Origin of the sequence: Oricola cellulosilytica (assembly GCF_019966575.1) — a bacterium.
Taxonomy (GTDB): Bacteria; Pseudomonadota; Alphaproteobacteria; order Rhizobiales; family Rhizobiaceae; genus Oricola; species Oricola cellulosilytica.
Genome location: NZ_JAINFK010000003.1, coordinates 115,344 through 171,480 on the forward strand (window position 1 = coordinate 115,344; position 56,137 = coordinate 171,480).

59 protein-coding genes (2 of these 59 only partly in view) are annotated in these 56,137 nt (G+C 61.9%); 40 read left to right on the forward strand and 19 right to left on the reverse strand.

All coding sequences use genetic code 11. The features are described from left to right. Both LC298_RS08100 and LC298_RS08105 read left to right on the forward strand, forming a co-directional pair. Positions 1-640, forward strand: the end of a protein-coding gene (locus LC298_RS08100; protein WP_131566244.1) for a cytochrome c family protein. 770 nt of this gene lie to the left of the window's left edge; 640 of the gene's 1,410 nt are visible here — the last part of the coding sequence; the start codon falls outside the window, past its left edge; its stop codon occupies positions 638-640. Then, positions 637-2,274, forward strand: a complete 1,638-nt coding sequence (locus LC298_RS08105; protein WP_131566248.1) for an FG-GAP repeat domain-containing protein — start codon at positions 637-639, stop codon at positions 2,272-2,274. The genes LC298_RS08100 and LC298_RS08105 overlap by 4 nt, the downstream gene beginning before the upstream one ends. 41 nt (positions 2,275-2,315) lie before the next feature. Here the strand turns inward: LC298_RS08105 and LC298_RS08110 are convergent, their stop codons facing one another. The 3 genes from LC298_RS08110 to hmgA all read right to left on the reverse strand — a co-directional run bounded on the left by LC298_RS08110 (position 2,316) and on the right by hmgA (position 6,247). Continuing rightward, positions 2,316-3,503 (reverse strand): D-alanyl-D-alanine carboxypeptidase/D-alanyl-D-alanine-endopeptidase, encoded by a 1,188-nt coding sequence (locus LC298_RS08110; RefSeq protein ID WP_223385596.1) that lies wholly within the window; start codon positions 3,501-3,503, stop codon positions 2,316-2,318. A 122-nt stretch (positions 3,504-3,625) separates the two neighbouring features. Further along, on the reverse strand, positions 3,626-4,786 hold the full coding sequence (locus LC298_RS08115) for a WD40/YVTN/BNR-like repeat-containing protein (RefSeq protein WP_131566253.1): 1,161 nt from the start codon (positions 4,784-4,786) through the stop codon (positions 3,626-3,628). 99 nt (positions 4,787-4,885) lie between these two features. Then, on the reverse strand, positions 4,886-6,247 hold the full coding sequence (hmgA, locus tag LC298_RS08120; protein ID WP_131566256.1) for a homogentisate 1,2-dioxygenase: 1,362 nt from the start codon (positions 6,245-6,247) through the stop codon (positions 4,886-4,888). Between the two features lie 146 nt (positions 6,248-6,393). On the opposite strand from hmgA, the gene LC298_RS08125 reads away from it, so the two are divergent. From LC298_RS08125 to LC298_RS08155, 7 genes are all read left to right on the forward strand, one after another. Then, positions 6,394-6,609, forward strand: coding sequence for a dodecin (locus LC298_RS08125; RefSeq protein WP_131566258.1), 216 nt, complete (start codon positions 6,394-6,396; stop codon positions 6,607-6,609). 148 nt (positions 6,610-6,757) lie between these two features. Then, entirely contained in the window at positions 6,758-7,894 is a 1,137-nt protein-coding gene (locus LC298_RS08130) for an MBL fold metallo-hydrolase (RefSeq protein ID WP_158284697.1), read from the forward strand. A gap of 78 nt (positions 7,895-7,972) precedes the next feature. Beyond that, positions 7,973-8,764 (forward strand): 2-(1,2-epoxy-1,2-dihydrophenyl)acetyl-CoA isomerase PaaG, encoded by a 792-nt coding sequence (gene paaG, locus LC298_RS08135; protein ID WP_131566263.1) that lies wholly within the window; start codon positions 7,973-7,975, stop codon positions 8,762-8,764. 8 nt (positions 8,765-8,772) lie between these two features. Beyond that, complete coding sequence (paaI, locus tag LC298_RS08140; protein WP_131566266.1) at positions 8,773-9,234, forward strand: hydroxyphenylacetyl-CoA thioesterase PaaI; 462 nt, start codon at positions 8,773-8,775, stop codon at positions 9,232-9,234. Continuing rightward, a complete protein-coding gene (gene paaK, locus LC298_RS08145; protein WP_131566289.1) occupies positions 9,231-10,541 on the forward strand; it encodes a phenylacetate--CoA ligase PaaK in 1,311 nt (436 codons plus the stop codon). The genes paaI and paaK overlap by 4 nt, the downstream gene beginning before the upstream one ends. Positions 10,542-10,549: 8 nt before the next feature. Continuing rightward, on the forward strand, positions 10,550-11,197 hold the full coding sequence (locus LC298_RS08150; protein WP_131566292.1) for a TetR/AcrR family transcriptional regulator: 648 nt from the start codon (positions 10,550-10,552) through the stop codon (positions 11,195-11,197). Next, entirely contained in the window at positions 11,194-13,158 is a 1,965-nt protein-coding gene (locus LC298_RS08155) for a 3-hydroxyacyl-CoA dehydrogenase NAD-binding domain-containing protein (RefSeq protein ID WP_131566295.1), read from the forward strand. The genes LC298_RS08150 and LC298_RS08155 overlap by 4 nt, the downstream gene beginning before the upstream one ends. On the opposite strand, the gene LC298_RS08160 is transcribed toward LC298_RS08155, so the two are convergent. Continuing rightward, the gene (locus LC298_RS08160; protein WP_223385597.1) at positions 13,139-13,870 is read right to left on the reverse strand and encodes a hydroxypyruvate isomerase family protein; all 732 of its coding nucleotides are present in this window, start codon (positions 13,868-13,870) and stop codon (positions 13,139-13,141) included. The two genes, LC298_RS08155 and LC298_RS08160, sit on opposite strands and share 20 nt — an antisense overlap. Before the next feature lie 209 nt (positions 13,871-14,079). Here LC298_RS08160 and LC298_RS08165 point away from each other — a divergent pair, with 209 nt between their 5' ends. From LC298_RS08165 to LC298_RS08190, 6 genes are all read left to right on the forward strand, one after another. Continuing rightward, complete coding sequence (locus tag LC298_RS08165) at positions 14,080-15,078, forward strand: metal ABC transporter solute-binding protein, Zn/Mn family (protein ID WP_223385598.1); 999 nt, start codon at positions 14,080-14,082, stop codon at positions 15,076-15,078. Next, positions 15,079-15,924 (forward strand): metal ABC transporter ATP-binding protein, encoded by an 846-nt coding sequence (locus LC298_RS08170; protein WP_280176618.1) that lies wholly within the window; start codon positions 15,079-15,081, stop codon positions 15,922-15,924. It begins immediately after the preceding gene. After that, the gene (locus tag LC298_RS08175) at positions 15,924-17,054 is read left to right on the forward strand and encodes a metal ABC transporter permease (protein ID WP_131566301.1); all 1,131 of its coding nucleotides are present in this window, start codon (positions 15,924-15,926) and stop codon (positions 17,052-17,054) included. Before LC298_RS08170 ends, LC298_RS08175 begins: the two co-directional genes overlap by 1 nt. A 9-nt stretch (positions 17,055-17,063) precedes the next feature. Beyond that, positions 17,064-18,197, forward strand: coding sequence for a metal ABC transporter permease (locus tag LC298_RS08180; protein ID WP_131567607.1), 1,134 nt, complete (start codon positions 17,064-17,066; stop codon positions 18,195-18,197). A gap of 96 nt (positions 18,198-18,293) precedes the next feature. Further along, complete coding sequence (locus LC298_RS08185) at positions 18,294-19,628, forward strand: NAD(P)H-dependent oxidoreductase (RefSeq protein ID WP_131566304.1); 1,335 nt, start codon at positions 18,294-18,296, stop codon at positions 19,626-19,628. Between the two features lie 154 nt (positions 19,629-19,782). After that, the gene (locus tag LC298_RS08190) at positions 19,783-20,580 is read left to right on the forward strand and encodes an alpha/beta fold hydrolase (protein ID WP_131566306.1); all 798 of its coding nucleotides are present in this window, start codon (positions 19,783-19,785) and stop codon (positions 20,578-20,580) included. A 22-nt stretch (positions 20,581-20,602) separates the two neighbouring features. On the opposite strand, the gene xylA is transcribed toward LC298_RS08190, so the two are convergent. Both xylA and xylB read right to left on the reverse strand, forming a co-directional pair. After that, positions 20,603-21,913 (reverse strand): xylose isomerase, encoded by a 1,311-nt coding sequence (xylA, locus tag LC298_RS08195; RefSeq protein WP_131566309.1) that lies wholly within the window; start codon positions 21,911-21,913, stop codon positions 20,603-20,605. Continuing rightward, positions 21,910-23,364 carry a xylulokinase gene (gene xylB, locus LC298_RS08200; RefSeq protein WP_131566312.1) on the reverse strand — a complete coding sequence of 485 codons (1,455 nt, stop codon included), beginning with the start codon at positions 23,362-23,364 and terminating at the stop codon, positions 21,910-21,912. Before xylB ends, xylA begins: the two co-directional genes overlap by 4 nt. A 227-nt stretch (positions 23,365-23,591) precedes the next feature. Here xylB and LC298_RS08205 point away from each other — a divergent pair, with 227 nt between their 5' ends. After that, the gene (locus LC298_RS08205; RefSeq protein ID WP_131566315.1) at positions 23,592-23,894 is read left to right on the forward strand and encodes an urease subunit gamma; all 303 of its coding nucleotides are present in this window, start codon (positions 23,592-23,594) and stop codon (positions 23,892-23,894) included. Between the two features lie 84 nt (positions 23,895-23,978). On the opposite strand, the gene LC298_RS08210 is transcribed toward LC298_RS08205, so the two are convergent. After that, a complete protein-coding gene (locus LC298_RS08210; RefSeq protein ID WP_131566317.1) occupies positions 23,979-24,584 on the reverse strand; it encodes a hypothetical protein in 606 nt (201 codons plus the stop codon). 200 nt (positions 24,585-24,784) lie between these two features. Between LC298_RS08210 and LC298_RS08215 the strand changes: the two genes are divergently transcribed. The 10 genes from LC298_RS08215 to LC298_RS08260 all read left to right on the forward strand — a co-directional run bounded on the left by LC298_RS08215 (position 24,785) and on the right by LC298_RS08260 (position 30,620). Next, a complete protein-coding gene (locus LC298_RS08215) occupies positions 24,785-25,090 on the forward strand; it encodes an urease subunit beta (protein ID WP_131566320.1) in 306 nt (101 codons plus the stop codon). Beyond that, positions 25,090-25,494: a lysozyme inhibitor LprI family protein gene (locus LC298_RS08220; protein WP_131566323.1), complete on the forward strand. Its 405-nt coding sequence runs from the start codon at positions 25,090-25,092 to the stop codon at positions 25,492-25,494. The genes LC298_RS08215 and LC298_RS08220 overlap by 1 nt, the downstream gene beginning before the upstream one ends. Positions 25,495-25,508: 14 nt before the next feature. Beyond that, a complete protein-coding gene (gene ureC, locus LC298_RS08225; RefSeq protein ID WP_131566325.1) occupies positions 25,509-27,221 on the forward strand; it encodes an urease subunit alpha in 1,713 nt (570 codons plus the stop codon). Positions 27,222-27,351: 130 nt separating this feature from the next. Then, complete coding sequence (locus LC298_RS08230; protein WP_131566328.1) at positions 27,352-27,804, forward strand: host attachment family protein; 453 nt, start codon at positions 27,352-27,354, stop codon at positions 27,802-27,804. A 107-nt stretch (positions 27,805-27,911) separates the two neighbouring features. After that, positions 27,912-28,079 carry a hypothetical protein gene (locus tag LC298_RS08235; protein ID WP_223385599.1) on the forward strand — a complete coding sequence of 56 codons (168 nt, stop codon included), beginning with the start codon at positions 27,912-27,914 and terminating at the stop codon, positions 28,077-28,079. 82 nt (positions 28,080-28,161) lie between these two features. Then, positions 28,162-28,614, forward strand: a complete 453-nt coding sequence (locus LC298_RS08240; RefSeq protein WP_317851177.1) for an urease accessory protein UreE — start codon at positions 28,162-28,164, stop codon at positions 28,612-28,614. Between the two features lie 11 nt (positions 28,615-28,625). Then, the gene (locus tag LC298_RS08245) at positions 28,626-28,907 is read left to right on the forward strand and encodes a YrhK family protein (protein ID WP_131566331.1); all 282 of its coding nucleotides are present in this window, start codon (positions 28,626-28,628) and stop codon (positions 28,905-28,907) included. Continuing rightward, the gene (locus LC298_RS08250; protein WP_131566334.1) at positions 28,907-29,566 is read left to right on the forward strand and encodes an urease accessory protein UreF; all 660 of its coding nucleotides are present in this window, start codon (positions 28,907-28,909) and stop codon (positions 29,564-29,566) included. The genes LC298_RS08245 and LC298_RS08250 overlap by 1 nt, the downstream gene beginning before the upstream one ends. Next, complete coding sequence (ureG, locus tag LC298_RS08255) at positions 29,563-30,186, forward strand: urease accessory protein UreG (RefSeq protein ID WP_131566337.1); 624 nt, start codon at positions 29,563-29,565, stop codon at positions 30,184-30,186. Before LC298_RS08250 ends, ureG begins: the two co-directional genes overlap by 4 nt. Further along, a complete protein-coding gene (locus LC298_RS08260) occupies positions 30,183-30,620 on the forward strand; it encodes a MarR family winged helix-turn-helix transcriptional regulator (protein ID WP_131566339.1) in 438 nt (145 codons plus the stop codon). The genes ureG and LC298_RS08260 overlap by 4 nt, the downstream gene beginning before the upstream one ends. 7 nt (positions 30,621-30,627) lie before the next feature. Here the strand turns inward: LC298_RS08260 and LC298_RS08265 are convergent, their stop codons facing one another. The 6 genes from LC298_RS08265 to rirA all read right to left on the reverse strand — a co-directional run bounded on the left by LC298_RS08265 (position 30,628) and on the right by rirA (position 36,988). Then, a complete protein-coding gene (locus LC298_RS08265; RefSeq protein ID WP_223385601.1) occupies positions 30,628-31,491 on the reverse strand; it encodes an MBL fold metallo-hydrolase in 864 nt (287 codons plus the stop codon). A 1-nt stretch (position 31,492) separates the two neighbouring features. After that, on the reverse strand, positions 31,493-32,989 hold the full coding sequence (gene glpK / locus LC298_RS08270) for a glycerol kinase GlpK (protein ID WP_131566342.1): 1,497 nt from the start codon (positions 32,987-32,989) through the stop codon (positions 31,493-31,495). A gap of 64 nt (positions 32,990-33,053) precedes the next feature. Continuing rightward, complete coding sequence (locus tag LC298_RS08275) at positions 33,054-33,731, reverse strand: aquaporin (RefSeq protein WP_131566346.1); 678 nt, start codon at positions 33,729-33,731, stop codon at positions 33,054-33,056. A 74-nt stretch (positions 33,732-33,805) separates the two neighbouring features. Next, the gene (locus LC298_RS08280; protein WP_131566349.1) at positions 33,806-35,344 is read right to left on the reverse strand and encodes a hypothetical protein; all 1,539 of its coding nucleotides are present in this window, start codon (positions 35,342-35,344) and stop codon (positions 33,806-33,808) included. A 52-nt stretch (positions 35,345-35,396) separates the two neighbouring features. Then, on the reverse strand, positions 35,397-36,383 hold the full coding sequence (locus LC298_RS08285) for a DUF7507 domain-containing protein (protein ID WP_158284698.1): 987 nt from the start codon (positions 36,381-36,383) through the stop codon (positions 35,397-35,399). A 143-nt stretch (positions 36,384-36,526) separates the two neighbouring features. Then, positions 36,527-36,988, reverse strand: coding sequence for an iron-responsive transcriptional regulator RirA (rirA, locus tag LC298_RS08290; RefSeq protein ID WP_131566355.1), 462 nt, complete (start codon positions 36,986-36,988; stop codon positions 36,527-36,529). A 156-nt stretch (positions 36,989-37,144) separates the two neighbouring features. Here rirA and LC298_RS08295 point away from each other — a divergent pair, with 156 nt between their 5' ends. Further along, the gene (locus LC298_RS08295) at positions 37,145-38,170 is read left to right on the forward strand and encodes a Fe(3+) ABC transporter substrate-binding protein (protein ID WP_131566358.1); all 1,026 of its coding nucleotides are present in this window, start codon (positions 37,145-37,147) and stop codon (positions 38,168-38,170) included. 52 nt (positions 38,171-38,222) lie between these two features. Here the strand turns inward: LC298_RS08295 and LC298_RS08300 are convergent, their stop codons facing one another. Next, entirely contained in the window at positions 38,223-39,893 is a 1,671-nt protein-coding gene (locus tag LC298_RS08300; RefSeq protein WP_131566361.1) for an ABC transporter permease, read from the reverse strand. Between the two features lie 194 nt (positions 39,894-40,087). Between LC298_RS08300 and LC298_RS08305 the strand changes: the two genes are divergently transcribed. The 4 genes from LC298_RS08305 (at position 40,088) to LC298_RS08320 (ending at position 43,403) form a co-directional block, all read left to right on the forward strand. Next, positions 40,088-41,239, forward strand: coding sequence for an aromatic ring-hydroxylating oxygenase subunit alpha (locus tag LC298_RS08305; protein ID WP_131566365.1), 1,152 nt, complete (start codon positions 40,088-40,090; stop codon positions 41,237-41,239). Positions 41,240-41,242: 3 nt separating this feature from the next. Next, a complete protein-coding gene (locus tag LC298_RS08310) occupies positions 41,243-41,470 on the forward strand; it encodes a hypothetical protein (protein WP_199223213.1) in 228 nt (75 codons plus the stop codon). A 92-nt stretch (positions 41,471-41,562) separates the two neighbouring features. Then, the gene (locus LC298_RS08315; protein ID WP_131566368.1) at positions 41,563-42,084 is read left to right on the forward strand and encodes a TRAP transporter small permease; all 522 of its coding nucleotides are present in this window, start codon (positions 41,563-41,565) and stop codon (positions 42,082-42,084) included. Continuing rightward, the gene (locus LC298_RS08320; RefSeq protein ID WP_131566371.1) at positions 42,081-43,403 is read left to right on the forward strand and encodes a TRAP transporter large permease; all 1,323 of its coding nucleotides are present in this window, start codon (positions 42,081-42,083) and stop codon (positions 43,401-43,403) included. The genes LC298_RS08315 and LC298_RS08320 overlap by 4 nt, the downstream gene beginning before the upstream one ends. Positions 43,404-43,412: 9 nt before the next feature. Here LC298_RS08320 and LC298_RS08325 read toward each other — a convergent pair whose 3' ends face one another. After that, positions 43,413-44,120, reverse strand: a complete 708-nt coding sequence (locus tag LC298_RS08325) for a DUF1045 domain-containing protein (protein ID WP_131566373.1) — start codon at positions 44,118-44,120, stop codon at positions 43,413-43,415. A gap of 120 nt (positions 44,121-44,240) precedes the next feature. Further along, entirely contained in the window at positions 44,241-44,879 is a 639-nt protein-coding gene (locus LC298_RS08330; RefSeq protein WP_131566376.1) for a hypothetical protein, read from the reverse strand. Positions 44,880-45,031: 152 nt separating this feature from the next. On the opposite strand from LC298_RS08330, the gene LC298_RS08335 reads away from it, so the two are divergent. The 4 genes from LC298_RS08335 (at position 45,032) to LC298_RS08350 (ending at position 48,490) form a co-directional block, all read left to right on the forward strand. Continuing rightward, positions 45,032-45,295 (forward strand): DUF4212 domain-containing protein, encoded by a 264-nt coding sequence (locus LC298_RS08335; protein ID WP_131566379.1) that lies wholly within the window; start codon positions 45,032-45,034, stop codon positions 45,293-45,295. A gap of 9 nt (positions 45,296-45,304) precedes the next feature. Then, complete coding sequence (locus tag LC298_RS08340) at positions 45,305-47,110, forward strand: sodium:solute symporter family protein (protein ID WP_131566382.1); 1,806 nt, start codon at positions 45,305-45,307, stop codon at positions 47,108-47,110. Positions 47,111-47,192: 82 nt separating this feature from the next. After that, positions 47,193-47,555 carry a YggT family protein gene (locus LC298_RS08345; protein WP_131566385.1) on the forward strand — a complete coding sequence of 121 codons (363 nt, stop codon included), beginning with the start codon at positions 47,193-47,195 and terminating at the stop codon, positions 47,553-47,555. Between the two features lie 11 nt (positions 47,556-47,566). After that, positions 47,567-48,490, forward strand: coding sequence for a sugar kinase (locus LC298_RS08350; RefSeq protein ID WP_131566387.1), 924 nt, complete (start codon positions 47,567-47,569; stop codon positions 48,488-48,490). A gap of 14 nt (positions 48,491-48,504) precedes the next feature. Here LC298_RS08350 and LC298_RS08355 read toward each other — a convergent pair whose 3' ends face one another. Further along, positions 48,505-49,515, reverse strand: coding sequence for an aldose epimerase family protein (locus LC298_RS08355; RefSeq protein WP_223385602.1), 1,011 nt, complete (start codon positions 49,513-49,515; stop codon positions 48,505-48,507). Between the two features lie 200 nt (positions 49,516-49,715). Between LC298_RS08355 and LC298_RS08360 the strand changes: the two genes are divergently transcribed. Genes LC298_RS08360 through LC298_RS08380 form a run of 5 tightly spaced genes read left to right on the forward strand, consistent with a single transcriptional unit; the run spans position 49,716 to position 54,545 of the window. Continuing rightward, the gene (locus LC298_RS08360) at positions 49,716-50,015 is read left to right on the forward strand and encodes an acyl carrier protein (RefSeq protein ID WP_131566390.1); all 300 of its coding nucleotides are present in this window, start codon (positions 49,716-49,718) and stop codon (positions 50,013-50,015) included. Positions 50,016-50,057: 42 nt separating this feature from the next. Further along, entirely contained in the window at positions 50,058-51,266 is a 1,209-nt protein-coding gene (locus LC298_RS08365) for a beta-ketoacyl-ACP synthase (protein ID WP_131566393.1), read from the forward strand. Beyond that, positions 51,263-52,546 (forward strand): beta-ketoacyl-ACP synthase, encoded by a 1,284-nt coding sequence (locus LC298_RS08370; RefSeq protein ID WP_131566394.1) that lies wholly within the window; start codon positions 51,263-51,265, stop codon positions 52,544-52,546. Before LC298_RS08365 ends, LC298_RS08370 begins: the two co-directional genes overlap by 4 nt. 42 nt (positions 52,547-52,588) lie before the next feature. Continuing rightward, positions 52,589-53,617 (forward strand): zinc-binding dehydrogenase, encoded by a 1,029-nt coding sequence (locus LC298_RS08375; RefSeq protein WP_131566397.1) that lies wholly within the window; start codon positions 52,589-52,591, stop codon positions 53,615-53,617. A 10-nt stretch (positions 53,618-53,627) separates the two neighbouring features. Beyond that, positions 53,628-54,545 (forward strand): lipid A biosynthesis lauroyl acyltransferase, encoded by a 918-nt coding sequence (locus LC298_RS08380; RefSeq protein ID WP_131566400.1) that lies wholly within the window; start codon positions 53,628-53,630, stop codon positions 54,543-54,545. 5 nt (positions 54,546-54,550) lie between these two features. Here the strand turns inward: LC298_RS08380 and LC298_RS08385 are convergent, their stop codons facing one another. Beyond that, positions 54,551-55,486, reverse strand: coding sequence for a dimethyl sulfoxide reductase anchor subunit family protein (locus tag LC298_RS08385; protein ID WP_131566402.1), 936 nt, complete (start codon positions 55,484-55,486; stop codon positions 54,551-54,553). A 4-nt stretch (positions 55,487-55,490) separates the two neighbouring features. Next, positions 55,491-56,137 carry the 3' portion of a 4Fe-4S dicluster domain-containing protein gene (locus LC298_RS08390; RefSeq protein ID WP_131566405.1) on the reverse strand. The gene runs 130 nt beyond the window's last position, so 647 of the gene's 777 nt are visible here — the last part of the coding sequence; its start codon lies beyond the right edge, outside the window — the gene reads right to left on this strand; the stop codon is at positions 55,491-55,493.

Below are 56,137 nucleotides of genomic sequence, written 5' to 3' on the forward strand. Positions count from 1 at the left end.
AGAGGATGATTTCGACGCCGACGGCAATCCCGTTGAACTGACCGAGGGCGACATCTCTGCGCTCGTCGCCTGGCAGGCGACCCTGCCCCCGCCGAAAGTCAGCGAACCAGCGGACAGTGCCTGGAAGGAAGCGGCGGCAACGGGGAGCATACTGTTCGACGAGATCGGCTGCGCGAACTGTCACCGCCGCGCCCTGCCGCTGAAAAGCCTGGTCTTCGCCGATCCCGGCCCGCTCGACGCGGCCGGCACGCTTCGCCAAGGCGAGGTTGCAGGCATTTCCTACGATCTTGGCCTGCTGGACTGGGCGGCGGCGCTGGAGAAGGATGAAGACGGCAATTACCTCGTGCCGCTGTTCGGCGATCTCAAACGGTACGTGATGGCGGACCGGCAGGTCGCCGCGCTCAGCAACGAACTGCTCGGCCAGCGTTTCGTCGAGCGCAACGTGTTCCAGACGACCGAATTGTGGGGCGTCGGATCAAGCGCTCCATACGGCCACCGCGGCGACTTCACGACGCTCGACGGTATCATCCGCGCCCATGGCGGCGATGCGCGGGCGGCCCGCGACGCCTATCTGGAACGCGCCGACGGGGAGCGCAGCGCGCTGATCGCCTTCCTCAAGACGCTGGAGATCAAGGAATGACCCGGTTCCAGAGGTTCGCGACCGTTCTCCTGGGTCTCGTCACCACTCCGGCGGCGGCGAACGGCTTCGACATGGACGTTCCGACGCTGGTTGAGCAGGCAGCCGATGCGGGTATCGATCATCGTTACACGGGTCCTTGGGAATACTTCGTCGGGGGCGGTGCGGCAGCATTCGACTGCAATGGCGACCGGCTTCCCGATCTCGCCGTCGCCGGCGGAACCGAACCGGCCGCGATCTTTGTAAACCGAAGCGCAACCGCGGGCAAACTGCGGTTCGAGGAAAAGGCGGACGCGATCCCTGAACCGGTGCGCGAGCGCGTGACCGGCTTCTACCCGCTCGACATCGACAATGACGGGGTGCGCGACCTCGTTGCGCTGCGCGTCGGCGAGAACGTGATCCTGAAAGGCGGTCCGGACTGCACCTTCGAGGACGCGAGCCGCGCGTTCGCTTTCGACGGCGGCCGCGCCTGGACCACAGCGTTCGCGGCGACTTTCGAACCCGACCTCGCTTTCCCGTCACTCGCGTTTGGCAATTACGTGGACCGTTCGGCGCCAGGTTCGCCCTGGGGCACCTGTCACGACAACGTGCTGATCCGCCCGTCCGGGACGGAGGGACCGGACTATTCCGAGCAGACCGTACTGACGCCCGGCTACTGCGCGCTGTCGATGCTGTTCACCGACTGGAACCGGTCCGGCGAGCCAGCGCTTCGCATCACCAACGACCGGCAATATTACCGCGAGGGCGAGGAGCAGCTCTGGCGCGTTTCGCCGGGCCGCCCGCCGCGCCCCTACCGCTCCTCAGACGGCTGGCGCCGCGTGCAGATCTGGGGAATGGGCATCGCCGAGGCCGATCTCGACGCGGACGGCTATCCCGAATACGCGCTCACCTCGATGGGCGACACCAAGCTGCAGACGCTAGACGACGAGGCCGACCACGATCGGCCCGTCTATCGCGACATCGCCTATGACCGCAACGCCACGGCCCACCGCCCCTATGCCGGCGACGACCTGAAGCCCTCGACCGGGTGGCACGCCGAATTTTCCGATTTCAACAATGACGGCAGGCTCGATCTCTTCATCGCCAAGGGCAATGTCGAGCAGATGCCGGATTTCGCCGCCTACGATCCAGATAATTTGCTGCTCGGGCGATATGACGGCACATTCGACGAAGCTGGCGAAGCCGCCGGCATCGCCCTGCCCCGGCGCGGGCGCGGCGCGGCGGTCGCAGATTTCAATATGGACGGAATGCTGGACCTCGCTGTGGTCAACCGGGGCGAGCCGCTCAGCCTGTTCCGCAACACCGGCGGCGAGACCGCATCAGGAACGCGCCCGATGGGCAACTGGCTGCAGATCGAACTCTCCCAGAAGGGCGCGAACCGCAACGCCGTCGGCGCGACGATCCTCGTCAAGTCGGGAAACGAGACGCGCACGCGAAAAATCCAGATCGGCGGCGGCCACGCCTCGGGATCCGCGGGCTTCGTCCATGTCGGGACCGGCGTCGCCGAGCGCGCAGAGATCCGCATCCAGTGGCCGGACGGCGAATGGTCGGCCCCCTTCCGCGTCTTCGCCAACAATTTCGTCGTCATCGAGAAAGGCGCTGACGAGGCCATGTACTGGTATCCCCCGGGGGAGTGAAAGGCGGGAACATCTGAGGACTTGAGCGCCCACCGCTTCCTCTACAGCCCCTTCTCGATGGCGTCGAGCAGCCGGAACCGCAGCTTGCCCCCGCCCCTCAGCGAGATAACGAAACGCACATCGCCACTGTCAGTGGTCCTGGCATAGCCTGCCAGCGTGCGGACGCCGTCGAAAGTGCCGGTCTTGTAGCGGGAACCGGCGCGAGTGCTGCGCATCAGGCCGGCATGCGGGGCAAACAGGTCCAGCACCTTGGCAAGCCCCCTCGCCGTGAAGCGGTTGTCGCGGCTGATGCCGGAGCCTTCAACCAGTTGGATGGCGTCCGTGAGTTCGTGTTCGGCAAGGAGTTCGGCGGCGACCTTGAGCGATTTTTCGAGGCTGGCCGGCCCGCCAAGGCGAGAGGCGCCGATTTCCAGGAAAACCTGGTTGGCGATGTAGTTGTTCGAGCCGATCAGCATCAGCCGCAGGATTTCCGACAGGTCGCGCGATTGGCGGTGAACATAGACCGGTTCCAGTCCGTCGGGAACGGAGCCGGTCGATATCTCGCCGCCGACGCTGCCGCCAGCCTTTTCGATGAATGCTGCGATGAGCTCGCCGGCGTAGCGCACGCTCACGCTCGGATCTGCCTGCGCAAGGCTGATGCGGCCCCTGCCGTTGGGGCCGCGCGCCCGGAACTCGCTGATCGCGAGCGGCGTGATCGGCGTCTGCTCCTCTGCAGAGCGGACCGTCTTGCCACTCCTGACAGCATTGATGGTGTTGAAGTTCACCGCAAGCGCCACGTTCAGGGCGTCGTACGCCTCGTTGGTGTCTTCGATGCCGGGAATGCGGATGTCGGCAGGGTAGTAGCTCGCGTCGAGAACCATTCCGGTGAACGGCTCCGTGCCGGTTTCCGCGAAGAGCCTGGGCGCCAGCAGCGCCAGTTCCTCGGAGATCAGGAACGGATCGCCGCCCCCGCGCACATAAAGCACACGATCGTCATCGACGTAAAAGCGGGTTTGGAAGCGGTAGTCGCCGCCGAGAACCTCCATAGCCAGCCACGCGGTGACGATCTTGGCGACGGAGGCCGGAACGAAGGCTTCATCAGCGTTCTGGGCGACCAGCTCCTTGCCCTCCCCGTCGACCGCCAGCACCAATCCGTTGGGCGCGAGCGCCGCTACCCTCTGCTTTGCGTCGGCCAGGACGGGGGCGGCCAGCAGGAGCATGGCGCAGATCACGGAAAGTAGTCGAGACAAGACGGTAGCTCCGGAAGTTCCGTAGACGAAGAGACTCATCTCCCAACAGTAGTGGCCCTCGAGCGCCAAACAAGGTCGGCCGGAAAACTTCGGGCTGCGCGAGAACGGCACTGCGGCGCGCTCTACCCTCGCTCCACAACCTCCACCGCCAGGATGGTCGGCAGGTGCCGGGCGATCTCGCTCCAGTTGTCGCCCTCGTCGGCCGAGGCGAAGACCGAGCCACTGTTGGTGCCGAAATAGACACCTGCGGGATCGCGCCGGTCACCGCCCATCGCCTGGCGCAGCACGGTGAAATAGCAGCTCTCCTGCGGCAAGCCTTCGCGCATGGCTTCCCAGTTCTGCCCGCCGTCACGCGACCGCCAGACGGCCGCCGCTGCGTCGGGCGGAAAGCGGCCCGCCATGTCGCCATTCAACGGAAGCGTCCAGATCGTTTCGGGATCGCGCGGGTGGACCCGGATCGGAAAACCGAAGGTCGACGGGAGCCCCGCCGTAATGTCGTCCCAGCTTCTCCCGCCATCGGCCGAGCGCCAGACGCCGTGATGATTCTGCTGGTAGAGCAGGTCGCCGTTGCCCGGCGCGCGCATCATGTTGTGGACGCAATGGCCGATCTCGCCGTCGCGCGGTGCAGCAGGATGATCGTGCTGGCCGCAGGTTTTGGCATTCGACAGCCGGTTGCGGCGCTCCCAGTTCTCGCCGCCGTCCTCCGTGGCGAACACGCCCGCCGACGAGATGCCGATCCATATCTTCTTCGCATCGGAAGGATCGGTAACAATTGAGTGCAGCACAAGGCCTGCCGCCCCGGGGTTCCAGCTGTCGGCGGACGGATGGTTGTTCAGTCCCTCCAGGCGCTCCCAGCTCTTGCCGCCGTCCCCACTTGCAAGCAGATTGGCCGGCTTGGTGCCGGCGTAGAGCATGCCGTGCGCGTAGCCAAGCGACCATATCTGCGAGAACTGGTCCGTGAACGGCAACGGCTCCTCGGTCCAGCCGATCATCGCCGCCAAATCCGCGTCGTTGGCCGCCCATTCGTCCACCTGGCCCTTTGTCAGGCGCGTCACTTCCCATGTTTCGCCGCCGTCGTCCGACCGCCAGATGCCGGCGCCGTTCCAGTCGCTGCCGCCGCCGGCCCAAAGCGTGCCGGTTTCGGGATCGCCGATGATGTGGTTGATCGGCCAGCCGTCGCAGAAGGGGCCGCTGACCGCCCACCCATTCCGGTCCGCGCCGCCGGAGATCAGAAACGCCCCCTTCGTGGTTCCGACCAGAACCGTGACGCTGCTCTCGCTCATTTCATCCGCCCTAAGCTGAAGACGGCGGATGCTACCACGGGAATGCGCTGGAAGAATGCCTCTTCGCTGCTCCGGCGATCACATTTGTGCGGCGCAAGCCTACTTCTTCCCCTTTGTTCCGTCGAATTTCTTCTCCAGGCTCTCCCAGCAATCGATGTAGTCGTCCTGCAAAGGCGCTTCCTTCGCCGCGAATTCGGTCAGGTGCTGCGGGAAGCGCGTCTCGAACATGAAGCTCATCGTATTGTCGAGCTTGTCCGGTTTCAGATCGGCGTTCGACGCCTTCTCGAAGGCATGGCGGTCCGGCCCGTGCGGCAGCATCATGTTGTGCAGGCTCATGCCGCCCGGCACGAAGCCCTGCGGCTTGGCGTCGTACTGGCCGTAGATGTTGCCCATCAGCTCGCTCATCACGTTCTTGTGGTACCAGGGCGGCCGGAACGTGTCTTCCGCCACCGACCAGCGCTCGCGGAACAGCACGAAGTCGATATTGGCAGTGCCCGCGACGCCGGACGGCGCCGTCAGCACGGTAAAGATCGACGGATCGGGATGGTCGAACAGGATCGCGCCAATCGGGCAGTAGTTGCGCATGTCGTATTTGCAGGGCGCGTAGTTGCCGTGCCAGGCAACGACGTCGAGCGGCGAATGGCCGATCTTAGTCTCGTGGAACTGCCCGCACCATTTGATCGTCAAGGTCGAGGGCGCCTCGCGGTCCTCGAAATAGGCCACCGGCGTCTTGAAATCACGCCGGTTGGCCATGCAATTGGCCCCGATCGGGCCCCTCCCCGGCAATTCGAACTTCTGGCCGTAATTCTCGCAGACGAAGCCGCGCGCAGGCCCGTCAAGCACCTCGACCCGGTAGACGAGACCGCGCGGGATGAGGGCGATCTCCTTCGGCTCCAGGTCGATGACGCCGAGTTCGGTGCAGAAGCGCAGTTTCCCCTCTTGCGGCACGATCAGCAATTCGCTGTCGGCGGAGTAGAAATAGGCGTCTTCCATGCTCGCAGTGACGAGATAGATGTGGCTCGCCATCCCGACCTGCGTGTTGACGTCGCCGGCCGTCGTCATCGTGCGCATCCCGGTCAGCCATGTCAGCGCCTCCGCGCCCTGGGGCATTGGCACGGGGTCCCAGCGATATTGACCGAGCGAGATCACGTCGTCGACGGCATGGGGCGCGGTCTTCCAGTAGGGCAGCTCGATCTTCTCAAAGCGCGAAGTGTGCTTCACCGACGGGCGGATGCGGTAGCACCATGTCCGCTCGTTCTGGTGGCTCGGCGCGGTGAACGCCGTGCCGGAAAGCTGCTCCCCATAGAGCCCGTATTCGCATTTCTGCGGGCTGTTCACGCCCTTCGGCAGCGCGCCCGGCAGCGCCTCCGTCTCAAAGTCGTTTCCGAAGCCGGGCATATAGCCCGGTTCCGTCGCCTCCGACCGAGCGAACCGTTTTTCGGCCTTTACTTTCTCAAGCATTGCAGCCTCCTCATCGCGTGCGATGGCTTCGCCGGAATCGTATTGGTTTCATTTGTAACTATCAATGATCCGCCTCGGCGGCGGCGCTTCGTCTTTGCCGCCCATTGGGTGTAGGGTCGCACCGCAAGTCAACGCAGGAGGCAAAAATGGACCACGTCTATCCGATCACGGAAGTCTACGGATCGTCGACCGAGTCGATCGACGGCGCGATCAGGAACGCCGTTGCCGCGGCCAACAAGAGCGTCCGCAACCTCGAATGGTTTGAGGTGACCGAAATTCGCGGACATGTCGGAGAGGACGGAAAGGTCGCCCACTTCCAGGTCGGTGTCAAATTGGGCTTCCGGCTCGAGCGCTCCTCCTGACGGCATTGCCCGCACACGGACGAGCCGCGCGATCAGCGCCCAGCGGTGGCCTTGAGCCGCGCCCTTGATCTGAAACGTGCGGTCGGCGAAGTTTGCTGTGATCTCCGGCATCCGACCCCTTCGCCGGTCACACGACGAGGACCTGACATTGCGCGTTTTTTCGATCGCCACGATTTCCCTGGCTCTCGTGGCGACCACGCTCTCGGCCTGCTCCACCACCGACTTCCGCCAGCGGGCAATCGACGAACAGATTGATCCGGCCGAGCCGGGTGGCGGCCTGCGATTGACCTTCTTCGGCACGAGTTCGTTTCTCATTGATGACGGAACGACACAACTGCTGATCGACGGTTTCGTAACGCGCGAGAAGCACCGTTATTTTCGCAGGTTCGGGCCGTCCGAGCAGCAGATAAGGACGGTGATCGCCGAGCACCGAATCTGCAGGGCGCCGGGCGCGCCACGAAAAGCGGAAGACCCGGCGAGTTGCCGAAACGTCGCTCGGCGTGGACTTGAACTCGTCATCCCGACCCATGGTCACTACGACCACGCGCTCGACGCGCCCTATTTCGCCGCATGGAGCGGCGCAACGCTGGTCGCGGACCCGTCGATCTTGTCCGTAGTGAAGGCATCGCAGGCGTATCCGGGCTTCTCGCTTCCCCAGCGCGACTGGCTGAGCGTGAAAACAATCCCGCCCTTCGCGGACGGCGCGCAGACGGCACACCTTGCCGCCGGTGCCTTCTCCGTGACACTGATCAAGACCCCGCACGGCAAGAACCCCACGACGCCCCTCCTCTCGGGGACGACATCCGCCGCTCTGAAGTTTCCCTCCAGCTTATGGGCCTTGAAAGAAGGAACGGCGTTTTCCGTGTTCGTCGCCCACCGTGGCAGGACAATGCTTTTCGTGCCGTCGGCCGGCGACATCGGCGATATCTTTCGCCAAGCGGGCACGAAGGCCGATATCATATTCCTCGGAATTGCCGGGCTGGGGTTCAAGCCGCCGAGAGCACGCTCGCGCTACTGGAACGACGTTGTCAGGACAGTCGGGGCGAAACGGGTCATCCCGATCCACTGGGATGACGATCAGGTTCCTCTGAATGTCGCCGACGGAGACACGTTCAAGCCGGCATCGCCGAGGCGGTTCGACGCGACGCTGCGCATCTTCGACGAGCTTGCCCGAGAATGTGGCTTAGAGATCGCATTTCCCCCTCCAGCGAGAGCATTTGATCCGTTCAAGGATCTCGAAACTCGACTGATCACGGAAACGAAATTTCAGCCTCGCTGCGAATAATCGGGGCATAATTGACCGAGCGGTCGGCTTTGTGCAAAGGATCGGTTCCGCCTCTTTGCGCGGACAGGGAGGAAATCTGTGAGCGACACGGTCCTGATCGGGCGTCACGACGGTTGGGTGGAATTCACCCTCAACCGCCCCGGACGCCGCAATGCGTTCAACGAGGAAATGCATCTCGCGCTGCGCGCCGCGCTGGAGGAAGCGATCTCCGACGACGCCTGCCGCGCAATCCTGCTCACCGGCAGCGGCACGGGATTTTGCGCGGGCCAGGATCTCGGCGACCGCGACCGGAGAAAGATGTCCGGCCCGCCCGATTTGTCCGACACGCTGAACCGCTTCTACAATCCGCTGATCCGCATGATCCGCGCGGCGCCAAAACCCGTCATTTGCGCTGTAAATGGTGTGGCGGCGGGCGCGGGCGCCAATCTGGCTTTCGCCTGCGACATCGTTCTTGCCGCCGAATCCGCTTCCTTCATCCAGGCATTTTCCAAGATCGGGCTGGTGCCGGACGCCGGCGGATCATGGATGCTGACGCGTCTGCTTGGAGAGGCCCGCGCCAAGGGGCTGGCGCTGACGGCGGAGCCCCTGCCCGCCGCGACTGCAGCCGAATGGGGGCTGATCTGGAAAGCGGTGCCGGACTCGCATCTCATGGATGAAGCGCGCGCCATGACGGAGAGCTTCGCCGCCGGGCCGACGGTCGGTTTCGCGCTGACCAAACAACTGATCCACGAGGCGGGGGCCAGCGGCTTCGACGCCCATCTCGACCGCGAGGCGGAATTCCAGGGCCGCGCCGGGCGGACGCCGGACTACGCCGAAGGCGTCACCGCTTTCTTCGACAAGCGCAAGCCAATCTTTTCGGGCAAGGCGTAAGGCGAAGCATGGCGGCGAGCGATCAGGAACGCGCGGAGCGGAGCACAGCCGCGATGTGGGCGAGCGACAACGCGTCCAAGTGGTTCGGCATGACCATCGAGAGCGTCGGCAAGGGCACGGCCACACTGACGCTGACCGTCGAGAAGCACCACACCAATGGCCACGACAACTGCCACGGCGGGGTGATCTTCGCGCTTGCAGACAGTGCGTTTGCCTTCGCCTGCAACAGCGGCAACGAGGCGACCGTCGCCCAGTCGAACAGCATCACCTATGTCGCCCCGGCCAGATCGGGAGACCGTCTCACAGCAACCGCCGTTGAGATCGTGCGGCGGGGCCGCTCCGGGACATACGATGTCACCGTGAGGCGCGAGGACGGTACGGTGATAGCACTGTTTCGCGGACTGGCGCGGGCCGTTGGCGGAACGCTCTACGATGAGGCGTCCCAGCAGGATGGAGAGACAGCATCATGAAGGATATCGCGCCGGCCAAGAGCGAGCTTGAATCGATCGAGATCGCCTCGCGCGACGAGATCGCGTCGGTGCAATTGGAGCGGATGCGCTGGACGTTGCGCCACGCCTACGAGAACGTTCCCTTCTACCGCCAGAAATTCGACGGCGCGGGCGTTCACCCGGACGACCTGAAGGATCTTGCCGACCTTGCAAAGTTCCCGTTCACGACAAAGCCGGACCTGCGTGACAACTATCCGTTCGGAATGTTTGCGGTCCCGCGCGACCAAGTCCTGCGCATCCATGCATCGTCCGGCACGACGGGCAAGCCCACGGTCGTCGGATATACACATAAGGACATCGAAAACTGGGCGCATGTGGTGGCCCGGTCCATGCGCGCGGCAGGCACGCGGCCGGGCGATGTCGTTCACATCTCCTATGGCTATGGGCTCTTTACCGGCGGGCTCGGGGCCCATTACGGCGCCGAGAAGCTCGGATGTACGGTGGTGCCGGTATCGGGGGGCATGACGACCCGGCAGGTGACGCTGATTGAGGATTTAGGCGCATCGACCATCATGGTCACTCCCTCCTACATGCTGTCGATCCTCGACGAGTATCGGGCGCAGGGGCTCGACCCGCGAAGGAGCCCCTTGCAGGTCGGCATCTTCGGCGCCGAACCGTGGACCAACGCCATGCGGATCGAGATCGAACAGGCTTTCGATATGCATGCGGTGGACATATACGGCCTATCGGAAGTGATCGGGCCGGGCGTGGCCAACGAGTGTGTGGAGACCAAGGACGGACTGCACATTTGGGAAGATTTCTTCTATCCCGAGATCGTCGATCCGGAGACCGGGGCAGTGCTGCCCGATGGCGAGAAGGGCGAACTGGTGTTCACATCGCTCGCCAAGGAGGCGATGCCGATCATCCGCTATCGCACCCGCGACCTTACACGCCTATTGCCGGGCACCGCGCGCACGATGAGGCGGATGGAGAAGATCACCGGCCGCTCCGACGACATGATGATCATTCGCGGCGTCAACGTGTTTCCAACGCAGATCGAAGAGCAAATCCTCAGGGTTCCGGCCTTGGCACCGCATTTCCAGATCGAACTGACCCGCGAAGGCCGGATGGACGAAATGACCGTCCATGTCGAAGCGACTGCAGGCCATGCCGACGAAGCCGCGCGGGCGGCCGCCGCAGCCGATCTTTCGGAACGGATAAAACAGGTGATCGGAATATCGTCCCGCATCGACGTGACCCCGCCCGAGCAGGTGGCCCGGAGCCAGGGCAAGGCCGTCCGCATCGTCGACAACCGTGCGAAAGGATAACCGCCCCGTTGGCCCGCTCGATTGCCAGGAACCACGACGAGAAGCGCGCATCCCTGCTCAAGACGGCAGCGGCGTTCTTCGCGCGGCACGGCTACGACCGCGCCTCGATGAGCGAGCTTGCCAAGGCGAGCGGCGTGTCGAAGGCGCTCTTCTATCATTACTATGACAGCAAGGATGCGCTCCTGTTCGGCATTCTCGACGGGCATTTGCGAGGTCTGGCCGCCAGCCTCGAAGCGCTGGATCTGCCGGACGCTCCCGAGGCGCGCCTTCACCTGATCGCATTCTCGCTGCTCGATGCCTATCGGGACGCCGACGCCGAACACAAGCTCCAGCTCGACGCGATGGCCTCCCTGCCCGACGAAGCCCAGCGGGTTCTCAAGAGTCACCAGCGGCGATTGGTCGGAATCATGTCCGATGCGATCGAAGCGGCCGCGCCCGAGCTCTTCGCCCGCCGCCCCGAATTGCTGAGACCGGTGACCATGTCCGCCTTCGGCATGCTCAACTGGTTCTACATGTGGCACCGTAGGGGTGCGGGTGTGACGCGTGAGGAGTATGCCGCTCTCGCCTCCGATCTCATTCTCGGCGGTCTGGCCCGCGTAGAACGGCAGCAACCGGGCATAACCAGAACGCACCAGCCAGGACAAGCCTATCCATGACAGCACCGGTCAGCGTAACCGTCGACGAAAATATCGCGTACGTCACTATCGACAACCCTCCCGTCAACGCATTGTCGCAGGCGGTGCGCGCGGGTTTGAGCGATGCCGTCCGGCGACTGGACGCCGACGATGCAGTTCAGGCGGTGGTCTTGTTATGCACCGGTCGAACCTTCGTCGCAGGCGCGGATATTCGCGAGTTCGGCAAGCCGCCGCAGCCGCCACATCTCCCCGACGTGATCGCGGAGATCGAGAATGCCCACGTTCCTTGGGTTGCGGCAATCCATGGCACCGCGCTCGGCGGCGGGCTGGAACTGGCGCTCGGCTGTTCGGCGCGTGTCGTCGAGGCCGGCGCGAAACTCGGATTGCCTGAAGTCTCGCTCGGACTGATCCCCGGCGCCGGAGGAACGGTCCGCCTGCCCCGGCTCGTTCCCGTTGAGGAAGCGATCGCCATGATCACGAGCGGAAAGCCGGTCGATGCCGCCCAAGCCGTCTCGATCGGCCTGGCCGACCGGATCGCCAAAAATGATCGTGTCGAGGAAGCTGCGGAACTGGCGCGGGAATTGGCCGCCAATGGGAAGCCGGATACGCTATCCGCGCGTCCGCCGGTCGGAAATCCTGACGAGACATTCTGGGCGAAGCAGAGAGCCTCCATCAAGGCAAAGGTGCGTGGACAGATTTCGCCGGTTGCGGGTCTCGAAGCCGTCCGCGACGCCGTCACGATGCCTGCGGCGGGCGCGTTTACCGCTGAGCGTGCGCGCTTCATGGCGCTGAAGGATACGGAGCAGTCCGCCGCCCTGCGCTACATGTTCTTTGCCGAGCGCAACACCGGCAGACCGGATGCGATCAAGAATGAGAAACCGGCGGAGATCCGATCGGTTGGTGTGATCGGCGGCGGAACGATGGGCGCGGGCATTGCCGCGTCGTTTCTGTTGGCCGGATTGCCGATCACCTTGATCGAGCGCGACGCCGAGGCCGTCGACCAGGCGATCGGCCGCGTCAAGGGCATTCTGGAGCAGAGCCGCAAGCGCGGCGTCCTGACCGACGAGACACTTGCCGAAACGCTGGTGCGTTTTTCGGCGGAGACCAGCTACGAGACGCTGTCGGATTGCGATCTGGTCATCGAGGCGGTCTTCGAGGACATGAACGTCAAACACGCCGTATTTGCCGATCTGGACAAGGTATGCAGGGCCGATGCGATTCTCGCCACCAACACCTCCTATCTCGACGTCAGCGCAATTGCCGACGCAACGAGCGATCCATCACGCGTGGTCGGATTGCACTTCTTCTCGCCGGCCCATGTGATGAAGCTGCTGGAAATCGTCAAGACCGAAGCCGCCTCGCCGAAAACGCTGGAAACGGCCCTTTCCGTTGCGAAGATGCTTCACAAAATCCCAGTTATTGCAGGTGTTTGCGACGGTTTCATCGGAAACCGGATCTTCTCGGCATTCCGGCGCGAGTGCGACTTCATGCTGGAGGAAGGCGCACTGCCGGAGCAGATCGACGCGGCGATGCGCGGCTTCGGGTTCGCCATGGGCATTTATGCCGTCCAGGATCTTGCGGGCCTAGACATAGGCTGGGCGACGCGCAAGCGGCAGGCCGCGAGCCGCGACCCCGAGGCGCGCTATTCACGCATCGCCGACCGGATCTGCGAACTCGGCCGGTTCGGCCAGAAGACGGGAGCCGGCTGGTATTCCTATGCGGAGGGTTCGCGGACCGGCGACCCGGATCCGCTGGTCGAGCGGATCGTTCGCGAGGAAAGCGAGCGGCTTGGAATCCAACGCAAGGATTTCTCGGATGAGGACATCATGAACCGGATCATGGCCGCCATGCAGACCGAAGCGCGCGCCGTTCTGGACGAGGGCATTGCGCTTAAGCCCTCGGACATCGATGTGACGCTGGTGCACGGGTACGGATTTCCCCGCCATCAGGGCGGGCCGATGTTCAAGGCCGGCCAGACCTGAAGATCGTCATCCACCCCAGTCCGTCTTCCGTGGTTCCTCGCGGGCGGTATTCCGCGCCGAGATAGCCGCCATAACCCATGTCGCGCAATGCGGCGGCGACCACCCTATAATCGATTTCACCACGGTCCGGTTCGCCCCTATCCGGCGCCGCCGCGATCTGGATATGCCCGATCAGCGGCAGATGCCGCCGGATTTCGGAGACGGGGTCAACCCCCATCCGTTGCAGATGATAACAGTCGGCCAAGATCCGGAGATTGTTGTGTCCGAGCGCTTTGACGATGTCGGCAGCGCGATCCATTGACGACAGATGGTAGCCGGGGACGTCGATCGTGTTGATCGGCTCGATCAGAATCCGCAGCCCGGCCCCCGCCCCATGGGCGCAGGCGTGATCGAGATTGCGCCGAAAACTCCGTTCTGCTTTCGCGCTCCCGTCGGTCTTGCCGGCCATCACATGCACCGCCTGGCACTTGATAGCGGACGCATAGGCAATCGCCTCGTCTATCGCGGCTTGCGCTTCGTCCTCTCGGCCAGGTACGGCGCACACCCCAAAATCACCTGCTACAGGATCCCCCGGCCTCGTGTTCAGCACCAACATCGGAATTCCGCTGTCAGCAAGCGCGAACCGAAGCACCGCCGGCGGGAAATCGAAAGGAAAATGGCACTCGACTGCACCAAAACCGGCAGCGGCCGCAGCCCGGATCGCGTCGGGCAATGGTAGCTCCCGCCACAGAAAGCCGAGATTTGCAGAAAGTCTCACCGTTGCCCCACCCGTGATTTACCACTCGTCTACGCGCGTATCGCGGAAGCGTCCACCTGCGGAATACCGACGGAAGGTGCAGTTGCAACTCATTCGCAAAAAGTTTGACTTTTGCAAATGGTTCTCATATTCAATCGTGTAATCTAAACGGAGAAGGGTCTCAAATGCCAACGCCCAAACACGCTTCCAAGCTGACCGCCCTGATGGCGACTTGCACAATCGCGGCGCTTTCCCTCGCCGGTCCGGCCCGCGCTGAAACCGTCAATGTCGTTTCAACGATCGGCATGATCGGTGATATAGTTACCAGCGTGGGTGGCGATTGCGTCGAATCGACCACCTTGATGGGACCGGGGGTCGATCCACACCTTTACCAGGCGACCGCGCGCGACGTTCGCACCTTCCAGACCGCGGACTTGATCTTTTATTCCGGCTATTCGCTGGAAGGTCAGCTCGGCGAGGTGCTCGGCAAAATGTCGGAACGGATGCCTACAGTTGCTGTTTCCCCGACCGCGATCGAACCCGCCGAACTGATAAGCGTGCAGGACCTGTACGGCATCGATCCGCACTTGTGGATGGACGCTGCCCTATGGTCAAAGATCGTTCCGGTAATTGCGGACCATCTGAAGACGCTCGCGCCGGATTGCGCCGACAGGATCGACGCGAACGCGGATGACTATCGCCAACAGCTTGAAGCATTGGACGGGTGGGTTCGCGAAAGCATCGCGACGATTCCCGAGGCGCAACGAATTCTGGTCACGGCACATGATGCATTCAACTATTACGGGCGCGCCTACGGCATAGAGGTTGCAGGGATTCAGGGGATCAGCACGGAATCGGAGGCCGGGGTTGCCGACATTCGCGACATGGCTAACGTTGTCGCCGAGCGACAGGTACCTGCGGTGTTTATCGAGAGCACCATTAATCCACGCACGATTCAGGCGGTCATCGACGCCGCCGCGCAGCAAGGCCATACGGTCGAGATCGGCGCCGAGCTTTTCTCCGACGCGATGGGAGAAGCAGGCACTGTGGGCGGCACCTATATCGGCATGATCTACAACAATACCTACAACATCACCAAAGCGCTCGGCGGAACGCCGCCTCCCCTCCCGGAAACGTTGGCACGTTGGGCATCCGAATGGGAACTCGCAGCGGCTGAGAACTGAATGAGCGCCAGGTCAGACACAGAAACCGGAATAACCGACATGACGACGACGCTGCACGAGCCCGACCTTGCGATTCATGTCGAGGATCTTACGGTCAGCTATCACTCCAAACCGGTCCTCTGGGACATTGACTTCGATGTACCGCCGGGCGTGATGGCCGCGATTGTCGGCCCCAACGGCGCAGGCAAGAGCACACTGATCAAGTCAATCCTCGGTCTCGTCAAGCCGACCGCCGGTCACGTCACGATTCACGGCCGCCCCTATCAGGCCCAGCGACGACGGATAGGCTATGTGCCGCAACGCTCGAGCGTTGATTGGGATTTTCCCACCAACGCGCTCGACGTTGTCATGATGGGGCTTTACGGCCAACTCGGCTGGCTCCGCCGTCCGGGCCGCAGCGAACGCGCGGAAGCCATGCACGCGCTGGAACTGGTCGGGATGCAGGATTACGCGAGCCGGCAGATAAGTCAGCTCTCCGGCGGGCAGCAGCAGCGCGTCTTTCTCGCCCGCGCCCTGGTGCAGCAGGCCGACATCTATTTCCTCGATGAACCCATGGCCGGGGTGGATGCCACGACGGAACGGGCGATTGTCGACATCCTGCGCAAGCTCCGGGACCAGGGCAAGACAGTAATTGTGGTCCACCACGATCTGCAGACGGTGCGCAGCTATTTCGACTGGCTGGTGATTTTGAACGTGCGCGTCATCGCCCAAGGACCGGTGCGTGACGTCTACAACGCCACCAATCTGCGCAAGGCCTATGGCGGCCAGATCGCCCTTCTCGAGCGCGATGCCGTTCTCGACGATGCCCCTGACGCCGAAGTGGTGCCCCTGCGCGGACCGAATTGATGCTGGGGTTCCTGAGCGACTACACGATCCAGAATGTCGCGCTGGGCGCGGCATTGCTCGGCGTTATCAGCGGTGTGCTCGGCTGCTTCGCGGTTTTGCGCAAGCAAAGCCTATTGGGAGACACACTTTCCCATGCCGCCCTTCCGGGCGTTTGCCTCGGCTTCATCATTGCCGGCGCTCGTCAGATCGGGTTCATCCTCGCCGGAGCCTTGGTCACCGGAGCGCTCGCGGCGCTCCTTATGCTGCTCCTCACCCGCAACAGCCGGCTGAAAACCGATGCCGGTCTCGGAATCGCATTGAGCGTGTTCTTTGCGCTCGGCGTTGTGCTGCTCACCTTTATTCAAAGCACCGGAAACGCCTCTCAGGGCGGCCTCGATTCTTTCCTTTTCGGGCAGGCCGCTGCCATTCTGCGCAGCGATCTGTGGGTGATGGGCGTCGTCACGGCCGTCGCATTGAGCATCGTCTCCCTCCTCTGGAAAGAATTCAAACTCGTCTCGTTTGACCCGGTATTCGCCGCTTCGCTCGGCTATCCGGTGCTGGTGCTTGAGGTTGCACTCACCGTCATGATTGCGCTTGCGGTGGTCGTCGGGCTGCAGATGGTCGGAGTGGTCCTGATGGCCGCGATGGTGATCGCGCCTGCGGCGGCCGCGCGCCAATGGAGCGGACGCCTCGAAACAATGGTGATCCTGTCGGCCCTCATCGGAATGGCGTCCGGGATATCCGGCGCGCTGGTAAGCGCACTCGGCCCGGGTCTGGCAACCGGACCGCTGATCGTTCTTGCCGCATCGGCGGCCGTCGCAGTGTCGCTTTTGTTTGCGCCCGGTCGCGGACTGCTTTGGGAAATCATCCGCCGCGCCCGCAACCGGCGTAATCTGCGCGGCAAACGGGTGCTGACAACCCTCTACCGGCTGGCCGCGCATCACCATGACTCCGGCTATCCCTCGGAGCAGGGCATGGTCGACGCGTACCACGGCGTCGGCACCACGCCGGTGCTGAAACGGCTGCAAGCGCGCGGGCTGGTCGAACCCGTCACCCACATACCCGAGACGACACCACACTGGACGCTGACACAGGCGGGGATCGAGGAAGCGGAGAGCATTCTCACAAATCTCGGCAAGCAGGAATCCTAACCCGTGCTTATGGCCCTTTTCCAGACCCCTTCCCTCATGATCGTGATGACCGGGGCTCTTGTCGGCATTGCCGCCAGCTTGCTCGGGACGTTCCTCGTGCTGCGTGGAAGCTCCATGCTGTCCGACGCAATCAGCCATTCAATCGTCTTCGGGATCGTCATCGTCTGGCTGCTGACCCGCCAGCAAACCGGCCCTTTTCAAATTGCGGGCGCCGCATTGACGGGCATCTTTACGGTTTTCCTCAGCGAACTGCTGGCGTCGACCAAGCGGGTGAAGAACGACGCCGCCATCGGCCTCGTATTTCCGGTCCTGTTTTCGATCGGAGTGCTGTTGCTGAATGTCTACGCCCGTGACGTGCATATCGACGAGCATATGGTCCTTCTCGGCGAGATCGGATTCGTCTGGCTCAATACGCTCGACATCGCCGGTTATCCGGTCCCCCAAGCGCTCCTGTCGATGAGCTTAATGACGCTCCTCAATCTCGCTTTCGTGACGATCTTCTTCAAGGAGTTGAAGCTGGCGACCTTCGACGAAGCGCTGGCAAAGGCGCTCGGCTTCGCGCCCGTCGCGATCTTCTACGCGTTGCTGGCGCTGACAAGTGCAACTGCCGTCGCCGCCTTCGATTCCGTCGGCGCTGTGCTGTTCATCGCCTTCGTGATCGTTCCCCCCTCCGCCGCTTACCTGCTGACGGACCGGCTGACGCTTATGCTGCTGTGCGGATCGATCATCTCAATCGCATCGAGCATCAGCGGTTATTTTCTTGCAGTCGCGTGGAATGTGTCGATCGGCGGCGTGATGGCCGTCATGACCGGCGTTTTTCTGATGGCGGCCTTCCTGCTCGGCCCGCGCTACGGGCTAGTTGCCCAGATCCTCCGCCGGCGGGGGTTGGAGCAGTCGAACGAATGCCGCACGCTTGCCGTTCATCTCTACAACCATGAGGATCAGCCTGAACAGGCGGCAGAGAATGTCACCAGGGCGCTGCACGATCACCTGATGTGGGACGAGGCGCGTGCCACGCAGGTGCTGATACGCAGCATCGACCAGGGGCTTGTTACCCGCAATGGCGACCTTCTCCAGCTTACCGAGAAGGGACGTGCGGAGGCACGTCGCATTCTCGAGCCGTGGCGAATGGCGGGGGCGTAAGTGCGAACTGAACGGGCAGTCCTGCAAATTATGGTTGCAGGTGTGGACCGGATTTGGCAGCAACCCGTACGGAAGCAACGCCGGTCGAGGAACGCCATGAACCTGTTTGCGAAGCTGAACGAGCGCGCGGAAAACGCAAACCCGATCCGGGTAGGCCTGATCGGCGCGGGCAAGTTCGGCTCGATGTTTCTCTCGCAGGTGTTGAAGCTGGACGGCATCCACCTGATTGGCATAGCGGACCTGTCGCCCGAGAACGCCATGTCGAACATGAAGTATGTCGGCTGGTCGCCAGAACGGTTCTCGGCGCAGTCGCTCGACGATGCGGCCGCAAGCGGGAAGACCCATGTCGGCGATGACTGGGAAAAGCTGGTCTCCCACCCCGCGATCGACATCGTCATCGAATGCACCGGTTCGCCGGTTCATGCCATCAACCATGCGCTCGAAGCGTTTCGAAACGGCAAGCATGTCCTCAACGTCACGGTCGAGGCCGACGCCTTTTGCGGCTACGCGCTCGCGGCCAAGGCGAAGGAGGCCGGTGTCATCTACTCCATGGCATACGGGGATCAGCCCGCGCTGACATGCGATCTGGTCGACTGGGCGCGTGCCTGTGGATTCGACGTTGTCGCGGCTGGGCGGGGGCACAAATGGCTGCCGGAATACAGGAAGTCGACGCCAGATACCGTGTGGGATCATTGGGGCATCAGCCGGACACATGCCGAACGCGGGCGGCTCAATCCCAAGATGTTCAACTCGTTTCTGGACGGCTCCAAGCCGGCGATCGAGTCTTCGGCGATTGCCAATGCGACCGGCCTGGACGTACCGGCCGACGGATTGCGGTTTCCCGTCGGCGGCGCGGAAGATCTCGCAAACATAATGCGCCCGAGGTCCGAAGGCGGCGCTCTGGATCACAAGGGGATGGTGGAGGTCGCATCCTCGCTCACGCGCGAGGGCGAACCGGTACCCTATGACATCCGCCAAGGCGTTTGGGTTGTCTTCGAGGGAGAGACGGAATACCAGCGCAACTGCTTTCAGGAATACCACGTCAAGACGGACACGAGCGGGCGCTACGCGTCGCTCTACAAGCGCTGGCACCTGATTGGCCTCGAACTGCCGATTTCCGTCGCGTCGGTCGGTTTGCGCGGCGAAGCGACTGGCGTTGCCACGACATGCAAGGGAGATGTTGTGGCGATCGCCAAGCGCGATCTGAGCGCGGGAGAAATCCTCGATGGCGAGGGCGGATTTACCGTCACGGGCGGTCTGCGGCCCATGAAGGCGTCAATTGCCGCCGGTTACCTGCCTCTCGGCCTTGCACACGATGTCAAGCTGAAGAACCCGATCAACGATGGCACGCCGATCAAATTCGGTGACGTGGAGGTCGACGAGACGACCACGGCCTACAAGCTGAGAAAATGGATGGAAGAGCTGGTTTGAGTGGCCCTGTCACGCCGGCCATCACCGCACCCCGGTGAAGCCATCGCGGCGCCAGTTTCTCACATCCACCCGCCGTAGGCGCTGCCCGGGTTGTATCCCCGCCGCCGCGGAACCCCATGTTATGCTGAGATAGTTTAGCACTTGGAGGACCGTCATGGCAGTTGCCGAGATCGGGGAAGCTCACATTCACTTCACGGAAGCCGGAAGCGGCGAGAACACGATGGTATTTTCTCATGGTCTGCTCATGAGCGGCGAAATGTTTGCAAATCAGATTGCGCATTTCAAAGATCGATATCGCTGCATCACGTTTGACCATCGCGGCCAGGGAAAAAGCAGCGTCACGAAAAGCGGCTATGACATCGATACCCTGACTGAAGACGCAATCAGGTTAATTGAGCGATTGGACGCGGCACCTTGCCACTTCGTCGGCCTTTCAATGGGCGGAATGGTGGGCATGCGCATCGCGCTTCGCAGGCCGGACTTGCTCAATTCGCTGATACTTATAGATACGTCGGCTGAACCGGAACCGCCGGAAAATCTTCCTCGATATCGGCTGTTGAACCTCGTCGCCAGATGGCTTGGAGTGGGTTTCGTCGTGGGCCGCGTAATGCCGATACTTTTTGGAAGAACTTTCATGAACGATCCCTCGCGGGTCGACGAGCGTGCCTATTGGCGCAAGGAGCTAGCCTCTCGGGACAGAACCGGGATTACGCGCGCGGTGAAGGGCGTGATCAACCGCCAAGGTATCCTCGACCAAATTTCCGGTATCACCGCCAGGACGCTCATTATTGTCGGGGAAGAAGATACCGCGACGGTGCCTGAGAGGTCGAAGCGCATGCATGCCGCGATATCGACGTCGAAATTAGCGAAGATACCGAATGCGGGTCATTCCTCGCCAATCGAGAGTCCTGAAGCAGTCAACGCGGCGATGGAGAATTTTCTGGCTACGTGATTGGCGACATTCTTGCCATACCTTACACATACCTGTTGACGATATTCTCCAGCAGTTCCTGCCGGCCCGACTTCGGTTGCGGATTGATCCCGGACTCGTCGACATGGCGCGCGATCTCTTCAAGCGTGTAGCCGCCGCTCAACATCTTCTGCGCTTCTTCACTGCTCCATCCGGAATACCGTTCCTCGACGATCGATGAGAGCGCGCCATCTTCCAGCATCTTTGCCGCGGCCTTCAGGCCGCGCGCGCAACAATCCATACCGCCAATATGGGCGATCAGAAGATCGCCCGGTTCGATCGACTGCCGCCGCAGCTTGGCATCGAAATTCGTACCGCCGGTCTTGAAACCTCCGCCCTTCAGGACTTCGTAGTAGGCGAGCGCCATTTCCGGCACGTTGTTCGGAAACTGGTCGGTGTCCCAGCCGGACTGGTAGTCGTTCCGGTTCATGTCGATGGAGCCGAAAATTCCGAGCGCGTTGGCGAGCGCCAGCTCGTGCTCGAAGGAATGGCCGGCGAGAATGGCATGGCCCTGCTCGATATTGACCTTCACCTCGTCTTCCAGGCCGTGGCGCTTCAGGAAGCCGAACACCGTGGCCACGTCGTAGTCGTACTGGTGTTTGGTGGGCTCCTGCGGCTTAGGCTCGATCAGGATCGTGCCTTCGAAACCGCTGTTATGCTTATACTCGACAACCATGTTGAGGAACCGGCCCATTTGCGCATCCTCACGCTTCAGGTCGGTGTTGAGCAACGTCTCGTAACCTTCGCGCCCGCCCCATAAAACGTAATTCGCACCGCCAAGCATGCGGGTTGCGTCCATGCACGTCTTCACCGTCGCGGCGGCAAACGCGAACACGTCCGGATCGGGATTTGTCGCCGCGCCCGACATGTAGCGCCGGTGCGAAAATAGGTTCGCCGTGCCCCAAAGCAGCTTGATGCCCGTGGCCTGCTGCTTCTCCGCTAAATAGTCGACGATCTCGTTCAGGTTGCGGGTGTTTTCAGCAAAGTTTGCCCCTTCCGGACGCACATCGGCGTCATGGAAACAGTAGAACGGCACACCCAGCGCCGTGAACATTTCAAACGCAACATCGGCTTTCAGCTTCGCGGCTTCCATCGTGTCGGAATACCACGGTCGTTCGAACGTCCGGCCGCCGAACGGGTCGCCGCCCTCCCAAGCGAAGGAGTGCCAGTAGGCGACGGAAAAGCGCAGATGGTCTTCCAACCGCTTGCCCATGACGATCTCGTCGGGGTTGTAGAAGCGGAAGGCTAGCGGGTTGGCGCTCTCCGGCCCCTCGTATTTGATTTCGCCGATGTCGCCGAAAAAGCCAGTGCTCATGCCAGTGCTCCCTTGATGGCGGGGTAGAGGGACCGGTAACGGCTGTAGGCGTCGCCGAATGCCTGTTCGAGATCGCGCACCGGTTCGTGAACTTGTTCGATGGAGGGCGGCGTGCAGACCGCTGCCGGATCGGGATCTTCCGCGGCCAGCAGGCCAAGTCGCGCCGCGCCGAACGCGGCACCGAATTCGCCGTCCGCAGGCACCTCGACGGGGATGCCGAGGACGGTCGCAAGGAGTGTCAGCCAATACGAAGAACGCGATCCGCCGCCAACCGCCGTCACGCGATCCAGCCTAGTGCCGGCTTCCTTTAGCGCTTCGAGCGAGTCGCGAAATGCAAATGTCACGCCTTCAAGCACGGCGCGCGTCAGCGTCTTCGTATCGCTTTCATGACCCAAGCCGACGAAGACCCCGCGGATCGAGGCGTCGTTGTGCGGCGTTCGTTCACCGGAAAGGTACGGCAGGAATGTCGGACCCGACGGAGCTTGCAGAACCTCGCCAAGCGCTCCGGACAGCGAGGCCGCGTCCTGGCCGACGAGTTTCGCATACCAGTTGAGCGCGTCGGTCGCCGACAGGATGACGCCCATCTGGTGCCAAGTGTTTGGCAACGCATGACAGAACGCGTGAACCGCGCTTTCGGGATTGGGTAAATAAGCGTCGTTTGCGGCAAACAGGACCCCTGAGGTGCCGAGCGAGGCAAACGCAGCGCCATCTTGGATCGTTCCCACGCCGATGGCCGCGGCGGCGTTGTCCCCTGCCCCGCCCGCGAGGGGTATTCCCGAAGTCATTCCGAAGCGGTTTGCGATCTCGGCTCGCAATCGACCTCCCGCCTCACTTCCTTCAACAAGACCCGGCATCTGCTCTTCAGTGAGGTCGGTCGCTGCGAGCAGCTCAGACGACCAGAGGCGCTTTCCAGTGTCGAGCCAGCTCGTACCCGCGGAGTCCGACATCTCCGAGATATGCTCGCCGGTCAGCCAGAGGCGAAGATAGTCCTTCGGCAGCAATACCTTCCTTGTCTTGGCAAAAAGATCCGGCTCGTTTCTCGCCACCCAAACGAGCTTTGGCGCGGTGAATCCTGGAAAGACGATATTGCCGGTTATGCCGCGAAACCTCGGGTCGGCGTCGAGTTCGGCGGCTTCCGCGTGGCTGCGGGTATCGTTCCACATGATGCAGGAGCGCAGAACCGCATCATCGTCTCCGAGCAGCGTTGCGCCGTGCATGTGGCCGGAAAGCCCGATGCCGCGCACGGCCCCCAGCGCATCCGCGTGATCCGCATGGAGGACGGACAGAGCCTGTTCCGTCGCCCTGATCCAGTCGGCAGGGTCCTGCTCCGACCAGCCCGGGTGAGGACGGGACACGGCGACGCTTGCAGTTCCCGAACCGACTACGTGCTGATCGCCGTCGATGAGCAGCGCCTTCACGCTCGACGTGCCGAGGTCGATCCCCAGATACATTTATGCTCCCTCCCCTCACCGCCTCCGATGGCCCGGCGCGCGAATTAAATCGGTTCACCACCTTTTCTTCAAGGATTAAATTAAATCACCCTCTACGTGGCAGGCCGAAAATTGCCTATGAATTAGGCAACCTCAACCGGATAGCCATTCCTGCACATTACACTTGCACTTTCAGCGGGATTTTTTCACGATGCGCCAACTCCAAGCCGACATCACCGGACCGTCTGATGAACCTGACACCGCGCGAAAAGGACAAGCTGCTCGTCGCCATGGCGGCGGAAGTCGCACGCAAACGTCTGGCCCGTGGCGTCAAGCTAAACCATCCCGAGGCAGTCGCGCTGATCACCGACTTCGTGGTCGAAGGCGCCCGGGACGGACGCTCGGTGTCGGACCTGATGGCTGCAGGTGCCCACGTCATCACGCGCGATCAGGTGATGGAGGGCATTCCCGAGATGATCCACGACATCCAGGTCGAGGCGACCTTTCCGGACGGCACCAAGCTTGTCACGGTACACGAGCCGATCCGGTAGCCGATGACCGGCACAAATACCTGCAGACACAAAAAGGACGCGGGCCGAAACCCGCGTCCAGTGGGAGTGGGGCGTTACCCGGGCTTACTGAACGTAGACGGTGAGCTTGCCATCCACGTCGGTGCGCGCAGCCACGACGCTGGAGAGATCCACGCCTTCAGCTTCCAGCTTGCTCGCCAGTTCTGCGTTGGCCTCGATCGAGGTGCGGAGTTCGTCGATCTGGGCCTGGTTGTCGCGAATGGCGTTATCGATCGCCTTCATCGAGGCATCCGACGCAGAGTCGATCCGGACCACAGCAACGTCATTGATGGCGGTCACAGCGCTCAGATCGGCGGTAGCTTTCTTGTTGGAACGGATCAGGGAGACGATCTCGCCCTGATTGTTTGCGCTGTTGATGCTACCGGTGGTTTTCATGTCCGTGGACATGCCGCCGGACATGTTCCCTTTCGTTCCGGATTTCGAGGCATTGGCCGAACCCTCAACACCGACGCTGACGCCCTGGCCAGCGACGTCAAGCCCGGCATCAGCGCTTGCGCCGGCTTTCTTGTTTCCTTTCTTCGGAAGAATATCCGTGCTGGCGCCCGCTTCCGCGCCAAGCTTCAGTTTGCTGTTGGAGTCGGCGATCGCCGGAGCCGCCACAACGGTGGTGGCCATAAGGGCGGCGGTAAGCATCCTGGTCATGCGTTTCATCGAATTGCTCCTTTCGCATTTCGGTTCGCCAAACGCTTGCTAGCGAATGGTCCGGTGAGAACGGCGCCGACCGCCGATGGTTTCACCGAATGCCAAGGTCATTTCGCGGAGATTTCATGGCGCGAAAGCGACACAAATCTGCAACGCTGCCTCAATCGAGAACCTGCCCCAAGGGCACGTTAGGCTGACAGGAGAAACCCATGATTCCTGGCGAGATCATCACCGGCGATGGAGACATCATTCTCAATGCCGAAGCGGACGTGGTTACGCTGAAGGTCGCCAACACCGGCGACCGCCCGGTGCAGGTCGGGTCGCATTATCACTTCGCCGAAACCAATCCGGCGCTGACATTCGATCGTGAAAGAGCGCGCGGTATGCGGCTCGACATCGCGGCCGGAACAGCGGTGCGGTTCGAGCCCGGACAGGAACGCGATGTCACCCTTGTGCCCCTAGGAGGGAACCGGCGCGTTTACGGATTTCGCAGCGCTGTTATGGGCGGACTTTGATGCTCCGGCCCGCAGCCGTAGCCGGTATGGCGTGCGCTTTGATTGCGCCAGCCACCGCGCAGGACTGGGACTGCACGAAGGCCGACGACCTTCCCCAACAAGGCATGAACTGGTGCGCCATGCGGGATTACGAAGCCGCCGACCGCGCGCTCAACGAAGCCTGGCCCAAGATCCGCGCGCGGATGAAAGAAGTCGATTCATGGCAGGAGGACCGATTGAAGGGGGCGGAGGCCGCCTTGCTGAAATCGCAGCGTGCCTGGATCGATTATCGCGACGGTCAATGCGAAGTCGAGGGTTTCTACGCGCGCGGAGGAACGCTCGAACCGCTGATCGTCTCGGGCTGCCTTGCCCGAATGACCCGGAAGCGTACGGAAGAACTCCTGCTGCTGATGGAAGAAAACTGAACAAGGAATAGCGCATGCCCGCCAAGATCTCCCGCGCCGCCTATGCCGGCATGTTCGGCCCGACCACCGGTGACAAGGTGCGGCTTGCCGATACCGAATTGTTCATCGAGGTAGAGGAGGACCTGACCGTCTACGGCGAGGAGGTGAAGTTCGGCGGCGGCAAGGTGATCCGCGACGGCATGGGCCAGAGCCAGACGACGCGCGCGGAGGGCGCCGTCGACACGGTGATCACCAATGCGCTGATCGTAGACCACACCGGCATCTTCAAGGCCGATATCGGACTGAAAGACGGACGCATCCATTCGATCGGCAAGGCCGGAAACCCCGACACGCAGCCCGGTGTCAACATCATCATCGGCCCCGGCACCGAGGCGATCGCTGGCGAAGGCAAGATCCTCACCTCAGGTGGTTTCGACTCGCACATCCACTTCATATGTCCGCAGCAGATCGAAGAAGCGCTGATGAGCGGGCTCACGACCATGCTCGGCGGCGGAACCGGTCCGGCCCACGGCACGCTTGCAACCACCTGCACGCCGGGCCCCTGGCATATCGGCAGGATGATTCAGTCCGCCGACGCCTTTCCGATGAACCTCGCCTTCGCCGGCAAGGGTAACGCGTCACTGCCGGGAGCGCTTGAAGAGATGATCGTCGGGGGCGCCTGCGCGCTCAAACTGCACGAGGACTGGGGCACCACGCCGGCCGCCATTCACAACTGCCTGTCGGTCGCCGACGAGTACGACATACAGGTGATGATCCATACCGACACGTTGAACGAATCCGGCTTCGTGGAATCCACCATCGAGGCGATAGACGGCCGCACCATTCACGCCTTCCACACGGAGGGTGCCGGAGGCGGACATGCGCCGGATATCATCCGCGTCTGCGGCCTGTCGAACGTTATTCCGTCATCGACCAACCCGACGCGGCCCTACACCGTCAACACCATCGACGAGCATCTCGATATGCTGATGGTCTGCCATCACCTTGACGCGCGCATTCCCGAGGACATCGCCTTCGCCGAGAGCCGCATCCGCAGGGAGACGATCGCCGCCGAAGACATTCTGCACGACATGGGGGCGTTCTCGATCATTGCCTCCGACAGCCAGGCGATGGGCCGCGTCGGCGAGGTCATTATCCGCACATGGCAGACCGCCGACAAGATGAAGCGCCAGCGCGGCGCGCTGCCAGAGGAAGAAGGCGACAACGACAATTTCCGCGTGCGGCGTTACATCGCCAAATACACGATCAATCCCGCCATCGCGCACGGCATATCGACCGAAATCGGCTCGATCGAACCCGGAAAACGCGCCGATCTGGTGCTCTGGAATCCCGCCTTCTTCGGCGTGAAACCGGACATGGTGCTGATTGGCGGCACGATCGCCGCCGCGCCGATGGGGGACCCGAACGCCTCCATTCCGACGCCGCAGCCGGTGCATTACCGCCCGATGTTCGGGGCATTCGGGAAGTCGCTGACGAATTCCTCGGTCCTGTTCACCTCGAATGCGGCGATGGAAGACGGACTGGCCGAGCGCCTGGCCATCGACAAGGAACTTGTCGCGGTCGACAACACCCGCGGCGGCATCTCCAAGGCGTCAATGGTGCTGAACGACCTCGCCCCGCAAATCGAGGTGCATCCGGAAACCTACGAGGTGCGCGCAAACGGCGAACTCCTGACCTGCGACCCGGCGACCGTACTGCCAATGGCGCAAAGATATTTCCTTTTCTAGGCCTGCCTCCCGGTGGTCCCTGACTGGGCGCATCATCGCATGGATATGTCGGAAAGGCGGTTGCCGCACTGCAACCGGTGCTTTCCTCTCGCGTTGAGGGGGAATAAGATGCACAGAAGGGAGATCATCGATGGCGGGCATTCAACTCAAGCACGACGGCTGGCTGGTAGTCGCAGATGGCGAAAAGGCGCTGTTTCTGCGCAACGAGGGAGATGAGAAGTATCCGAACCTCGACGTCTTTCGCGAACTAGAACAGGAAAATCCGCCGAACCGCGAGCAAGCGGCGAACCGCCGCGGCCGGTTCAATGACGGGCCGAACGCTCATCGCAGCGCCGTCGAGGACACGGACTGGCATCGTCTCGGCAAGGAACGTTTCGCCAAGGATATAGCCGAGCGGCTCTACAAGCATGCCCATGCAGGCAAATTCGACCACCTCGTGCTGGTCGCCTCCCCGATGGTGCTGGGCGAAATCCGCAAGGAACTGCATCAGGAAGTCGAAAAGCGCATCGTCGCCGAGGTCGACAAGGATCTGACGAACCATCCGATGGATGAGATTGAGAAGATCGTTTTCGAAAAGAGCTGACCGGCGGGCGCCAGTTTCCGTAATTTTGCATGGCTGCCATGGCAAACCGGCCGTTGTTGCTTTGCACAACGCCGCCTAGCTTGTCATTGACAGGAAAGGAAATCGCTATGGCACGTTTCTCGGAAACCCGCATCGGGCGCGCGCTCTCTGCAACCGGGGGTGCAATCGTTCGCGCGCGCCATGCCGAGGCTCTCAGTAGACTCCCGGATCACATCTTCGAGGAACGCGGCACAACGCGGGAAAGCGAACTGCGCGATCTCTTTGGCCTGCGCTAAAGTCTGCGTAAATCGGGCCTACAAAGCCGCCTCCGATCGCGGTAAAAGGAGCTTAAGCTCAGACCGTGGACCGAAGCCTTTGTTGCGCTGCACTTCGATAGTTCGCCATTTTCATGATCCGGCGGACATCATCACGCTTGACGAGGCCGCGCGCCATCGCAGGCGCGTTGTGATGACGTCTGACGACGGCGTCGAGTTTCTGCTTGATCTTCCGGAAGCCCGGCTGCTTCGCCACGGCGACGGGCTGTTATTGGAAGACGGACGGATCATCGTGGTCCAGGCTGCACCAGAGAAATTGTGCGAAGTACGCGGCGGTGACGCCCGGCACCTGCTTTCGCTGGCGTGGCAGCTAGGCAACCGCCACTTGCCCGCCCAGATTCTCGACGACCGCATCCTGATCCGCCGCGACCCTGTGATCGCCGCGATGCTTCTGGGTTTGGGTGCAACGGTGCAGGATGTGGAGGCCCCCTTCGACCCGGAAGGCGGCGCCTATGGCAATACGCATCATTTCCACCCTCCCCGTCACAATCATTGAGAGGCGGTCAGATGACCTTTTTCGATCCCGGAAACCGCCGCAAGACGGAACAGCACAAGCGCATTTATGCCGCCTACGAACTTGCATTCACGTTCATCGAATTTGCCGCCGGTTTGCTGTTTCTGGTCGGCTCATTCATGTTCTTCTACAAGTCTTTGGAGAACGCGGCGATCTGGTGCTTCGTGGTCGGCTCGGCGTGCTTTGTGGTCGGGCCCGGCCTCAAGCTGGCGCGTGAAGTCCATTATGCGGCAATCGGTGACGTGAACGACCTTGCAGAGCGCGCCGGACCGTGATGAGCAGCACCACTGACCTCCTTCGCCTGATGTCGTGGCTGTCGCCAGTGTTCCCGACGGGCGGATATGCGTATTCCGGCGGATTGGAGCAGATGGTCCATGGGGGTGCGATTCACGACGCCCAAAGCCTGAAGGGCCGCATCGCCGCCCTGCTGAAAGACGGGCCGCCGTGGAACGACGCGGTTCTCTTCGCCGCCGCCTTCCGCTCGTCGGCGGATGGGGAGACGATCGAGGAACTTTCCGAACTGGCGCGCGCCATGGCCGGCTCGCTCGAACGCCACCGCGAAGCCCTCGATCAGGGCGCGGCATTTCTCGCGGCGGCAGCCAACTGGTTCGAGGCCGGAGCGCTTCCTGCGTCACCTACTCCCTTGTGCGTCGCGGTCGGCGCGGCCTGCGGCCTGCAATCAATGCCTGCCGAGGAAGCGCTCGCAGCCTTCCTGCATGCCTGGGTGAGCAACCAGTTGCAGGCAGCGATCCGGCTTTCCGTCGTCGGCCAGTCCGGCGCCGCGCGCCTGCTGTCAGAACTCGAACCGGCGATTGCCGAAACCGCCGCGCGCGCGAAAGCTTCGACCCCGGGCGACCTTGGCAGTTGCACGATCCTCGCCGACATTGCCGCGATGAACCACGAAACGCTCGAACCGAGGCTGTTTTTGTCATGACCTGCTCCCCCCACGGTCCTCTTCGCGTCGGGATTGGCGGCCCCGTCGGTTCGGGCAAGACGACCCTGACGGCCGAACTTTGCAAGGCGATGCGCGACCGCTACTCCGTCGGCGTCGTCACCAATGATATCTACACGCGCGAGGACGCCGAGGCGCTCACCCGCATGCAGGCGCTGTCCGCGGACCGGATCGAGGGTGTGGAGACCGGCGGTTGCCCGCATACCGCCATCCGGGAAGACGCCTCGATCAACCTGCGCGCCATCGAGCGGCTGTGCGAGCGGGTGCCTGACCTCGATATCGTTTTCATCGAATCCGGCGGCGACAATCTGGCAGCGACCTTCTCCCCCGATCTCGCGGATATCAGCCTCTATGTCATTTCGGTGTGCCAAGGCGACGACATTCCGCGCAAGGGCGGCCCCGCGATCACCCGTTCCGACCTCCTGATCATCAACAAGACCGACCTGGCGCCACACGTCGACGCGGATCTCGAGCGGATGCGCCGCGACGCCGAGGCCGGCCGCGGGGAAAACCCGTTCCTGTTCACCGATCTCAAACGCGGCATGGGCACAGAGAGCGTTGCGGATTTCGTGATCGGACGGGGCGGGCTGGCGGCAACGTGACCCTCGACCTCCATCGCTTCCTGCCCTATCGCATCGATCGCCTGAGCGACGCGGTCAGCCGGCACTTCTCCGACGTCTACCGCGATGCCCACGCGATGGCCCGGCCCGAGTGGAAGGTGTTCGCGCATCTCGGTCAGGAAGAGTCGCTCACGGCGCGTGAGATCGTGCGACGCACCGGCCTCCACAAGACCAAGGTCAGCCGCGCCGTCGCATCTCTGGAAAAGCGGCGCTGGATCGCGCGCAGCCGTGATGATGACGATCGCCGGATCGAGCATCTTTCGCTGACGAAGCTCGGCAGTTCACATTACGACCGCCTCACCGACCGCATGAGAGAACGCGAGGTTGGGCTGCTTGAACAACTGTCGGACGGCGAACGCGAGGCGGTCGATGACGCCCTCGCGATCCTGGAGCGCGTTATGAAACCGGACCGCTGAGATCACGTCAGGACAAGTCGATCCGCAATCCGTCCGTGCCGATGAACAGAGGCCCGTCCCATGTCGCACGGACGGACTCTTCCCAGTCGGCAGGGCCGATCTGCGGATCATCGCTGGGAACGAGATGGTGGAGGGCCAGCCGCTTGACGCCTGCTTTCGTGGCGATCCGTCCCGCCTCTGCGGCCGGCGTGTGGCTGGCGACCAGATGCTCGCGAAGCCGCCTTCCGTTGCCGACGCGGGCGACCAGACGGTCGACGCCATCCTCGTGCATCGCCTCGTGCACCAGAAGATCGGCGCCTGCGGCAAACTCTGAAAAGCCCTCGAACGGCGCGGTGTCGCCCGAAAACACGACCTTCCTTCCATCCGCCGCGAACGAGAGCGCATAGCTCTCGGTGACCGGCGGATGGCGATTGAGAAGACCGGCGCCGACCACCGCGCCGGAGGTCATGAAAACACCCTCGCCCATCGCTCGGATATCGACGAGACGAACGAGATCGGGTCTCCCCTCGTCGGCGATGCGGGTTTCGATGTCGAACGCCATGGAGGCAAGGAAATGCCGCCAGTATTCGGCGAGAGCGGCTGGCCCGTAGACGGCGACCCTGTCCTTCAGCCCCGCCGTCCACGCCGTATGGAGCAGCGGCCCGAGTTCGAGATAGTGGTCGGAATGCAGATGCGTGATGACGATGGTACGCAGGTCCGGAAGGCGCACGCCTTGTTCGGCGAGCGCACGCGTCACGCCCAGTCCGCAATCGACGACGATCTGCAGTCCCGCCATTTCAACCAGACTCGATGTCGGCATCGGGCTATCCGGATAGATCGCGGGACCGCCCTTCGTGCCGAGCAAGGTGACAGCGGCGGCGGGTGAAGCCACGTCAGCGATTGCTCAGTGTGCGGGACACGGCATCCTGCCAGCCATCGTATTTGCGAGCCCGCTCTTCCGCGCTCATTTCCGGCGTGAATTGGCGCTGAAGCGCCCAGGTCTTGGCGAAGCCGTCGCGATCCGGCCATACGCCGGCCCGGGATCCGGCGAGCCACGCCGCGCCGAGGGCGGTGGTCTCCAGCACCTGCGGACGGTCCACGGGCGCATCGAGAATGTCGGCAAGGCACTGCATCGTCCAGTCGGAGGCCACCATGCCGCCATCGACGCGCAGCGTTGTGGACGCATGCGCATCCGAGCCCCAATCCTTGCGCATCGCTTCAAGCAGGTCGCGCGTCTGGTAGCAGACGGACTCCAGTGTTGCCCTTGCGAACTCGTTCGGACCCGAAGCCCGCGTCAGCCCGAAGATTGCGCCCCTCGCATTGGCGTCCCAATGCGGCGCGCCCAGCCCCACGAAGGCAGGCACCAGATAAACGTCCTGCTCCGGATCGGCCATCGCGGCCATCTCGCCGCTTTTCGCCGCATCATCGAGAATGCCGAGTCCGTCGCGCAGCCATTGCACCGACGCTCCTGCCATGAAGATCGAACCTTCCAGCGCATAGGTCGTCTTGCCGTCGAGACGATAGGCGATGGTGGTCAGCATCCGGTTCTTCGAGATGACCTGGTCCTCGCCGGTGTTGAGAAGCGCGAAACATCCCGTCCCGTAAGTCGATTTGAACATGCCCGGCTCGAAACACGCCTGCCCTATAGTCGCCGCCTGCTGATCGCCGGCAACGCCATAGACGGGGATTTCAGCCCCGAGAACGTCGTATTTTGCGACACCAAAATCTGCTGCACTATCCAGCACCTCTGGAAGCATGCTCGCCGGGATTCTCAGGATATCGAGCAGTTCCTCGTCCCATTTGTTTTCGGCGATGTTGTAGATCAGCGTGCGCGACGCGTTGGTCGCGTCGGTCACATGTCGCGCGCCGCCGGTCAGCCGCCAGATCAGAAACGCGTCAATCGTGCCGAACACGATTTCGCCGGCTTCCGCGCGGGCCCGCAACCCGTCCGCATTGTCGAGCAGCCAGGCGATCTTCGTTCCGGAGAAATAGGGATCGAGCAGCAGTCCGGTCTTTTCGGTGAAGACCGTCTCATGGCCCTTTCCCTTCAACTCATCACAGAATGACGCGGTGCGCCTGTCCTGCCAGACAATCGCCTTGTGAACCGGGTCCCCGGTCTTGCGATCCCACAGGGCAACTGTCTCGCGCTGGTTGGTGATGCCAATGGCAGCGATGTCGGAAGGGCCGATCCCGGCTTCCTCGATCGCGGTCCGGCACGTTTCGACGACGCTGGTCCAGATATCATCGAGATCATGTTCCACCCAGCCGGACTTCGGAAAATGCTGCGGAAACTCCTTTTGTCCGACCCCTGCAATCTTCTGGTTCTTGTCGAACACGATCGCGCGGGACGACGTGGTCCCCTGATCGATCGCAAGCACATAGTCGCCCATGTGGCGCCTCCTCCCGGGATATCGAAAATTTCCGGGCGATTAAGACCAGATTGAAGGTGGCCCTTCAAGCCGCCCCGGCGTTTTCCGCGCTCTCCGCATAAAGCCAGCGGCAAAATGCCCAAGCAGCCACCGCGCCTGTCAATTGCATCCCAATGAACCAGGGGACATCCAATGGACGAATGCCGGAAAAAGTGTCGGAAAAGCCGCGCGCGACGGTGACCGCGGGGTTGGCGAATGAGGTCGAGGCCGTGAACCAGTAGGCGGCGGTAATGTAGAGACCGACCGCCATCGGGACGGCGGAAGGGCGTGCGCGCAGCGTGGCCAGGATGGTGAACACGAGCCCGAAGGTCGCGACGGTCTCCGCGAACCACTGAGCCCCGCCGGTACGCACCGTTGCGGACGCCTGGAAGATACGCTCGGCGAACATCGCGTGAGCGGCCCAGACGCCGATCAATCCCCCGGCAATCTGCACGAGCACGTAAATGAGGGCATCGCCGAAGCCAATGTCGCCGCGAAGGCGAAACGCGAGCGTGACCGCCGGGTTGAAATGAGCGCCGGAGACCGGACCAAGCATAGTGATCAGGACGACCAGGATCGCGCCTGTGGGCAGGGTGTTGCCGAGAAGTGCGATCGCCACGTTCCCGCCTGCCAACCGCTCGGCCATGATGCCCGAGCCAACAACGGTCGCCAGCAGAAACGCGGTTCCTGTGAATTCGGCGGCATATTTTCGCGAGCCGTTCATCGCCCCAACCCCAACATATCGACTTATCGTGAATTATCGATGGGAATCCCGTGCGTCAATCGAACTGTGACGAATCAGCCGCCCTTGCCGACGACACGGGTGTCGATTTCGAGCGGATAGCGGCGGCCCGCCGCCTGCCACCGCTGCAACACGGTATCGCGAACCTTTTCGACCCGCCGCGATGCAAGTTCCTCCGATTCGCGATTGGCGAAATATGTGAGCCGCAGGAGCGAGGGCTGTCTGTCGAGCACCGAGATCAATCGGGTGATGTCCTCCGCTAGGCTCGTATCCGGCTCTTCGGTCTCGCCGATGAAGGCTGCAGCGTTGACGTCCACGCGGACGATTTGGGCGCTCGCCGCGCCGAAGGCCATGCGGGCAGTCTCGCCGCGCCCCACGCGGACGCGCATCGGATTTGGAGTGGTCACGAAATAACCGTCGGGCAGGGTTTCGGCTTCGAGCTTGAGTTCAAGATCGACTCCGCCGAGACGCGATGCGGTTACGCAGGGGGACGCGTAACGTCCATCTTGTGCGGTCGTCATCGGCAATCCGATCTCCGGCGCAATACGGACACCGGCGATTCCCGGTTCCCCGTCATCAAGTTCGCCATCGCGATCCGCATCGTCAAATACGTGCAGGGCGACGCCGGCACATGACGGCTCGGCATCGGGCGCCGTCCTCACCGAAGCATCCGCTTCCGGTATCAGTCTGATTTCGGTGCGCCGATCGAGCAAAGCGGCCCTCACGGTGAGAACGGAGGGCGGCAGGTCGTTCTTGACGCGCGCCGAAAAGCGCATTTCTCCGGTGCTGTTCGCCGGAACGGCGAGGTTGTTGGCGATCAGGCGGCCGGCCTCTGTCCGCAGATGAAGCCGGCCTGCGCCGGCCTCCCCCGAGGTGGCGGAATATTCCATCCCCTCCGGAAATTCGACTACAAGCATCGCGTTCATATCGACCGCGCTGCGGTTAAAGGCGGTGACGGCGAAATCGACAGTTCCGCCTGGAAGGACCTCCTCCTCCCCGGCCGTAAGCGCGATCGCCAGGTCAGACGGATCGATGCCGAGAAGTGGCGGCAGCGCTATGCGCGCGAAAGTTTCCGCAAGCACCCGCTCTCCGGCAGCGGTTCCGGACACCGCTACGCGCAGCGTGATGTCGTCCCCGCTTTCAATATTCATGCGCGACAGCTCGTGCCGGACTGCAAACGTACGAGTTGCCCCGACGGCCAAGCCGCCTGCGGCAGCTTGATCCTTTGCGGCCACGGAAGGGTCCGGCTGTGGACGCCCGGACTGATCGGCTTCGGTCTCGAACGTCAGTTCGCTGACGGCAATGTCACCGATATTTTCCACGGTCAGTTCCAGAACGACGCTGTCGCCGGGTGAGAGTCCCTCCTGGCCGTCATCGTCGATGATCTTCGAATTACTGACGGCCCGGATCCTCGGCGACGCCGGCGAAACCTCGATCTCCACCCGAGCCACGGGCGATGACAGCGACTGACCGGCATAAACTCCCGCCGCCGTCGCCTCATTGGTGATATCGGCGGCCGCGACCGCAACAGAGGCAAAGGTCGACAGTGCACCGAGGACCAGCCGGCGGACGGCGCGATAAGATCGCGGCGCCATGGTTCGGCCTAGTCCGTAATCCGGATTATCGGCGAAATCGCGATGGATGCCCTCACTGCGCCTCGAACTCGGCCTGAGTGACCGTGTGGTTATAGGTGAAGGTAATCGCGCCTCCTGCTCCGAGGACGTCCCACGATCCGTTGGTTCCGCTTGTGTCGTCATTCAGTTCAAGCACATCGGCCTTCAGTTCGGTTTCATTCCACGGCCCGGTCTCGACGCCACCGGCCTCAGCCGATAGCAGGGTGCTTCCCTCATGCAAATCGGAAATAGTGACGGCGGTGATCGCCACGTTGCCGATATTCGAAACGGTGTAGACATATGAAATCGTGTCGCCCGTCTCTGCGCCGGTGCCGGAATTGCCATCGGCCTTGGCAAGAGTGGCCTCCTTGGTCAGCGACAGGCGTGGATTTGCCATGACCGCTACCGAAGCCGACGCATCAGCCGCTACCGCACCCGAAGGACCATCGCCGGCGGCGGACGCCGTGGCAAGAATGCCATCCTCGCGCCCGGCCGAACGGAACACGTCCGCCGCACTCAGCGTAAAGGAGGCCGTAAATTCCTGGGCCGCTCCCGGTTCGATTGCTGCGGAGGATGGATCGAACTCAGACAGCGTTCCCGTTGCGGCAACGCCGTCAATGGAGAATATTGCGGCCGCCTGCACGCCGGTGACGCTAACGTTGCCCTCATTGCGCACGCTGACGGAAACGATGACGCGGTCGCCCGCATCCGCGGCGTCCGAATCCTCTCCGCCCGACACATCGAGCACGCCGGTGGCTGTTGCTGAAAGCGTCGCGACCGCCGGCTCGACATCAACGGCGGCAGGCGCGTCCGGCGTTTCGACGGTCGTTCCCTCGTGAGTGCCCGCAGCCCTGGCGACGTTGTCGATGGCGGCATAAGCGGTGGACGCGGGGAAAGCCGCGGGCAATATCAATACGAGGACCGCGGGCAGATCCTTGAGGGATCTCACCGCTGCGTCGACAGGTGGCAAGACGTGAAAGTTCAAAAAGCCTTGGCAAGTCGCCGCTATCAAAGTCCCCATCGACACATCCTCCCAGACAAACACGGGCATGGCGCCGCGCAACGGCGCGGGCTGCACCTCTATATTGCCATGAAAGAAGATGAATGGCGAAACAGACCTTTACGGCGGTCCTTTGCGCCAATTGATGAAGTGCCCGGAGTCGCCTACTGAGCGATCGCGGCGGCTTCCAGCTTGTCGAGACCAAGCAGCAGCGTGATGTTGTCGCTCGGCCGCGCGAGATCGGCGACGGTGTAGCGGTCGAGGACTGCAAAAAAAGCGTTCAACGCCTCGCGCAGCGCGGAAGACAACCGGCAGGAATCCATCAGCGGGCAGTCGGCATCCTCGTTCTCGAAGCACTCGGCCATGTTGAAGTTGTCTTCGGTGAGACGAACGACATCGAGCAGAGTAATCTCGGTCGCCGGACGCGCCAGTTTGAGGCCTCCGTTTCTTCCCCTAACTGTCGTGATCAGCCCGCCCTCGTTAAGGGGCTGAAGGATTTTGAACAAAAACGGCTCCGAGACCGCATAGGAACGCGCAATATCGGCAACGCGGCTCAGTCGACGGTCGTTGGCGGCGCAGTAGATCAGTATCCGAAAGGCATAATTCGTCTGTTTTGTCAGGCGCATGGGTCTCTCCGTTAGGCCCTATATAGCCCATAGTTTGGAATCATTCCAGATAACCAAACTTTTTTTGTCAACTTTATTCTTGACACCGCGAAGCGCTATGAGGCAGTTGAAACATGAGTGCAATACTCACCTTTAAACCAACAACGGAGCCTTTCCATGGCACTGCGTATGCGCGTCCTAACAGCCGCACTATCCGCTTCAGTCGCACTTTCCGCCACGGCGGCCTTCGCCGACGGCGAACTGAACCTCTACTCCTCACGCCATTACGACACCGACGAGCGTCTCTACTCCGATTTCGAGAAAGAGACCGGCATCAAGATCAACCGCATCGAAGGCAAGGCCGACGAGCTGATCGAACGCCTCAAGGCCGAAGGCGAAAACAGTCCGGCGGACGTGCTGCTGACGGTCGATGCCGGCCGCATATGGCGCGCCGCCGACGCGGAGCTTCTCGCTCCGGTCGAGAGCGAAGTGCTCGAGGAACGTATTCCGGAAGCGCTTCAGCATCCGGATAATCTGTGGTTCGGCTTCTCGACCCGCGCCCGCCTCGTCTTCTACAGCAAGGAACGCGTCTCCGAACCGCCACAGACCTATGCCGATCTCGCCGACCCGAAATACCAGGGGCAGGTCTGCGCGCGTTCGAGCTCGAATATCTACATGCTTTCGCTACTGGCGTCGCGGATCGCCAAGGACGGCGAGGAAGCTGCCGAGGCGTGGGCCCGGGGCCTGAAGGACAATCTCGCACGTGATCCCCAGGGTGGCGATACCGACCAGCTTCGCGGCATCGTGTCGGGCGAGTGCGACATTGCTGTCGCCAACAGCTATTACTTCGCCCGCGCCCTTCGCTCCGAAGTCGATGGACTTTCCGGCTCGATCGACCAGATCGGATGGGTTTTCCCCGATCAGGACGGTGACGGGACCCACATCAACGTATCGGCCGGCGCAGTCGTCAAGAATGCCCCGAACCGGGAAAATGCGGTCAAGTTCCTCGAATACCTCGCATCGGATTCGGCACAGGAATACTTTGCCGCCGGCAATGACGAGTATCCCGCAGTCGAGGGAGTGGGTCGGTCGGCTTCGGTCACCAAGCTCGGCGATTTCAAGGCAGACGATCTCAACCTGTCGGCGCTCGGCGAATATCAGGCCGCGGCGCAGGATATCTACAACAAGGTTGGCTACAAGTAGGGCCTGACATCGCGTCCCAGAGCGAGAGCGCCCGGCTTCGGTCGGGCGTTTTTTATGCCTCTATGATCGAGGGAACCGCGGCTTCGGGGCGCGCGGCGGGAAGCGAGGACGAACGCGCGATCGTTCGGCACAGAACAATCACGGGAAGCAGACCGAAAGCCACGATAACCAGCGAGGGGACGGCGGCCTGGGCCAGCCGCTCGTCCGATGCCAGCCGGTACGCCTGTACCGCAAGCGTGTCGAAGTTGAACGGACGCAGGATCAGCGTCGCCGGCAACTCCTTCATCGTGTCGACGAAGACGATCAGCACGGCCGTCAGCAGGCTGGTGCGCATTAGCGGCAAGTGAACCCGTATCAGCATCCCTCCCGTAGTGGCGCCGAGCGTGCGGGCGACCGCATCAAGATTCGGCCGGATGGAGCTCATGCCCGTGTCGAAGGCGGACAAGGCGGCGGCCATGAAACGCACCATGTAGGCGATCAGCAATAGCGCGATCGAGCCGGTGAAGAGAAGCCCGACGGAAACATCGAGGTTTGCGCGGAAAAAACCGTCTATGGCGTTGTCCAGACGCGCGAACGGAACGAGGAGCCCGACGGCGATGACCGCGCCTGGCAGCGCGTAGCCGATACCCGCAAGCGTTTTGGTGAGGCCGGCCGCCCTGCCCGGTGCAAGCCGCACCCGGTAGCCGACGAAGACCGCCCCTGTGACCGTCAGCACGGCCGCCACCGCGGAGAGGAACAGCGAGTTCTGAATGAACGACAGATAGCGCGGGGCGAAAGGATTCTGGCCCGATGACACGGCCATTTCGAAGAGGACGGCCAGGGGGATCACGAATCCGGCGAGAACGGGGATCGCACAGGCCAGGAAGGCGGCCAGCGCACGCCAGCCCGATAGCGTATGCGGCTTCATGACTTCGTGCCTGTTGCTGGCGTGGTGGTGCTTCGCCTTGCCGCGCTGCGCCGTTTCAAGGACGACAAGCAGGAGCGCCGCAAGCATCAGATAGAATGCAAGCTGCGATGCCGCGGGACGGTCGCCCATCGAGAACCATGCCTGATAGACGCCGGTAGCGAAGGTCTGCACGCCGAAATGCGCCACGGTGCCGAAATCGGCGATGGTCTCCATCAGGCACAGGATCACTCCCCCGGCAATCGCCGGGCGCGCGATGGGGAGGCTGACCCGGAAGAACGCACTCCACGGACCGTGTCCCATCGTGCGCGCCGCGAAATAGGCAGTCGGCGACTGGCGAAGGAAAGCAGCCCGCGCGAGCAGGTAGACGTAGGGATAGAGAACCAGGATGAGCATCAGCGACGCGCCGCCCAGCGAACGGATTTCCGGGAACCAATAGTCGCGGGGTCCCCATCCCGTCACGGCACGGAGGAAGGTCTGGACCGGTCCCGGATGATCGAGAAGATCAGTGTACGCATAGGCCAGAACGTAGGCCGGAAACGCCAGAGGAAGCGCCAGCACGATCTCGAAGACCCGCCGTCCCGGGAACCGGCAAAGCGTGACAAGCCAGGCGGTGGACGTTCCGACGAGCGCAGTGCCAACTCCGACGAAAAGCACCAGTTGCAACGTGTTCCAGATGAAACGCGGCATCACCGTGTCCCATAACCGAAGCCAGGTTTCCAGTGTGCCGCCGGCGGCAGCAACGCCGACCGCGGCGATCGGCAGGATGCAGAGCCCGGCGAAGAACCAGGCGAGTGTTTTCAGCGGAAGGCGGGGCAACGGTGCGGATATCTGGCGAGCGGTGACATGGTAAAAGTGGAGTATGGCAAACAGGTTTTATCGTCAATCATTCTCCGTTTCCCTGGCCGCGCGTCGTTTTCCGACACGTCTGCTTCTCAATTCCGCATGGTCAAGCGATGGCGATCCTCGCAGAATCGTCTCGGAACGCGCACAATCGAGCGGAGGACATACCGATGGACCAGAGGCACCCCGACGGGCAGTTCGATCCGGTCATGCAGCCGATCGAACATGCCCACGGTCTCTCCAACCGGCATTATGTCGACCCTCAATGGTTCGAAGTGGAGAAAGACGCGCTCTTTTTTGACACCTGGGCGGCAGTCGGATTCTCAAAGGATGTGCCGGCAAAGGGTGACGCCAAACCGCTGGAATTCCTCGGTCAGCCGCTGGTCATCATCCGCGGGCGAGACGGGAAGGTGCGCGTGTTCCAGAACATCTGCCGGCACCGCGGCATGATCCTTGTCGGCGAGCCGAAACGCATATCCGGCGCCATCCGCTGTCCTTATCATTCCTGGTGCTACGATCTTGACGGGTCTCTGAAGGCGACGCCGCATGTGGGAGGGCCAGGCCGCAACGCCCACGCCGCGATCGACCGTGGTTCCCTCGGGCTTATCGAGATCCGATCTCATGTCTGGCGCGATGTCATATTCGTCAACATGTCCGGGGAAGCGCCGCCGTTCGAGACCGTTCATGAAAAGGCGCTCGAGCGCTGGAAGGAATTCGAGCATCCGCTGTTCCACTCGGGAGACGATTCGAGCTTCGAACTGAAGGTTGCGACGAACTGGAAGCTGGCCGTGGAGAACTATTGCGAAAGCTACCACCTCCCCTGGGTCCATCCGGGACTGAACAGCTATTCGCGGCTCGAGGATCATTACCACATCGAGGAACCGGGCGCGTTTTCGGGACAGGGGACGCTCGTTTACCGCCAACTTGAGGGCGAAAACGGACAAGTTTTCGAGGACGCACCGGATCTCGGCGAAAAATGGGCCACAGCCGCAGAATACATTTCGCTTTTTCCAAACCTGCTGCTTGGCGTGCATCGCAATCACTCGTTCGCAATCCTGCTCGAGCCCACGAGTCTGGAAAGCACGGTCGAGCATGTCGAAATCTACTACCACGCCCAAAGCGCGCTGGATGAGGCCTATGCCGGATTGCGGGCGCGGAACGCGGCGCAGTGGAAGACCGTCTTCGAAGAGGATATCTTCGTCGTCGAAGGCATGCAGCGCGGCCGCCATGCGATGCGTTTCGACGGCGGGCGATTTTCTCCCGTGATGGACAACCCGACCCACATGTTTCACCGTTGGGTCGCCGCCCGGCTCGCACCCTGATCGGTGGAACCGTTCGACCAAATCGACAGTGCGATCATCGCGGCCGACGCCGCTGGGGATCCGCGTGCCCTGTCCGTCCTGTATGGCAAGGCCGCGCTTGCCCTCGAACAGAAGGGCGACATCGAGTCGGCATGTTTCTTCTACACGCACGCGTTCGTATTCGCCCTCGAAGCCGGCAGCGAGGCCGCGAAAACCTACAGGGCCGCATTGCTGCGCCACGGCAGGATCTAGGGTCATGGCATTCCGATTTGTCGCAGCCGGACGCTTTATCCAGCGCCTCAACTAGGCTAACCAGCATTGTGGTTTCGGCCGCGAGGGGATGGATGTATCAGACGATCGACAGATGGGTCTTCCGGCTGGCCGCAGCAATGGCCTTGCTTGGCGGCGCCGTGCTCGTCGCACTGGTGTTTCTGACCGTCATCTCCGTGACCGGCAGAGCTCTCGTCTTCGCCGGATTGGGACCCGTGCCGGGCGATTTCGAACTGGTCGAAGCAGGGACCGCCTTCGCCGTCTTTGCCTTTCTGCCGTGGTGCCAGCTCACGCGAGCCCACGCATCGGTCGAAATCTTCACCATGGGTTTGCCTGCATCATTCAACCGTGCACTGCTGATTCTGTCCGATCTGCTGATGCTTGCAATCGCCTTGCTCTTCTTCTGGCGTCACGGGCTGGGAACGCTTGACGCCCGGCGTTACGGTGAGACCACCTTCATTCTGCAGTTTCCCCTCTGGTGGGCCTATGCGGCATCGATGATCGGCGCGGCGGTATTCGTCATCGTAGCGGTCTGGTGCTTTATCACTCATATAAGAAGCAGCGAACCCGCCGGGAGTGAACCGGCCCTCTCATGACGAATCTCGAAATCGGACTCTGGTCCTTTCCCGCGCTTCTGCTGCTCATCTTTCTGCGTGTTCCGATCGGGCTCGCCATGCTTCTCGTCGGCATGGTCGGCAATTATCTGATCAGCGGGACGACGCTGATGATATTGTCGCAGTTGAAGACCCTGCCCTATTCGACCTTCTCAAGCTATTCGCTGTCGATCGTTCCGCTTTTTCTTCTGATGGGGCAGTTCGCCACGCTCGGCGGGATGAGTCAGGCACTGTTCCGCGCGGCGGAAACCTGGCTTGGACATCGCAAGGGCGGCATCGCCATGGCGTCGGTCGGCGCGTGCGCCGGCTTTGGCGCGATCTGCGGGTCCTCGCTCGCCACTGCCGCGACGATGGGCCAGGTCGCCCTGCCCGAACTCAAGCGCTACGGCTATTCCGGCGCGCTGGCCACGGCGACGCTGGCAGCGGGCGGAACCCTCGGGATTCTCATTCCACCGTCGGTCATTCTGGTGATCTATGCCATTCTGACCGAGCAGAACATTGCCAAGCTGTTCGTGGCCGCCGTCATTCCGGGCCTGCTGGCCGCGCTCGGATATCTGATTACGATCGCGGTCTACGTGCGATTGCGGCCGAAAAGCTATCAACTGCGCGAACGGGCTCCCTACGTCGAACGGTTCCGGGCGCTCGTCGCGGTGTGGCCCGTGCTGCTCGTCTTTATTGCCGTGGTCGGCGGAATCTATCAGGGGATATTCACACCGACAGAGGCAGCCGCAGTCGGCGCATTCGGCACAGGGCTGATCGCCATCGTCAATGGCGGGATGACCTTAACGAGTCTGAAACAATCGCTGCTCGCGACCGCCAGCGCGACCGCCATGATCTTTTTCATTGTTTTCGGCGCGGCGGTCTACAACAGCTTTCTGGCCTTGTCACAACTGCCCCAGGAAGCAGCGCTCTTCGTTACCCAACAAGGGCTCTCGCCATGGCTCGTGCTCGCCTGCATCCTTGTTATCTATCTGATTTTCGGGTGCGTGATGGATTCGCTGTCGATGATCCTTCTAACGATTCCGATTTTCTTTCCGGTGATGACCGCGCTCGACTTCGGGCTGACACAGGAAGAGTTTGCGCTCTGGTTCGGCGTGCTGGTGCTGATCGTCGTGGAGGTGGGATTGATAACGCCGCCGGTTGGAATGAATCTTTTCGTCATCAACAAGCTGTCGAGCGAGACCCCGTTGGGACACACCTATCGCGCTGTGTCCGCCTTCGTCCTCAGCGACATCATCCGTGTCGTCATTCTGGCGGCATTCCCATTCATCACGCTTTTTGCCGTCCGTCAGTTGTTCTGACCGCGGCTGCTAGGCAATCCGGCGATTTTTGGAAGCGGCGAGTTCAAACATCTCCTGGAGTACAAATGGAGCGCCCTCCTCGGGTTCTCTATAGATGGCGATCCGGTCGATCTCCAGCGGAGCTGAAAGAGCCTCGGCGAAATGCTCCTCAAGCGCTGCTGCGACACGCCCGCGATCCGCGGCATCAACGGGACCGGTGAGCGTCATGTGAAAGCGGAACTCGTCAAAGACAGAGGGGTATCCCCAGTTCTGCAGATTACGCAGTTGGGCTGCTGACAAGCTGTCGGGTTCGCGGCGCTGGAACTCGCGCTCCGACAAGGGGGCCCGGAACTTGTCGAAGACCGCGACGACACGCGCAGCAAGAGCGTCCAACTTCTCGATCCTGTTTTCCGACGTAATGGCGAAGAACGCGCCCAGGCGTTCGATCCTCGCGGTCGGAACAATGACCGGTTCGACCTCCCTGCAGAACCGCTCTGCCATTCGTGACAGTGCGTCGGCGGTGAAGTGCTCTGCAAGCCGGAACGGCGCCTTGAGAGTGGCATGAAATCCGTAGCGGCGGGGCGCCACCGTGAGACAGGCAACTTCGTTTTGCGTCATCCCGGCGACCTTCGGGTGTGGCCACGACACGCCGGTAACCGCGTCGCGGCCGAGCCACGACGATGCAACCCTCGTCAGAAAGAGATCGCTCGGGGGGGTGAAATAGATCGCATAGCGCATGACGAAAATTGGCGGTTGGCGGCCCTGGTGGGCCCTACAAGTCCCTCATGACAAACATCCGGCGCGCGGTAGAACAATGCCGCGCGATTCCGCGTTGATATACGTCCGGGAGCGGCCGCCTCACGCCCTTGCAGACGATGCCACGGCAGCCCGATCAACCCTGTCCGTGAACTCCTTGCGGAATTCGATCCAGGCGTTCAAAATTGAATTCTCGACGATCTCGGCGTCGAGCTTTTTGAGATCCTCGGCAATCGGCGCCCAGCGCACCAGCGCCTTCGGGCTGTCAGTAAAATGCGCCGGGCCATTGGTGTGCCAAACGGTTCTCGCGAGCCGGTCATCGAATGCAGCCCGCCATTTGTCCGCAGCTCCCGTGCCGCAGCTTCCGTCGTCATTGGCCGCAATTCCTCGCTCGTAGCACTCTGCTGCTATCCCCCCCATGACATCGTTGCCCACCTCCGCCTCGACCAGACTGTTGGCAACGCAAAAACAGGTCATGTCTGCGAGGCAGGCTGCGAAGACTTCGAGTTTTGCAATATTAAGGGATCGAACGAAGATTTCGTCGTCCATCAGTTTCGGGAAACGGGTTCCGACACGGGTTTTTACGTAGCCATAGAGTTTTTTCTGGCAGACGAAGGCAGCCCTTGTCGAGGCAAAATCGCAAACCGAATCGACCGAATCGATCGGATCGCTTCGACGGAGATAACTGAATCTCGGAAGATACCGCAGCGCCGTTTGACCGACTTCCGCCCAGAAAGTCATTTGATTTCAGTTCTTTCTGTGGACGCTACCAATGTATGAATTCCCCTGCGCCAGGTTCCGGAGTATCCCTTATGTCGGACGGTTGCGGCTTTCAAGAGCGCTCGTCCTTGGAGGGTCGGCAATAGTGCCGGAAATTAGGAAGGGAGGATGGCATGTCTTCTGAACTTGCTGGGCGAAACGCGCAGCATTGGGCCAAAACGCGCAGTCTCACGATACTCGTGCTCGCGATCTGGTTCATTTTCGCCATGGTCGTTCCATGGTTCGCAAAGGAGTTGAACTCCTTCACATTCCTGGGTTTCCCACTTGGATACTACATGTGTGTCCAAGGCTCGCTCATCGTCTTCGTCGCACTGATCTGGTTCCAGAATTTCCGTCAGGACGCGATCGACGATGAGTTCGGCGTCGGCGAAGAATAGGGGGTTCAGATGCAAGGTGGTTTCACTCAGAATCTGGGCAAGGTCTACGGCCTCTATACCCTCGGGTTCCTCGTCTTCTTCGGCCTGATGGCCGTCCTCGAAAGCATGGGTGTCGGTGCTCGCACCATCGGTATCCTCTTCCTCTGTTTCACCATCGCGATTTACGCCATCATCGGCTATCTGTCGCGGACGATGGATGTCAGCGCCTATTACGTCGCGGGTCGCGAAGTGCCGGCGCTGTACAACGGCATGGCCACAGCGGCCGACTGGATGTCGGGCGCATCGTTCGTGGCGCTTGCCGGCGGCATCTATTTCGGTGGTTATCCGTATCTCGGCTTCATCGTGGGCTGGACAGGCGGTTATGTGCTGGTCAACTCACTAATGGCGCCGTATCTGCGGAAATTCGGCTGCTATACGGTCCCCGACTTCGTCGGTACGCGTTACGGCGGCAACCTCGCCCGCCTGTGTGCTGTCATCATCCTCGTGGTTGCATCCTTCACTTATGTGACGGCGCAAATCAACGCCACCGGGACGATTGCGGCGCGCGCACTTGGCATTCCGTTCGAGATCGGCGTGTGGCTGGGCGTGGCCTCCATCCTGCTTTGCTCGATGCTGGGCGGCATGCGAGGCGTGACATGGACACAGGTCGCTCAGTACATCGTGCTGATCATCGCCTACCTCGTGCCGGTCATCTGGATGTCGAACAAGCAGGGCTTCGGCCTCATTCCGCACTTCTCCTACGGTGATGCCGTGCAGAAGATTGCAGAGTTGGAAACGACGTACGGGCTCAATTCGGCCGCCGAATCGGTCGCCGGCCTTTCGGTCCTGACGACACCGCACAACGCGCCGGCAGGCGGCCTGGACTCCTGGAAGATGGTGACGCTGGCGGTCGCGATGATGACCGGTACTGCGTCGCTCCCGCACATCCTGATGCGCTACTTCACGACGCCGTCCGTGCGTCAGGCTCGTCGGTCCGTGGGCTGGTCGCTGTTGTTCATCTTCTTGCTGTACTTCACGGCGCCGGCGCTGGCCACGCTGTCGAAGCTGCAGTTGCTCGACCCGGCGTTGGCCACGTCAGTGATCGGTAAGAGCATCGAGGATGTGCTCGCCCTCGAATGGGTGCAGAACTGGAGCGCGGTCGGCATGCTTGCCGTCGTGGACCAAAGCGGTGACGGGCTGGTTCAGTTGAACGAGTTCTTCATGCGGCCGGATATCGTTGTGCTTGCCACCCCAGAAATCGCGGGTCTTCCCTATGTGATTTCGGGTCTGGTTGCTGCCGGCGGTCTCGCTGCGGCAATGTCGACGGCCGACGGCCTGCTGCTGGCAATCGCCAACGCGCTGTCGCACGATCTTTACTACAAGATCATCGACCCGAAGGCAGACACACGCCGCCGCTTGATTGTGGCACGTGTTCTCCTGCTGGGCATCGCAGCACTGGCAGCCTTGGTGGCCTCTTTGAAGCTGACCGGGATTCTGGGAGCCGTGGCCTGGGCGTTCTGCTTCGCGAACTCCGGCCTGTTCTTCCCGCTGGTGCTTGGCATCTGGTGGAAACGCGCGAACACGCCGGGAGCGGTTGCCGGCATGGTCGTCGGCTTCACTGTGGGATCCTGGTACCTCTACATGGTCTATGCCGCTGGCATGACCCCGTGGTTCGGGCTCGACCATCTGCGGTTCGGCATCGTCGGCATGGCCGCCAGCCTGATCGCGATGATCGTCGTCACCCTGGCGACGAAGGCTCCGAGCCAGGAAGTCCAAGATATGGTGGACGAAGTTCGAATTCCTTCGGGCGGAACCATCCTCTCCGCCGACCACTAGGCCGGCCGGAGACAAATTTTCGGGGGCGGGCTTTTCCGCCCCCGTTTTCTTTGACAGAACGACAGGAAACCAAAGGTTGCCCATGCCGGAATCAATTGCACCATTCCCGTTCTGGATTGTCGCGCTCGATTACATTCTCGGTGTCGTGATGTGGACCCTGATCGGCCGAGCAGCGATGAGTATCTTCCTGCCCGAGGACTCGGACTGGTTTTTCATGCGGATCTTCGTGAAAGCGACCAACCCGATCCTGAAGGTTTTTTCCCCGCTTACGCCCGGCTTCCTGATCCAACCCTTGGTGCCGCTTTACGTCGCTTGGTTTATTTTCATGTTCCGTTTCTACCTCATGCCTTGGCTGCTGGGATATTCGGTGATGGGAATGCTGTCGTTTCCGCTCGAAAGCGATGTCACGCGTTTCCTTTACGATGTCCTGTATCCCGGGCAGTAGGACGGCGCGCAATGCTGCACAGGATCGTGTCCATCGGCGAGTGCATGATCGAGTTGTCGGGCAAGTCTGATGACGGATGGCGGCAAGGATTCGCCGGCGACACCTTCAACACATTGTGGTACCTGCGAGCGCTCTCGAGCCCTGAAACGTCGACCGACTATGTCTCCGCATTCGGAGACGATCCGTTCTCGCGTCAGCAAATAGAATTCCTCGACAGGAACCGGATTGGAATTGCCGAGAGCCCGATCATTGAGGGGAAGACGCCGGGGCTCTACGCGATCACCCTCGACGCGGCCGGAGAACGATCCTTCACCTACTGGCGCAATGATGCCGCGGCCCGGATGCTGGCCGACGATCCGAAGCGTCTCACCCAAAGCCTTTCGGGCGCGAGCCTGATCTACTTTTCGGGCATTACCCTTGCCATTCTGGCGGATGCCGCGCGCGAGACGTTGCTGTCTGCGATTTCGGATGCACGTGACGAGAACGCCTCGATCGCATTCGACCCGAATTATCGCCCTCGCCTGTGGCCAAGACCGGAAGCCGCACGCACAGCGATTCGGCAGGGCTATTGGACCGCCTCGATCGTTCTGCCCACCTTCGACGACGAGCGCGCGCTGTTCGGCGACAAGACCCCGGGCGAAACGCTTGAGCGGATTATCGCCGAGGGGCCGGGAGAGATCGTGGTAAAATCAGGCGGTGAGGCCGCGCTGGTCTATCACGGCGGCGAGGGGGTCGAGGTCGCTCCACCGGAAAGCGTCGAGCCCATCGACACGACGGGGGCCGGCGACAGCTTCAACGGCGCATATCTCGCCGGTCGGTTGGCCGGCATGACTGCCGAGGCCGCTGCGCTTTACGCTCACAAGATCGCCGGCAAGGTGATACGTCATCATGGTGCGCTGTTGCCGATGAAATCCCTCGCCATACTCCGCCCCTGAAGACGTACCCGGCTTTACGCGCGTTGGTGCCTGCTGAAGCGGTAGACCGTCCGCTGTTCGCGAATGTCACCCGGCCTGAGAACCGCGCCGGGATACTCCGGCCGGTTCGGCGAATCCGGCCATATCTGTGTCTCGAGACAGACTCCCGCATGATGGCCGTAGCGCCGCCCGCCAAGACCTGGAACCGGTATGTTCAATTCGGGAGACGTAAAAAACTGCAGCCCGGGCTCGGCGGTGATGACCTCCATCGCCACTCCCGAACGCGGTGCGCGCAATCGGGCGACCAAGCGTTCTGAACCGGCAGCGGCGCCGATGCAAAAATTGTGGTCGTATGAGGCCGCCGGATCGCGCGCGTTAAGCCGCTTGGAAGTGCGAAAATCGAAGGCCGTTCCCTCGACCGGCGCGGGATTGCCGAGGGGGATCAGCGCGTCATCGACAGGCAGATAGCGATCGGCGCTGATCATGACCTCGTGATCCGTCGCTGCGCGCGCGCCACCGTCCTCGAGATTGAAATAGCTATGATGCGCCATCGAGCAGACAGTTGGTGCATCGGTGACCGCCGATAGCGCTACCCCCAAGGCACCGCCTGCCGACAGCTCATACCGGCATCGTGCCCGGAGCGCACCGGGAAATCCCATATCCCCGTCCAGGCTGTCCAGAGCCAGTTCGACATGTGACGGACCGCAATCTTCGATTTCCCAGATCCGGCTGGAAAAACCGTCTACGCCACCGTGCAGACAATGGCCGCCATTGTTGCGGCTCAGTTCGTGGGTCTGACCGTCAAGCTTGAAGCGTCCGTTCGCGATGCGGTTCGCGAATCGCCCGACAATCGCCCCGAAATAGGGGGAGTGCCGTGCGTAGTTCTCAAGCGTCTCGAAACCCAGCACAAGCGGATCTTCGTGACCTTCGAGCCGCAAATCCTGAACGATCGCCCCGAGAGTGAGGATATGAGCTGTCAAGCCGCCGGCGCGGATTCGGATCCTCTCGACCGGCATCCCCGACGCCATATTTCCCCAGAAAGTCAAGGGCAGTTCCTCGTACTCTGCGACCCGGGATGTTGTTGCGACGCGCCTTCGCGTAGCCGCATCCGATGGTGCGTCAATGTAGCCTCATTGGAGTCGGGTATGGCCTTTTCCTGAAGCGTCAAAAAGGTTAGAGAGCGCGCAACGGAACAGTCAATGGTAAGACTGCTGTTCGACCGGGCGCGGCGGGCAGACCAGTCGACATGAAGGAACGAGACGTGACCACAACATTCGACAAAGTCGCCGATATCATTGCCGATACCAGTGAAATCGATCGCGAATCGATCACGCCGGAAAGCCATACAATTGATGATCTCGGTATCGATAGTCTCGATTTTCTCGACATCGTGTTTGCGATCGACAAGGAGTTCGGCATCAAGATTCCACTCGAACAATGGACGCAGGACGTCAACGACGGCAAGGTCGCGACCGAGGAGTACTTCGTGCTGAAAAACCTCTGCGCCAAAATTGACGCCTTGGTCGCCGCAAAGGCCGCAGCCTGATCCGATTCTCCCCCAGCAGTCGAGCATCCTTCGAGGCCCGGTTTGAAGGCACCTGTTGCAAATGATGTCGTGATCACCGGCATAGGCCTCGTTTCCTCGCTTGGCGAAGGGGCGGATGCGAATTGGAAAGCGCTGACGAATTTCGCCGGTCCGGTGCTCGAGCGGGAGCGTTTCGCTCCTTACACAGTGCATCCCCTTCCCGAAGTCGACTGGTCTCAGCAGATCGCCAAACGCGATCAGCGCCAGATGGAAGCGTGGCAGCGGATCGGGACCTATGCAGCAGGACTTGCCCTGGAGGACGCCGGCATAAAGGACGACGAGGCGCTTTGCGCTTCAATGGACATGATCGTCGCGGCCGGGGGCGGCGAGCGCGACACCGCTGTCGACACGATGATCCTCAATCGGATCGCCGACGGAGTGCCCGACCGGGAGGTGCTCATCAACGAAGTGCTGACGACGGAACTGCGCCCGACGCTCTTTCTCGCCCAACTGTCGAATCTCCTCGCAGGAAATATATCCATCGTCCACAAGGTCACGGGGTCCTCGCGCACGTTCATGGGAGAGGAAGGTGCGGGTATTTCCGCCCTGCAGACGACGATTGCACGGATACGCTCCGGGCAAAGCACCCACGCTCTCGTTGGCGGCGCCTATAATGCCGAACATCCCGACATGCTACTTGGCTACGAGCTTGGTCATCATTTGCATCGGGACGCGTGGATGCCCGTATGGCAGCGTGACCGATGCGAAGGAGGCGGCGTCATCACCGGCTCGGGCGGCGTGTTCCTCGTATTGGAAAGCCGAGCCCGTGCGGAGCGACGAGGCGTTCCGGTCTACGCATTGCTTGGAAACGTTGCCGCCGACCAAGGGCCTCTGGACGCAACAAAGACACATCATCGGCTCTCCCAAATGGCGGACGAAGCAGATATTGGATCAGTCGATGTGATTATCTCCGCCGCATCCGGCAGCCACGCCCGCACTTCGGCGGAACGCAGCTTTTTGAGCGACAATCTTACCGATATCCCGTTCCGCGGAATCTCGACAGCCACTGGCCACCTGCGCGACGCCCAGTTCCCGCTGGCTGTGGCTGTGGCGGCCCTGGCGTTGCGGCATGGATCCACCCCCGCGCCGTTCGATCCCGAGATCGAAAGGCCGGCAGAAAGAGCTCCGACGTCGGTCGGTGTCATCGCGCTCGGCTACAATGCCGGCGAAGGGATGGTGCGCGTTTCACGCGCCGAAGGAGACGGATCATGAGCGGCTTCACCGATCAAGCGGGGCGGCCCGTGATCGCCATCACCGGCTCCGGTGTCGTTTCGTCGCTCGGCAATGGCAAGAAGGACAACTGGGCCCGTCTCACCAATGGCGAGTCCGGCATCCACGCTATCAAACGCTTCCCGAGCGATCATCTACGCACCACGATGGCCGGAACCGTGGATTTCATGACGCCGGTCGATGCCGGGTCGACCGCCCTGACGTTCGCGCTCGCTGAAGCTGCCGCAGTCGAAGCAATTGCCGAATCCGGGTTCAAGATTGGAGATTTCGGTGGGCCGCTGTTCCTGGCCGCGCCGCCCGTCGAACTGGAATGGTGGCAACGTCTGGATCTGGACGGAGACGGCGGCGAAAACGGCGTGAACGAACCCGGCTACGAAAGGATTCTGCACGCGGCACGTAATCGCGCCCACGAGGAGTTTTTCAGGTCGGCGCAGTTCGCCACGATCGGCTCGAAACTGCGCGAACGTCTCGGAACGCGGGGACTGCCGATCACCCTTTCGACGGCCTGCGCATCGGGCGCGACCGCGATCCAGCTGGGCGTTGAAGCGATACGGCGCGGCGAGACCGAGCGTGTCATCGCGGTGGCGACCGACGGCTCGGTAACGGCCGAGGCGCTTGTGCGTTTTTCGCTTCTTTCCGCGCTTTCGACGCAAAATGAAGCGCCGGAAAAGGCCTCCAAACCCTTCTCGAAGGATCGCGACGGCTTTGTGATGGCCGAGGGGGCGGCCGCGTTTGTGATGGAATCCCTGGAGAGCGCGAGGGCCCGTGGCGCGACAGTGCTCGGGATTCTCGAGGGTTGCGGCGAGTGCGCCGACGATTTTCACCGCACCCGCTCCAAACCCGACGGTTCCCCGGCGATCGCGGCCGTGCGTGCCGCGCTAGACGATGCGGGCGTTTCGACCGACGACATCGATTATGTGAACGCGCACGGAACGTCGACGCCGGAAAACGACAAGATGGAGTATCTGTCACTTTCAGCGGTCTTCGGCGAGAAGATGAAGTCGGTCCCGATCTCGTCCAACAAGTCGATGATCGGCCACACGCTCACCGCGGCGGGCGCGATCGAGGCGGTCTTCTCCTTAATGACGATCCGCAGCGGAACACTGCCGCCGACGATCAATCACGTCACTCCCGACCCGGCGATCGAACTGGACGTCGTGCCCAACACCAAGCGCGATGCCACAGTGAACCGGGTTTTATCGAACTCGTTCGGCTTCGGCGGGCAGAACACCTGCCTTGTCATCGCTGCGGAACCTGCTTAAGCCCTCCCCACCGCACCTTGAACTCCCTTTGAAGGATAAGCCATGCGCGCGCTGCAGCTCGTGGAAGACCGAAAGCTCGAGCAGGTGGACCTGCCGCCTCCCCCGCCGCCGGGCTACGGGGAGGCCACCATTCGCATACGCAAGGTTGCTCTCAACCATATCGATGTATGGGGATGGCGCGGCATGGCATTCGCAAAGCGCAAGATGCCGCTGGTCGTCGGCGCGGAAGCTTCCGGCGTCGTCGATGCGATCGGCGCGGGCGTGGCCGGTCTGCAGCCCGGTCAGCTCGTGGCGATTTTCGGCGCTCAGACCTGCGGACTTTGCGGTCCGTGCAGGGAGGGCCGTGACAACCTCTGCGAGAATGTCGCCGGTGTGCACGGTTTCCATCTCGACGGCTTCGCGCAGGAGATGATCAACCTTCCAGCGCGTAATCTCGTCCCCGCGCCGCCGGGCGTGGACGCTACGGGCGCGGCGGTCGCGCCGATCACGTTCGGCACGGTCGAGCACATGCTCTTTGACAACGCAAGACTGCAACCCGGAGAAACGATCCTCGTCCATGCGGGCGGATCGGGTATCGGCTCGGCCGCAATTCAGCTTGCAAAGAAGATGGGCTGTACGGTCATCACGACCGTCGGAGCCGAGGCCAAGATCGAACCGGCGAAGGCCCTCGGCGCCGATTACGTGATCAACTACCGCGAGGACCGGTTCGAAGGCGTCGTCCGCAAACTGACGAAGAAGAAAGGCGTCGACGTCGTGTTCGAGCATGTCGGCGCTGACACCTGGGCGGGTTCGATGTTGGCGTTAAAACGCGGCGGGCGCCTTGTGACGTGCGGCTCGACCTCGGGCGTTTCGACCAGCGTGAACCTCATGATGCTGTTCCAGCAGCAATTGCGGCTGATCGGCTCTTTCGGCTGCCGGATGGAAAACATGACGAACGCCATGCAGAAGATGGCGCGCGGAATTGTCCATCCGGTCATCGATTGCGAAGTCGACTTCGACGGCATCGGCGATGCACTGGCGCGAATGGAAACGCGCGAAGTCTTCGGAAAGATATTGCTTCGCGTCAGCTGAGCAGCCCCTCATGCGACAGAATATCTACCGCCTCTGGAAAAACGCGAACCGGACCCGCTACTGGGTTGAAGCACAAATTGTCTTTGCCTTGCTGGGACTTGCGAGGCTCCTTCCAGCCAGAACCGCCATCGAACTGGCGGCCTCGATCGGCCGGAAGGTCGGACCGCTGACAGGACGCCACAAACTCGCGCTCGAAAACCTCCGACAGGCCTTTCCTGAAAAGTCGGACGAGGAGCGCGAAAGGATCGCCCTCGGCATGTGGGGCAACATGTTCCGGCTGGGCGCTGAATATGTCTATCTGGAAAAGATATTCGACTTCGATCCGGACGCCCGCACCCATGGCCGCATCGAAGTGGAAGGCGAGGAAATCTTTCGGCGGCTTCGGGACGGCAACGCCTCGTGCATATTTTTCACCGCCCACACCGGAAACTTCGAGTTGCTTCCGGTCTGCGCCGCCACGTTCGGCCTCAATGTGACCGCGCTGTTTCGCCCGCCGAACAACCCCTATGTCGCAAAGAAACTACTGTCGGCGCGACACACCGCGATGGGTCATCTCGTCCCGTCGAAAGCCGGGGCGGCATGGGGACTGGCCAAGGCGCTGGATGACGGCGGCTCAGTCGGCATGCTCGTCGACCAGAAATTTCATCGCGGCGCACTGGGGACTTTTTTCGGTCGGCCGGTGAAAACCAACCCCCTTTTGCCGAAGCTGGTACGACAATTCGACCGTGCGGTTCACCCGGCGCGCTGCATCCGGCTGCCGGATGGACGTTTCCGTCTCGAACTCAGCGAGGCTATCAGCCTGCCGCGCAACGGCGATGGTGACATCGATGTTCCCGCCTCCACCCAGATGCTGAACGATATCGTCGAGCGTTGGGTACGCGAATATCCCGAGCAGTGGATGTGGTTTCACCGCCGCTGGGATGTCTAAGGCCGTCAGCCCCCATAATAGTTCATGACCGCGTGGCGCGCCTCCGCAAAGAACAGCCAGCGTTCGACGAACATGCCGATAGTGTGGAACACAAGCGAGAGGCCGGCGCTCACAGCGTACCACGCAGAAAAACCCGCGAATGTCAGGCCGACAAGCACCAGCGTGACCATGATAATGGGCAACAGGTAAGCCATGATCAAATGCAGCCGAAACAGCTTTGCCGCGTGTTTTCGCGCGATACGAAAGCCCATTTCCCGGGTCAGGTAATTGTCGTTGACATGCGGCCGCTCCAGCAACCGCACCGCACCGATATGCCCAAGTCCTGTGGCCGTTTCCGGTGTAGAGTTAGGAACTTGCAAATGAACTCTTGCGCGCCACTGTAACTTGAGTGCTAGTGCGCCGGCAATTGCCGCACCGCTGAGAAGCGAGAGCTGGAGCGCATTACTCCCGGTGGACAATAGATCGAAAAACAGAGTCCAAAGCGTTCCGCCGAGCGCGGCAAAAGCCAGATAGCACGCCGGCGTCAGGCGGGTATGCCATGCGTCAACCGTGCGCAACGAAGCGTAGATCATCGCCGTGCTGTAGACGGTGATCGCCGCGCCCACGGTGCCCGCAATGCCGAGCGGCAGGCTCTGTATATCGAAGAGCACGCAGAGCGCGGCATTGGTAGTGAGAGGTATGAAAGTCAGGATTGCCATCACGCCCTCGCGGGACAGCCAGCTCGATCGCCATTGCGAAAAAGCCCGCCATGCCCGATGCGGATTCTTCAGATGAAATGTCGATGAGATGAGCCCCGCCCCTATCATGCCCAGCGCCGACAAGTAGGCCGCCTTGGCTGCCATGGTTGCAGGGTCGAGAAGCCCGATCCCGAGGAAAAAGGCCAGCCCGTAGCCCATGCCGGAGACGACCGTAAAAAAGATGACCGAATAGGCTGGATGCATTGCGTCAGATCCGGTCCAGCGCCACGTCAAGCCAGCGCAGGAAGCCCGTGGCACCCTCGGTGCTTTCCTCTTCCGGCTGGCCCGGCTTCAAGGCGGCTGCCCCCGCAAGAGCGGTTCTCGGCCGTGGCGGCAGGTATTTGTTGACCGGCCGGTTGCCCTGCTCCGGCATCAGGTCGAACCCGCCACGTTCGGCGACCAGTTTGGAAACATCCGAATGCGGATCGCCGAGATCGCCGAAATGCCGTGCATTGGCCGGGCATGTACGCACGCAGGCCGGTACACGGTCCACTTCCTCAAACGTGTCGTTGTAAATTCGGTCGACACATAGCGTGCACTTTTTCATGACTCCGGCAGCGAGATCCATTTCGCGCGCCCCGTAGGCGCAGGCCCACGCGCACAACCCGCACCCGATGCACTTATCCTCATCGACTAGGACGATGCCGTCCTCTGCACGCTTGTAGGAGGCGCCCGTCGGACAGACGGTCACGCATGGCGCATCCTCGCAGTGCAGACAGGATTTCGGAAAGTGGACGATGCGCGCCTCCCCCGCCTCCCCGATCACCTCTCCACCCTCGGGAATGACCTCGAACGTGTGGACGCGGTTCAGCCAGGCACCCGAGACGTCCGCCCCATACGGGTCCTGGTCGGAGA

Bases quoted from the DNA above. Each gene is read 5' to 3' on its own strand.
- LC298_RS08105 (WP_131566248.1), top strand. From the start codon at position 637: ATGACCCGGTTCCAGAGGTTCGCGACCGTTCTCCTGGGTCTCGTCACC.
- LC298_RS08115 (WP_131566253.1), bottom strand. From the start codon at position 4,786: ATGAGCGAGAGCAGCGTCACGGTTCTGGTCGGAACCACGAAGGGGGCG.
- hmgA (WP_131566256.1), bottom strand. From the start codon at position 6,247: ATGCTTGAGAAAGTAAAGGCCGAAAAACGGTTCGCTCGGTCGGAGGCG.
- LC298_RS08125 (WP_131566258.1), top strand. From the start codon at position 6,394: ATGGACCACGTCTATCCGATCACGGAAGTCTACGGATCGTCGACCGAG.
- paaI (WP_131566266.1), top strand. From the start codon at position 8,773: ATGGCGGCGAGCGATCAGGAACGCGCGGAGCGGAGCACAGCCGCGATG.
- paaK (WP_131566289.1), top strand. From the start codon at position 9,231: ATGAAGGATATCGCGCCGGCCAAGAGCGAGCTTGAATCGATCGAGATC.
- LC298_RS08155 (WP_131566295.1), top strand. From the start codon at position 11,194: ATGACAGCACCGGTCAGCGTAACCGTCGACGAAAATATCGCGTACGTC.
- LC298_RS08165 (WP_223385598.1), top strand. From the start codon at position 14,080: ATGCCAACGCCCAAACACGCTTCCAAGCTGACCGCCCTGATGGCGACT.
- LC298_RS08170 (WP_280176618.1), top strand. From the start codon at position 15,079: ATGAGCGCCAGGTCAGACACAGAAACCGGAATAACCGACATGACGACG.
- LC298_RS08175 (WP_131566301.1), top strand. From the start codon at position 15,924: ATGCTGGGGTTCCTGAGCGACTACACGATCCAGAATGTCGCGCTGGGC.
- LC298_RS08180 (WP_131567607.1), top strand. From the start codon at position 17,064: ATGGCCCTTTTCCAGACCCCTTCCCTCATGATCGTGATGACCGGGGCT.
- LC298_RS08185 (WP_131566304.1), top strand. From the start codon at position 18,294: ATGAACCTGTTTGCGAAGCTGAACGAGCGCGCGGAAAACGCAAACCCG.
- LC298_RS08190 (WP_131566306.1), top strand. From the start codon at position 19,783: ATGGCAGTTGCCGAGATCGGGGAAGCTCACATTCACTTCACGGAAGCC.
- xylA (WP_131566309.1), bottom strand. From the start codon at position 21,913: ATGAGCACTGGCTTTTTCGGCGACATCGGCGAAATCAAATACGAGGGG.
- xylB (WP_131566312.1), bottom strand. From the start codon at position 23,364: ATGTATCTGGGGATCGACCTCGGCACGTCGAGCGTGAAGGCGCTGCTC.
- LC298_RS08205 (WP_131566315.1), top strand. From the start codon at position 23,592: ATGAACCTGACACCGCGCGAAAAGGACAAGCTGCTCGTCGCCATGGCG.
- LC298_RS08210 (WP_131566317.1), bottom strand. From the start codon at position 24,584: ATGAAACGCATGACCAGGATGCTTACCGCCGCCCTTATGGCCACCACC.
- LC298_RS08215 (WP_131566320.1), top strand. From the start codon at position 24,785: ATGATTCCTGGCGAGATCATCACCGGCGATGGAGACATCATTCTCAAT.
- LC298_RS08220 (WP_131566323.1), top strand. From the start codon at position 25,090: ATGCTCCGGCCCGCAGCCGTAGCCGGTATGGCGTGCGCTTTGATTGCG.
- ureC (WP_131566325.1), top strand. From the start codon at position 25,509: ATGCCCGCCAAGATCTCCCGCGCCGCCTATGCCGGCATGTTCGGCCCG.
- LC298_RS08230 (WP_131566328.1), top strand. From the start codon at position 27,352: ATGGCGGGCATTCAACTCAAGCACGACGGCTGGCTGGTAGTCGCAGAT.
- LC298_RS08235 (WP_223385599.1), top strand. From the start codon at position 27,912: ATGGCACGTTTCTCGGAAACCCGCATCGGGCGCGCGCTCTCTGCAACC.
- LC298_RS08245 (WP_131566331.1), top strand. From the start codon at position 28,626: ATGACCTTTTTCGATCCCGGAAACCGCCGCAAGACGGAACAGCACAAG.
- LC298_RS08250 (WP_131566334.1), top strand. From the start codon at position 28,907: ATGAGCAGCACCACTGACCTCCTTCGCCTGATGTCGTGGCTGTCGCCA.
- ureG (WP_131566337.1), top strand. From the start codon at position 29,563: ATGACCTGCTCCCCCCACGGTCCTCTTCGCGTCGGGATTGGCGGCCCC.
- glpK (WP_131566342.1), bottom strand. From the start codon at position 32,989: ATGGGCGACTATGTGCTTGCGATCGATCAGGGGACCACGTCGTCCCGC.
- LC298_RS08275 (WP_131566346.1), bottom strand. From the start codon at position 33,731: ATGAACGGCTCGCGAAAATATGCCGCCGAATTCACAGGAACCGCGTTT.
- LC298_RS08280 (WP_131566349.1), bottom strand. From the start codon at position 35,344: ATGGCGCCGCGATCTTATCGCGCCGTCCGCCGGCTGGTCCTCGGTGCA.
- LC298_RS08285 (WP_158284698.1), bottom strand. From the start codon at position 36,383: ATGGGGACTTTGATAGCGGCGACTTGCCAAGGCTTTTTGAACTTTCAC.
- rirA (WP_131566355.1), bottom strand. From the start codon at position 36,988: ATGCGCCTGACAAAACAGACGAATTATGCCTTTCGGATACTGATCTAC.
- LC298_RS08295 (WP_131566358.1), top strand. From the start codon at position 37,145: ATGGCACTGCGTATGCGCGTCCTAACAGCCGCACTATCCGCTTCAGTC.
- LC298_RS08305 (WP_131566365.1), top strand. From the start codon at position 40,088: ATGGACCAGAGGCACCCCGACGGGCAGTTCGATCCGGTCATGCAGCCG.
- LC298_RS08315 (WP_131566368.1), top strand. From the start codon at position 41,563: ATGTATCAGACGATCGACAGATGGGTCTTCCGGCTGGCCGCAGCAATG.
- LC298_RS08320 (WP_131566371.1), top strand. From the start codon at position 42,081: ATGACGAATCTCGAAATCGGACTCTGGTCCTTTCCCGCGCTTCTGCTG.
- LC298_RS08325 (WP_131566373.1), bottom strand. From the start codon at position 44,120: ATGCGCTATGCGATCTATTTCACCCCCCCGAGCGATCTCTTTCTGACG.
- LC298_RS08330 (WP_131566376.1), bottom strand. From the start codon at position 44,879: ATGACTTTCTGGGCGGAAGTCGGTCAAACGGCGCTGCGGTATCTTCCG.
- LC298_RS08335 (WP_131566379.1), top strand. From the start codon at position 45,032: ATGTCTTCTGAACTTGCTGGGCGAAACGCGCAGCATTGGGCCAAAACG.
- LC298_RS08340 (WP_131566382.1), top strand. From the start codon at position 45,305: ATGCAAGGTGGTTTCACTCAGAATCTGGGCAAGGTCTACGGCCTCTAT.
- LC298_RS08345 (WP_131566385.1), top strand. From the start codon at position 47,193: ATGCCGGAATCAATTGCACCATTCCCGTTCTGGATTGTCGCGCTCGAT.
- LC298_RS08350 (WP_131566387.1), top strand. From the start codon at position 47,567: ATGCTGCACAGGATCGTGTCCATCGGCGAGTGCATGATCGAGTTGTCG.
- LC298_RS08360 (WP_131566390.1), top strand. From the start codon at position 49,716: ATGAAGGAACGAGACGTGACCACAACATTCGACAAAGTCGCCGATATC.
- LC298_RS08370 (WP_131566394.1), top strand. From the start codon at position 51,263: ATGAGCGGCTTCACCGATCAAGCGGGGCGGCCCGTGATCGCCATCACC.
- LC298_RS08375 (WP_131566397.1), top strand. From the start codon at position 52,589: ATGCGCGCGCTGCAGCTCGTGGAAGACCGAAAGCTCGAGCAGGTGGAC.
- LC298_RS08380 (WP_131566400.1), top strand. From the start codon at position 53,628: ATGCGACAGAATATCTACCGCCTCTGGAAAAACGCGAACCGGACCCGC.
- LC298_RS08385 (WP_131566402.1), bottom strand. From the start codon at position 55,486: ATGCATCCAGCCTATTCGGTCATCTTTTTTACGGTCGTCTCCGGCATG.